We start from the raw sequence: 57,671 nt of genomic DNA on the forward strand, positions 1-57,671 counted from the left end.
GACGCGTGGGCCACTAGCAGCCCGAAGCCGATCGGCAACGCCGACCACGCGATCATCGTGTTGAGTGCGAACACCGGGCCGTGGAACCGCTGCGGAACCTTGACCTCCACGATCGCGGTACGGATCCCGTCGATCACCGTCAGCATGAATGACATACCGAACACGCCGAGGCCGATCGTCACCAGGTTCGCTTGCAGGCCGGCCACCAGACCGAATGCGGCCAGGCACAACGTGTACAGCAGCACGCTTCGCATCCGGCGCCGCGCCGGGCCGCCCCACGCCCTCATGACGAGGCCGCCCAGCACGCCTCCCAGTCCCGCGCCGAGCAGGATCCAACCGATGTCGGCAAGCCGGCCGATCCCCAGCACCAGCGGTGGGACCAGCAGGAACAGCGGCGACAGGAGGACGTTGAGCAGCCCGAAGAAGATCAGCATCCGGCGGATCGGGGCGTCGCCCCGGGCGTACCGGAAACCGGTTTTGATCTCGGCCGTCACCAACTCTGCCGGCCCCGCCATCATGGGCGGGAAACGGACCAGGAGCGTGACGGTGATCGCGACCGCGTAGCTCAGCACGACGAGGACGAGGATGCTCCTCAAACCCACGACGGCCGTCAGCCCGACGGCCGCGACCGGCACGAACAGGCGGCCGGTCGTCGTCGCGACCTGGACGGCACCGGCGGCATGACCGAGGTATCGCTTGGGAACGAGTTGTGGCACCGCGGAGTCGGCGGCGAGCCGCTGGAAGGTGAGTGCTACCGACAGGAGCGCGAGCAGCGGATAGGTGTGCCAGATCTGCAGGCTTCCGGTCCACGACAGCAGGCCGAGCGTCAACTGGACCCCGGCCGCGCAGACGGCTCCGGCGAGCATGACCGTGCGACGATCGCGGCGGTTCACCACCCCGCCGGCCTGCGGCGCGACAAGCAGCCCGGGCACCAGCCCGGCCACGGCGGACAGGGCGAACTGGCCGGGCGAGCCGGTGGTCAGGAGGATCCAGATCGCGATCGCGAACGCGGCCAGCGCCGAGCCGCTGATGGAGACGAGTTGCGCCGCCGCCACCGCGAGAAAACGATGCATCGCCGGCCTGGGCCCGTCGGATGCGTCGGGCGAGTCCGCGCGCGAGACTTCGAGCAGCCGCCACCCGTCCCCGCTGGCCGGCTCCCCGGTGGAGACGGCCGGATGGGTGGTCGTCACGATCTCGGCGAGTTCGGCCGCGCGGTGCTTCTGGAAGAAGTGACCCGCCTCGTCGAGCAGCACCACGGCGGTGGTGTCGCTGAGGAAGTGCCACTCGCGGAAGCGCTCCTGGTAGAAGTCGGACGCCGGGTCCTGCTCCCCCGCCACGCTGATGACCGGCGCCCGCAGCCGCTCCACCGGGCTGTCGAAAAGCCGCGTGAAGTAGTCCTCGGCCGCTTCGGTGTCGCGGCGGGTGTTGTGGACGATGAGCCGGGCCTGCGCGGCATCGATGTCGCTCATGTCGAGCCCGAGCCCGGTCAGCCCGTCCGCATAGGCGCGGTCGCTGCGCGACGTGTCCGCATTGGTGAGCCGGCCCAGCTCGCCGAGCAGGCCCCGGCCCGGCCGGGCGAACGGGAAGATCGCACCGATGTAGACCGCCTCCGGGACGCGGCCGGCCGCCTCGAGTTTTCTGGCGATCTCGACGATGAGTGCCGAGCCGACACCGCAGTGCCCGTAGAGCGCGATCGGGCCGGCGACCCTCTCCTGGATCTCCTGCACGCACCGCGCGGCGACCTCCTCGAGCGGTGCGCGCTGCTCGTCGATTCCCGGGTCGTGGCCGGGGATGGCGACCGACCACAGCGCGTACGTGCCCGGCAGTTCGTCCGCCAGCGATTTGTACACCATCGCGCTGCCTCCACCGTACGGAACGGCGACGTAGCTGAGCTCGGCCTCGGACGACGGGTCAGGCGTCAGCCGGTGCAGGAGCCCGCGCTCCGTCGACGTCTTACCGTCGAGCAGGGCGGCGAGCCGCCGGATCGTCGCGTGGGTGAACAGGTCCATCACGGCGATCGAGGTGCCGTCCGCCGTCGCGCGTCTCAGCCGTTCGACCACCTTGATCGCGAGCAGGGAGTGGCCGCCGACCGTGAAGAAGTTGTCGTCGATCCCGACATCGGCCCCGTCGAGGACGTCCGCCCACACCGCGTGGATCATCCGCTCCGAGTCGGTGCGCGGCGGCACCCGCCCGGCCTCCCCGCCGACGGGCGCTTCCGGCGCGGGCAACCGCCCGCGGTCCACCTTGCCGTTCGCGGTCAGCGGCAGCCGGGGCAACGTGACGAACGAGTTGGGGACCATGTAGGCCGGTAGCGCCGCCGCGAGGTGCGACCGCAGCCGCGCGGGGTCGGGAACGGCTCCGGGGTCGAAAACGGCTCCGGGATCGGGAACGGCTCCGGGATCGGGAACGGCTCCGGGGTCGGGAACGACGTACGCCACGAGTTGGGCGGCGTTGCCCGTCCCGTACGTGGTCACCACGCACTCGGCGACCTCGGGATGGCGGGTCAGGTGGGCCTCGATCTCACCGAGCTCGATCCGGTAGCCGCGGATCTTGACCTGGGCGTCGGCCCGGCCGAGGAACTCGATCACGCCGTCGGGCCCGTATTGGCCGAGGTCGCCGGTCCGGTAGAGACGAGCGCCGGTGCGCGGGTGGGTGACGAACGCCGCCGCGGTCCGCTCCGGATCCCTCCAGTAACCGGATGCCACGCCGACGCCCCCGATGTAAAGGTCGCCAGGCACGCCGACCGGCACGTCGCACATCCCGCGATCGAGGACGTGGAACTGCTGGTTTGTCATCGGGCGCCCGTACGGGATCGAAGACCACGACGGGTCGACGGCTCCGATCGGGTAGCAGATCGACCAGATCGACCCCTCGGTCGCTCCGCCGAGGCTGATGATCTCGGCGTCCGGGGCGAGCGCGCGGATGCGGTCGGGCAGCGTCGGCGGGATCCAGTCGCCGGACATCATCACCAGCCGCAGCGAGCTGATGTCGGTCCCTTCCAGCTCGGCGTGCTCGACCAGCAGTTCCATCAGTGCGGGTACCGAGTTCCACACGGTGATCCGCCGCTGCGTGACGATCCGCGCCCACGCGGCCGGGTCCTTGTCCTCCTCGGGAAGTCCCATAACCAGCGTGGCGCCGGCCGCCAGCGTGCCGTAGACGTCGTAGACCGACAGGTCGAAGCTCAGGGCGGACAGGGCGAAGACCCGGTCGTCGGGTCCCACCCGGAACCGCGCGGTGACGTCGCGGACGGTGTTCAACGCGGCCCTGTGCTCGATCATCACGCCTTTCGGCGTGCCGGTCGAGCCCGACGTGAAGATCACGTAGGCGAGGTCGTCGGGCTCGGCGGTACAGGCCGGCGCCGAGCCACCCGACTCCTCGGTGACAGGCAACACCACCAGCCCGTCTGGCCAGTCCAGCCGCGAACGCAGCGCCGCCTGGGTGAGTGCCACGGTGCAGCCGCCGCGCGCGATGAGTTCGTCGCGGCGACGCTCGGGCAGGTCGGCGTCGACGGGCAGGTAGGCGGCGCCGGCCTTGTTGATCGCCAGCACCGCGACGACCTGCTCCCACCCCCGCCCCATCACGACGGCCACCAGGTCGCCCCTCGTCACCCCGGAGCCGGTCAGCCGCGCCGCGAGGTGATCGGCCCTCCGGTCGACCTCGGCGTGCGAGAGCCGGCCACCGGGGTGGATCACCGCCGGGTGGTCGGGTGCCCTGCGCGCCTGCGCTTCGACCGGTTCATGCAGGAGCTGATGCGCGCCGAGGTCGGCGCTCGTGTCGTTCCAACGTACGCGCTGCGCGCGCTCGTCTGCCGTGAGCAGCTCGTGGCTCGAGATCGGAACGTGCGGGTCGGCGGCGATACCCTCCAGGAGGACCCGGAAGTGCGCGCCCAGGCGCTCGATCGAATCCGCGGTGAACAACGCGGTGTTGTAGGTCATCAGGAAGTCGCCGTTACCGGCGGTGTGGAGCTCGAGGTCGAACCGGGTCACGCAGTACGAGATGTGGACGTCCTCGGTGACCGTGATCGTCGGGTTGCTCCGCTCGGCCGCCTCGTAGCTCTGCATGGAGAAGACCACCTGGAACAGCGGCGAACGGGACACCTCCCGCGGCACGTTCAACTCGGTGACCAGACGCTCGAACGGCACTTCCTGGTGGGCGAAGGCGTGCCCCGCCGTGGCGCGGACCCGCTGGAGCAGTTCCACGAACGTCGGGTCGCCCGAGGAGTCGACCCGCAGCGTCACCATGTTGACGAAACAGCCGACGAGGTCGTCGAGCTCGGGTACCGGCCGGCCGGCAGTCGGCGACCCGATCGTGACGTCGTCCTGCTGCGCCCGGCGGCCCAGCAGGACCACGAACGCCGCCAGCAGCACCATGTACGGCGTGGCCCGCTGCTTGCGTCCGAGCCGGAACAACTCGGCGAGCACACTCGGCGCGACCGAGAACTCGTACGCGGCGCCGGCGTACGTCGGCACCGGTGGCCGCTGCCGGTCGGTCGGCAGTTCCAGTGGCGCGACGCCCGCGAGCTGCTCGCGCCAGTACGTCACATCCTGCTCGGTGTCGGGCAGGGCGCGTTGCCACGCGGCGAAGTCGCGGTAGCGGACCGGCAGGTCCGGCAGTGGGTCGCCGGCCAGGCAGGCCAGCACCTCGTCGAGGAGGAGCTCGGTGGACCAGCCGTCGGCGGCGATGTGATGGACCGCGAGCGCGAACACGTGCTCGTCTGCGGTGATCGTGATCAGCATCCCCCGCGCCACGGGGCCGGTGGCGAGGTCGAACGGTTCCGCCATGAAGGCGTCGAGGAGCGCGCTCACGGCGTCGTGTGAGCCGGCCTCCGCGGTGGTGAGCGGGATCGCGCCGACCTCCTCGACGAGCACGACGGGCCGGCCGTCCACGGTCGCGGGAAAGCGGGTCCGCAACGGCTCGTGCCGGGCCGCGACCCGGTTCAACGCCTCGGCGAGCGCCGCCGGATCGACCGGGCCGTGCAGCCGCCAGGCCTCGGGGATCGTGTACGCCGTCGTGCCGGGCGCGTACGCGTCCATGAACCAGAGGCGTTCCTGGGCGAACGACATCACCGGTTCTCCGTCGGGCAGGACGGGGATCGTCGTCGGCGCCGGAGGCAACTCGTTCAGGTCGCTCATGGGACGTCCTCCGGAGGTCATCGGGGCTCTCTGTTCACGAGCGCGGCGAGTTCGCGGATCGTGGAGTTGTCGAAGAGATCCATGATCGTGAGTCGAGGGGCGTCCGGGCCCAGCGCGGAACCCAGCCCGGCCAGCACGCGTGTGGCGTGCAGAGAGTGACCGCCGAGCTCGAAGAAGTCGTCGTCGATGCCCACGTGCGGCACTCGGAGCACCTCGCGCCACACCTCGGCGATCGCCTTTTCGACCTCCGTGGACGGATCGGTCGTCGCCCGCTCCGCCACGTCCGGTGACACGAGCGCCGGCATGGGAGTGGAGTCGTCCAACGTGAACCGCTCGCGTTGGAACGGGTACGTGGACAGCGGGACACGTCGGGGCGGCCGACCGTGGTGCAGCGCGGACCAGCGCACCGGCAGCCCGGCCTGCCACATCTGGCCGGTGGCGCGGAGCGACTCGGCGGCGCCCCCGCCTCCTCCCGGCAGACTGCGAACGATCGTACGGCCGGGGTGCGGCCGGGCCGGGGTGGCGAGCATCTCCCCCGGGCCGATCTCCAGCAGGATCCCGGCGGAGCTGGCGAGCAGGGTCTCCAAGGCGTCGGGGAAGCGGGCGGTGTCGCGCAGGTGACCGGTCCAGAAGGCCGGGTCGCACGCGTCGCGCGCGGTGACCGGCGTGCCGGTCCGGTCGGAGATCCACGGGAGCCGCGGTGGGCTCAACCGCACCGACGCCACGGCGTCGGCGTACTCATCGAGGATGTCGTCGAGGGGGGCCGAGTGGTCCAGGAGCCGACTCCGGGTGAGCACCAGCGACAGCGCGTCGGCCCGGTCGAGCACTCCGGCCGAGACGGCGGCGGCGAATCCACCCAGGCCGTGCCCGAGTACGACGTTCGGGCTGATCCCACGGGACATCCACAGTTCGGCCATGGCGTGCTGGACGGCGAAGAGTGCGGGCTGGCCGACGGCCATCGTGGACATTCGCGTCTGCGCCTCCGCCTCGGCGCCGGGCTCCGGATACAGCACCTGCCGCAGGTCCAGCCCGAGGTCCGCGCCGGCCTGAGCCGCGCAGTCGTCGACGGTCGCGCGAAAGGCCGTCTCCTGCAGATACAGCTCGCGTGCCATGCCCACGTGCCGGCCATCCTGGCCGGGAAAGAGGAACGCGACGTGCGGCGTCTCCGCCGAAGACTCCACCGGGGCATGCGGAGGTTCGGCCAGGTCCGTCAGGGCCCGGACCGCTTCCTCGCGGTCACGGCACACCACGAAGGCGCGGTGGGCGAACGCCGCCCGGCCGGTTTGCAGGGTCCATGCCACGTCGGCCACGGCGACCCGGTCCCGTTGGAGCCGGTCGCGCAGCCGGGCCGCCGACTCCGCGAGTGCTGGCGCGGTACGCGCCGACAGCGGCAAGAGGTGGTAGCGGCCGTCGTCGGGGAATCCGTGTGCGCTGGGCGCCTCCTGTACGACGAGGTGGGCGTTGGTCCCGCCGATCCCGGTGGAGTTGACCCCGGCTCGGCGGGGGCCGTCACCCGGTGGCCACGGCGTCGCCTCGTTCGTCACCGTGAACGGGCCGGCCGAGAGGTCGAGGAGCGGGTTGGGGCGGCGGAAGTGCGCCGTGCCCGGGATGAGGCCGTGACGCAGCGACAGCACCACCTTGATCAAGCCGATCACGCCCGCCGCGGCGTCGGTGTGGCCGATGTTTGACTTGACCGAGCCGAGCAGGCAACTGTGCGGCGATCCCGGTCCGAACGCCTCCGACAGTGCGCGGACCTCGATCGTGTCGCCGATCTTGGTGCCGGTTCCGTGTGCCTCGACGTACCCGATCGTGTCCGGGGCTACGCCCGCGACGAGATGCGCGGTCCGGGTCGCGGTCACCTGTCCGGTCACGCTCGGCGCGGTGAAACCCACCTTGTCCGAGCCGTCGTTGCTCAGCGCCGACCCGATGAGTACGGCGTCGATGTGGTCCCGGTCGGCGAGCGCGTCGGACAGCCGCTTGAGGACGACGATTCCCGCCCCGTCGGCGCCGACCATGCCGTCGGCGTCCGCGTCGAAGGGCCGGCAGTAGCCGTCCGGTGAGAGCAGGTCGTCACCGTCCTCGGCGCCGGTCGCTCCACGTAGCGCGACCCCACCCGCCAGGGCCATGTCGCATTCGCCGCCGAGCAGGGCCTGGCATGCCAGATGTACGGCGACAGCCGAGGTGGAGCAGGCGGTGTGTACGGTGACGGCCGGGCCGCGCAGGTTCAGCTTGTACGCCACCCGGCCGGTGAGGAAGTCCCGGCTGCCGGCGAGCCGGATCTGCTCGTCCGTCGTCTCCGGGAACCGGTGCCGCTGCGAACGCAGTTCGGCGAGATGGTCGGTTTCGCTGCTTCCCGCGTACAGGCCGATGGTGCCCGGGTAGGTGCCGGGGTCGTAGCCGGCGTGCTCCAGGGCCTCCCAGACGCACTCGAGAAACACCCGGTCCTGCGGGTCGAGCAGCCGCGCATCCCTCGGCGCCATGCCGAAGAACGCGGCGTCGAACCGATCGGCGTCGGCGACCACGCCGTACCGGCGTCGGGAGTCGAAGCGAGTGGTCAGATCGCGGCCCGAAACGAGGGCGGCCCAGAAGTCGTCGAGGTCCGCGACGCCGGGTATCCGGGCAGCCAAACCGATGACGGCCACGGCGGTCTGCATGTCCTCGTCGGCAGAGTCCTCGTACATCTTCCGCCAATCATTCGGTTCAGTTGGCAAGGGTCATCGATGAGGTTCAGCCGCTGGCTTCGTCCAGCAGCCGGGCGAGACCGGCCACCGTCGGGTTCTCCAGGATCGTGCGCACCGGTACGCGCAGCCCCAGCTCGGTCCGCAACCGGGACGCCATCTGGATCGCGAGCATCGAATGGCCGCCCAGCGCGTAGAAGTCGTCGTCGGCTTCGACCCGCTGCACCCCGAAGAGTTCGCACCAGACCGCGGCGACGACGGCGGCGGTCCTCCCGTTCCCAGGCCCCTCGACGTTCGCGCTCATTCGCCGGCCCTCCGTCCGGACCGTCGTTGCAGCAGCCGGTTCCGGCGGTCGCGCAGCCCGGCAGCACGCGCCGGACCGGCCGGCTCCGCGACCGCGGGTCCGGTGCGGGGGCCGCCGCCCAGGTGCCGGGCGAGCGCGGCGATCGTCGGGAACTCCAGCAGCGACACCAGCGACGTCTTCGCCCCGGTCCGAGCACCGATCAGGGTGTGCACGGTGACGAGGGCGAAGGACGTACCCCCGAGGTCGAAGAAGTTGTCGTCGAAGCCGACGTCGTCGCGACCGAGCACCTCCCGCCAGATCTGGACGAGGCTCTGTTCCATGCCGGTCTGGGGCGACATCGTGACGGCGGGGCGGGGCGCCGCCGCAACCGATGCGGGGCGAGGGAACGGAAAGACGTCCTCGACCGAGCCGGGCAACGATCGGATCGCCGCTTCCGGATCCGCGACGGCGGCGACGAGCAGCCGTTCGAAGTGTTCGGCCATCCGCGTGATCGTGGCCGCCTCGAACAGGTCGGTCCGGTAGGTGAGCGTCAGGTCGAAGTCGTCCGCTCCGGTGGCCGAGCGGAAGACCAGCATGTCGAGGTCGACCTTTGCACCGCTCGGCGGAAGGTCGATGGCCGTGGTGCGCAGGCCCGCCAGACGCGGGCTCACGATCGGCTCCTGTTCGAAGGAGAAGAACGCCTGGACCAGCGGGGCGTGCCCGGGGTCGCGAGCGGGTGCGAGGTCCTGTACGAGCTGTTCCATCGTCACCTCGCGGTAGGTCAGGACGTCGAGCAGTTCCGCCTGGACCGACCGGCACAGGTCGGCGAAGCCCCCGTCGGCGTGCGCCTCGACGAGCACCGGGAGTGTGGTGGCGAAGAACCCGATCATGCTTTCCAGCTCGGCGCGGTCACGGGCGCTCACCGGTACGCCGACCAGCACGTCGCGGCTCTCGGCCAGGCGGGAAAGGAGGGTGGCGTACGCGGTCAGCACCAGTACGAACGGCGTGACACGCAGCTGTTGCGCCAGCCGAAGCGCCGGGGTCATCACCGCGGCGGGCAGCAGGTGACGGTGGTTCCCCCCGTGGGTTCCGGCGACCGGCGGGCGGGGCTTGTCGGTCGGCAGCCGCAGCACCATGGGAGCCCCGGTGAGGTGCTCGCGCCACCAGCCGAGCTGCTCGGCGTCGACCGGGCGGGCCCGCTGCCACGCCGCGAAGTCGGCGAACTGGAGGGCCGGCGCGGCGCGTTCGGGCCCACCGTCGTACCCCTCCGCGAGTTCGTCGAAGAACACCTGCAGCGACGGACCGTCCGAGACCAGTTGGTGCATGGTGACGACGAGCAGGTGCCGCCCGGGCCCCGTCAGGAGCAGCCGCGTACGCAGCAACGGTCCACGCTGGAGGTCGAACGGCTCGTCGGCCCACGCCTGGGCCAGCCGGAGCGCCGCCACGTCCGCGCTCTCGGTCCCGTCGAGGTCCAGTTCGACGACGGGCAGTTCCACGGCCGGGTCACCGATCCGCTGCACGGGTTCGAACGACGGCGCGGTGCCCGGCGCGAAGGTCGAACGCAGCGACTCGTGCCGTGTGACGACACGCGCGACGGCGGTCCGGAGCCGGGGCACGTCGAGCGGTCCCTCCAACCGGACCGCCACCGTGATGTTGTACATCGGCGTGTCCGGGTGGAGCAGTTCGACCAGGTACACCGCCCGCTGGGCACCCGACAGCGGCAGCGGTCCCGCCGTCCGGTCCAGCGCCGGGATCTGGTCCGGCGCCTCCCTTGTGACCCTCTCGATCATGCTGTTCCCCCGCGCGCCGTCGGTTTGGTGTCCCGGGCGGCCAGGGCGAGCCGGTCGACCTTTCCGCTGGGTGTACGTGGCAACGACTCGACGACCTCGGCCCTGACCGGCACCATGTAGGCGGGCAGCCGGTCGCGCAGGGCCGTGAGTAGACCAGCCGTCCAGGCCGAGGCATCCTCCGGAACCGATTTCGGTACGAGGAATACCCGCAGGTTCCGCTCCTCGGCTGCGGAACCCGCGACCACCACCACCGCCTGTCCGACGGACGGGTCCGCGGCCAGCACACTCTCGATCTCGCCGAGCTCGATCCGGAAACCGCGCACCTTGACCTGCGTGTCCTGGCGGCCGAGGAATTCCAGGAGGCCGTCCGGGGTGACCCGACCGAGGTCCCCGCTGCGGTAGGCGGGTACGGCCGCGTCCAGCGGATCGGTGCGGTAGCTCCGCGCGGTGCGCTCGGGCAGATTCAGGTAGCCGGGTCCGACGGCGGCACCGGTGATCCACAGCTCGCCCACTTCGCCGTCCGGCACCGGCCGGCCGGTCGGATCGCAGACCCGCACGTCGGTGCCGGTGATCGGCCTGCCGATCGAGGGCAGGTCGACCCAGTCGGCCACGTCCGCGGGCAGCCGGTACCAGGTGGCGACGTGGGTCTCGGTCGTGCCCCACTGGTTCACCAGGCGGCAGTCCGGCAGCCGGGTGAACATCGCCCGGATCGCCGCCGTGCACTGCACCTGCTCACCTGAGGTGAGGATCTCGCGCAGCGGGTGCGTCTGCGGGGTGGCCTCGGCGGCGAACAGGGCGAGCGACTGGATCATCACGAAGGGTACGAAGAGCCGGTTGATCCGTTCCCGTTCGATCAGGTCCCAGAGCAGCTGCGGGTCCAGGCGGTCGTCCTCGTCGCAACAGACGACGGTGCCGCCCTCGCCGAGCGTCGGGAGCACCTCCTGGTAGATCACGTCGAACGACGCCGGGGCGAACTGGAGGGTCCGGTCCCCCGGACCGCACTCGCTCGCCTCTGCCTGCCAGGCCACCAGATTGGCGAGGTTGTGGTGGCCGTAGCGCACCCCCTTCGGCCGGCCGGTGGACCCGGAGGTGTAGACGATGTACGCGATGTCGTCGCCGGTCGGGTCCGGCACCGCCCGGGCCGGGCCAGCGGCGGCGGCGGCGGCGGCGTAGCGAACCTGGCCATCGGTCACGACGGTGGTGAAGCCGCCCAGCCGGTCGAGGGGACCCTGGTGGCCGACGATCAGGTCCACGCCGGCGTCGTCGCACATGAACCGCAGCCGCTCGGGCGGATAACCGACGTCCAGCGGCACCGCGACGCAGCCGGAGCGCAACAGCCCGACCAGCGTCACCACAAGATCGACAGATCGTTCCAGGTGTACGCCGACGGCCGTGCCGGGTACGGCGCCGAGCTGCGCGACCCGCGCCGCGACCTGCGCTGATCGCTCCCACAGGGCGTGATAGTCGATGGACTCGTGGACCGAGCGGACCGCCTCGACGTGCGGTGTCAGCCGTACGCGCTCGGCGACCGCACGCAGCGCCGGGACCGTGATCGCCGCGGGACTCATTTGCGCCACTCCTCCGTCGTCGCCTTGCACAATGTGATCCGATGTGGTCGCTCAGCGCGCAGTAGGACGCGGTTGAGTGCGCGCTCGATCTCGGCCGCCTGCCGCGGCCCGGGGTCGTCCACCGTGACGTCGAGGCTGTAGCGCAGCTCGTTGTGGTCGTCGCGGTAGACGGTGGTGGCGGCGTGCCGGACACCGGGCACCTCGGCGGCGATCCGGCGCACCGAGGGCAGCCAGATCTTCTCCCCGGCGACGATGACCGAATCGCCCGACCGTCCGCGGAAGAAGTGGTAGCCGTCGGCGTCGATGTCGAACCGGTCGCCGGTGGCGACGGAGCCCGTCACGGTCGGGGCGCCCCCGGGGACCCGTCGGCGCAGCACCGTGTCGGACTCGACGACCAGTTCCGCACCAGGCCCTTCACCCGCTGGATCGCGCAGATACGTCCGCACTCCCGGCAGCGCAACGCCGACCGAGGCCCACCGGTGCTCGGGCTCCCGGTGCGCGGCGAGCGTGGTGACCCGTGGGCCGGCCTCGGTAAGGCCGTAGGTGAGGTAGAGCTCCTGTTGCGGCCCCTTGGCCAGCAGCGAGCCGACGTGCGCCGGGTCGAGCGCATCGCCGCCGACGGTGAGCACCCGCAGGGCAGGTGGCCCGGCGGGCGGGTCAACGGCGAGCCGGGCCGCCGCGCTGGGCGTCAGCGAGGACACCGTGACGTCGTGGGCGCGGATGGTGTCGGCGAAGGACCGGGGGGTGAACGGCGGTCCGGAGACGATCAGCCGCGACCCCCGCACGAACGCGGCCAACGCCTGCGCGACCAGGCCGTAGGAGTAGTACAGGGGCAGCGACACCAGGACCGTGTCGTCCGCGCGCTGGCCGATGGAGGTGGCGTGGCGGTCGGCGTTGCGCATCAGCGCGTCGACGCCGTGCAGGCAGCCGCTGGTGACCCCGGAGGTGCCCGACGTCATCAGCACCACCTCGCCCGGCTGGTATCGCGGGTGCGGCCGGTCGTCCAGCAGCGCCGCCTCGCACCGGTCGCCGAGCGAGTGCACCGCCGTCGCGCCGTACCGCGCGGGGTCGATCCGGGGTGCGATCAGGGCCGCGCCGCCCAACTGCCGGGTGATCTCGTTGATCCGCGCTGCTCCCGCCGCCGGTGGTAGCAGCACCGGAACCGCACCGGCGAGCAGGGCCCCGAAGAACGCGGCGAGCGCGACCCGGCCGTTCGGCATCGCGATCAGCGCCAGGGAACCGGGCGGCAGGTTCAGGCCGGCGACCGCGTCGACGACGACCTCGGGGTCGTCGGGCCTTCCGCGACCTGGTCCGGCGTCCACGGACGCGGCCAGGAAGGCCAGCACCGCGTCACGATCCGGAACGCCGGTGATGGGCACGCTCACCTCGGCCCTCCCGACGGATGCGGGTCCGGTGCGGCCCCGACCACCACGCACCGCACCTCGTGGCCACGTAGCGAATCGTGGTCGTGCACGGCGACCACGACCTGGCTCGCCGCACCGGTTCGCAGCCAGTGCCGGGCCATCGTCAGCGCCGCCGGGCACCCCTGCTCCGGGGCGGTGGTGAAAACGAGGGTCGGCCCGCGGAAGCGGTGCACCTGGCAGACGAGGCTGACCGGGCCGCTGGCGCTCGCCCCGGCGAAGCGCAGCGGCGAGAGCCGTCCACCGGGTACGGCACGGGCGATCGCCGACATCGTGTCGATGGTGCTGTAGGTGCTGACCAGGACCATCGCGGTGGTCTCGGGGGCCGCCCGCACGGCGTCCGGGCAAGCGGTCCACAGTTCGTCGACGGCTTCGAGGACCAACCACGATGCCGGGTCGGCGTACAGGGAGGGGATCCGCCGGTGCGGTGCGGCGTCCGTGGCGGGGCCGACCCGGGCCGTGGCCAGCGCGACCAGCCCGGCTCCGGCGAGCACCGCGATGTCCTCGACCGTCATGCGGGGGCCTCCAGCGCGAGGCACGTGGTGAACCCGCCGAACCCGATGGTGACGCTGAGTCCGACGTCACCGGTGAACGGCAGTGGCACGCCGCTCGGCAGCGGCAGTGGGAAACCAGGCATCACCGTCCGCAGCCCGGGCACCGGCGGCACCCTGCCGTCGCGCAGGGCCAGCAACACCGCGACGGCCTCCAGCGCTCCGGTGGCCCCCAGCGTGTGCCCGAAGGCGCCCTTGGTCGCGAACACGACGGGCGCTACCGCGCCCGCTGCCTCTCCGTTCGCGAAAGCGGTTGCGAAGGCACGGCTCTCGACGTCGTCGTTGACGGGGGTGCCGGAGCCGTGCGCGTTGAGCACCCCGACCTCGGCGGTACCGCGACCGGCCGAGGCCAGGGCGGCGTGCACCGCCCGTACGACGGTGTCACCGCTCGGATCGGGAGCGGTCGGGCCGGTGGCGTCGTTCGCCGAGCCGACGCCGGCCATCCGGCCCCGGCGGTGGGCCCCGCGTGCCCGCGCCGAACCGCCCACCTCGAGTACGAGGAACGCCGCGCCCTCGCCGAGGATCGTGCCGTCGTGGCTCGCGTCGAAGGCCCGCAGCGCCGTGGGCGACATGGTGCCGAGCGCCGAGTGGCCGAGCCGTTTGGCCGGGGTCAGCACGTCCACCCCGCCGACGACGCAGATCTCCTCCTCGCCAGCGCCGATCAGCGCGGCCCCGACCGAGATGGCGTCCGAACCCGCCGAGCAGGCGGTGCTGACCACCAGTGGCCGGCGGGCCAGGCCCACCTCCGTCGCGAGCGCGTCGCCCCACACATTCAGCCCGTCGGGCGGAACGTCCAGGTGCGACCCGTAGCTCGTGCCGACGACCAGGCGTAGCCGTGGGTCGGTGATGTCGAGCCCCGCGTCCGACACCGCGGCCCGCAGGGTCCGCGAGCCGGCCTCGAGTTGGCGCCGGACCGGATCGAGGTCCACCGGCAGGTCCGGCAGGACCGCCGCACGGTCATTGCGCAGCGGGTGGGCGCTCGGCACGGCCGTCATCCCGGTCGCCCCCGACAGCAACGCCTGCCACACGCCGTCCAGATCCGAGCCCAGCGCCGTGGACCAGGCCATACCGGTGATCAGCACGTCGCTGTCGCCGCCCGGGTCGCTCACCACCACTGGTGCCCCATGTCGGCGACGTTGCGCCGGACGAGGTTGGCACGGAACGCGGCAACCGTCGTCGAGTCCACGACGGCCCGGCCGGAGAAGAAGAACGTGTTGTCCAACTGGCGGTCGACGGAGACGGTGATCGTCACCGTGTCACCCGGGGCGACGATCCGGAAGAACCGGGAGTTCATCGCCCCGACCAGGGTCAGCTCGTCGTCGGCGAGGCGCGAGGTGCTGACCTGGAACAGGATGATCCCGGATTGCGCGAAGGCCTGGCTCAGGTGGCTGGCCGGGTAGATCGCGCGTTCCGGGAAGTGCCCGGCGATCGTGTCCGTCTGCGCCGACACCGAGAGCCTGCTGACCAGCCGCACGCCCGGCTCGTAGTCGAGCACGCGATCGAGGTAGAGCATCGGGTGCCGGTGGCGTAGCCAGGTCTTGATCTCGGCGAAACCCATCGTGCGGCCCAGGTCGGCCGCGGCTTCTGGTTCAACGGAGGGCATCGGAGCGGGTCTCCTCGAGGACGGCGTGCAGGGCGGGGAACAGCGCGCACGGTGCGCCGGTCGTGCGGTCGGTGAGTGCCACGACGAGGGAGCCGGTGGCGAGTTCGACGCCGTCCGGGACCCGCCGGATCGTCGTGTCGATTCGGGCGCGCGCCGCACCGAGGTGCCCGACGGCGGGTTCGAGGCTGAGCTCGTCGGGATAGCGGGCCGGGGAGCGGTATTTCGTCGTGGCTTCCGTGACGACGAGGTCGAACCCGCCACCGGCGAGGACGGCGAGGCCGACACCGAGCCGTTCGAGGTTCTGCAGCAGCGCGGTCTCCTGCAGCGCCGGATACCGGGCGAAGTGCACGACGCCGGACGCGTCGGTGTCGGCGTGCTCGACGCGGCGGCGGACCGGCAGCAGCCGCTTCACGCCGCGGCCTCCCTTACGGCACGCGACCCGGCCGCCAGCCGCGTGGCGATCGACTCGACGTCGTCCGCGGTCGCCACGAGCGGCGGTGCCACCCGCATCGTCGCGTTCAGGTATCGAAGGCCGCGGGAACGGCGTCCGGCCCCGGACATGAACTCCACGTACACGCCGTTGCGGATCATGGAGGTACGCAGCTCGCCGAGACGGGCGGCGGCGTGGTCGGTGAGCTCGATCCCGTGGATCAGACCCACGCCGCGGGCCTCGCCGTACAGGTCGGGGAACTCCGCTACCACCCGGTCACGCAGCAGCCGGCCCAGGTGGGCGCCGACCATCGCGGAGCGCTCCAGCAGCCCTTCGGCGACTATGTGTTCGAGCCCGGCCCGGATCACCGCGCAGGTGAGGGGTCGCAGGTCGGACGTGGCCACGGCGCCGGTCGGGCGAATCCCGAGCTCACGGCGCGCGATGACCATCGACGTGGACAGCGCACCCATCCCGAGGCTCTTGCCGATCACGGTGATGTCGGTGGGGATCGGGCCCGCGTCGTCGGTCATCGCGAAGAACCGACCGGTCTTCGCGAAGGTCAGAACCTCGTCGGCGACCAGCAGTGCGCCGCTGCGCTCAGCCAGCGTGGCCAGTTCGCGCAGGTAGCCCTGTTCGGGCACCAGAATCCCGGCGTCGCCCTGGATCGGTTCGACCACGACCGCCAGCACCCGGTCCCCGTTCCGTTCGAACCACTCCCGGGCCGCGTCGAGGTCGCCGAACGGGATGTGGTCGGAACGGAAACCGAACTGTTCCGGGGCGATCGTCGGCAGGCCGACCCGGTAGTGGCGGCGATTGAGCAGCGGGAGCAGCCCGCCGGACCAGCCGTGCCACGCTCCTTCGAACCCGAGCACGATGTCGCGCTGCTCCGCGCCGGGTACGGCCCGCAGCCGGCGGCGGTCGAAGCGCGATTCCAGGACGAGGCGCAGTGCGAGTTCCATGCCCTCAGAGCCGGAGTTGCGCCCGCTGACCCGGTAGTCCGCCGCCGGGAACCGGCCGGCGAACAGCCCGCCGGGGGCGAACAGCCGTTCCAGGAGCAGGGAACGCTCCGCCGAGGCGACCTCGTCGGTCACGTAGCCTGCGTTGCGGACCGCGTCCGCCATGGCCTCGGCGATCACCTCCGACCCCGCGCCCAGGCAGGCGGATCCGTAGCCGCCGCTGGCGTCCAGCACGTCGAAGGAGCGTCCAGCCTCGCCGCCGGTCAGCTCGACGAAGTGCTGGACGATCCCGCTCGCCCCGGTGCACCCGAACGGCAGTGGCTCCGCTCCGTAGTGGTCGAACTGGACATCGCGGTCGAACCAGGGCCGGGTTGGTACCTGCCCGGGCAGCCCGATCAGGTCGGCGGCTTTCATACGTGGTTCCTTTCGGCGGTGCTGTGCGGAGGGGCCGTAGACGTACGGGTGTTCAGCCGCCGGTTGCCGGGGATTTGGCCTGGAGGCTGCGGACGAGGTCGGCGACGGTGCGGATGCTGGTGAAGTTCTCCGGGGTGAACTCGGCGTCGGTGATGGTGATGCCGAACGTGTTCTCGCACTGGACCCGCAGCTCGACGAAGCCGAGGGAGTCCAGCCCGAAGTCGGTACGCAGCCGGTCGTCAGGGGTCATCCGCTCGGCCGGAACCTCGACGAACAGGTCGGTGACCAGGATGGATTCGATGGTTCGCTCGATCTCGTTCACGGAAGTCGTTCTCCTAGGTCGGGGAAGTCGGGTGGGGCACCAGGTAGGGGCGTCGCTCGAACGGGTAGGTGGGCAGGTGCAGGCGGCGCCGCCGTTCGCCGGCGTGCAGGGCCACGAAGTCGACGGTGGCTCCGACCGTCCAGAGCCGACCGGTCGCGGCGAGCGCCGTTCGTAGGCCGGTCGGTGACTGCCCGGGCTTGTCCAGCACGTCGACGGACACCGACTCGACGACGTCGGCGGCGGGCGCTGCCGGCCGCCCAGTTCCGATGTGCACGACGATCTGTCCCGGTGTGCCGTCCAGCGCTGCCGGAACGTCGCAGAGCAGTGGCCCCCCGGCGGCTGCGGTCGCGCCGGCTTCGGTCTGCGCGACGATCAGGCGGGCGGTGTCGGCGGGGTTCAGCTCCGCGGCGACGGCCGCCGCGCAGCGGGCGCCGAGCCCCTGCCCTGCCACGGCGTCGGGACGCAGGCCCCAGGACATCAGCAGCCTCGCCGTCGCGTACTGCACAGCGAGGTGCGCTGTGGGCGCGCTCTCCGTACCCGCGAGCAGCGCTCGGCGCAGGTCGTGCCCGAGGAGCGGGTGTGCGGCTTCGGCGATGTCGTCCAGGTGGGCGCGGAACATCCTCTCCGCGCCGTGGATCGCAGCGATGGAGCCTGTGCGGTCACCGCCGGGGTCGGCGAAGAGGAACACGATGCGCGGTCGCCGCGTACGCCCCGGGGCGTACACGCCCTCCGTGCTCCCGCGCAGGGCCGCGACAGCCTCGGGTACGTCCGCGGCGACCACGAAGTGGCGTTCGGAATGCATCGCCCGGCCCGTCTGCAGGGTCCAGGCGACATCGGCGAGATCGGCGTCCGGGTGCTGTTCGAGGTGGTCGGCCAGCCTACGGGCGACGTCCTGGAGCGCGGGCCCGGTCCGAGCCGAGAGGACCAACAGGTGGTCTGGTCGCCCCGGGGTCGTCGGGAGCGCGGCCGGCGGCTCGGCGACCACAGCGTGGGCGTTGGTGCCGCCGACCGCGATCACGTTCGTGGCGCCGATCCGGGCCCGCCCTCCGGACTCCCACGCAACGGTCCGGTCGTTGACGACGAACGGGGAGGACGCGAAGTCGATCGCCGGGTTCGGCTCGCTGAAGTTCAGGCTGGCGGGGAGCACACCATGCTCCACGCAGAGCACCGTTTTGATCAATCCGACTATGCCGGCGGCCGCGTCGGCATGGCCGACGTTGGCCTTGACCGATCCGATCCGGCAGTACCCCGTCTGGTCCGTGCTCTGGCGGAACGCCCTGGTCAACCCAGCAACCTCGACCGGATCACCGAGCGCGGTGCCGGTGCCGTGCGCCTCGACGTAGCCGATCTCGTCAGCGTCGACACCGGCCACCAACTGAGCGGTACGGGCGGCTGCGGCCGGCCCGGCCACGGTCGGCACGTGGAAACCCATCTTGCGCCGGCCGTCGTTGTTCACCGCGGTGCCGCGGATGACCGCGTGCACATGGTCACCGTCGCTCAGCGCCTCGGCGAGCGGACGGAGTACCACCAGGCCCACCGCGCTCGCCCGCACGGTGCCGCGGCCTTTCGCGTCGAACGGACGACAGCGCCCGTCGTCGGCGAAGATGTCGTCCGGGTCGTGATGAAGCGTCGGGATCGCGGCCAGCACCGAGGCGCCGCCGGCGATCGCCATCTCACAGTCACCCGCGAGCAGTGAGCCGATCGCGACATGCACTGCCACCAGGGACGAGGAACAGGCAGACTGGACCGCCATGGCAGGCCCGGTCAGGCCCAGTTTGTAGGCGATCCGGGTGGCGAGGAAGTCGATGTCGTTCCCCTGTTGGACACGGGAGTCGGGCAACGGGACGCCCTGAGCCCGCCCCCATGCCCGGACAAGGGCGCCGTGGTCGGTGATGGACCCCCCGACGAAGACGCCGGTCGACAGGCGTTCCGGGCCGCCGTGCCCGGCCCGCTCGAGAGACTCGTGTGCGCACTCCAACAGCAGCCGGTGCTGCGGATCCATGATCAGGGCGTCTTCGGGCGAGTAGTCGAAGTAGCCGGCGTCGAAGAGGTCCGGATCGCTCAGCAGACCGTAGGACGGCACGTGCCCGTCCGCCGCCGGCAGTTGGTCGGACAGCACCGACACCGATTCCCGGCCGTTGCAGAGGTTGTCCCAGAAGGTCTCGACGTCCGAAGCTCCCGGGAAACGACCCGACATGGCCGTGACGGCGACGAATCCGCTGTCGTCAACGTCCTCAGTACTCATATCTCGGTCTCCGGTCGCAATCGATCGGGGCGCGGGCACGACGAAGTACGTCGTACAGGCAATCACTTGCGAAAATGTCTGTCGCAGTGCTGGTTGGAGCGTAACCATCCGTCTGGACGGGCACAGGAGAAAGGCGGGTTAACATCAGGCAGACATTCCGTGATGTCGATGGTCTGCACCGTACACATTGGCCTTTGATTTATTTGGGGCTATGGCTTGACAAGGCACCCATGCACTGGGTCTAGTGAGAATGGATCGCCCATCCGGTCGCCGTGCAGTCACAATACGTAAGCAGACCGCCGGTACGGCAATCTGTTTGAATTCCTGCATCACCCACCACTAAGGAAGACTATGCCCAAGACGACCGTGTGGCGATCAGGTCTGCGCCGCAGCCTTTGGGCCGTCGCGGACTACCGCAATCTCTGGCTGTCCCAGACCACCAGCCTGTTCGGCACCGGCATCACCCTGCTGGCCCTGCCGCTGGTGGCGCTGCTCGCCCTCGATGCGACGCCGTTCGAGGTCGGCTTGCTGTGGGCCGTCGAGTACCTGCCGATCCTGCTGATCGGTCTGCCCGCCGGTGTCTGGGTGGAACGGTTGCCGATGCGCGCGGTGATGGTCGTGGCCGACCTGATCCGGGCGGCGGCACTGCTCGCCGTGCCGATCGCGCTGGCCATGGACGCCCTCAGCATGCCGCTGTTGTACGTCGTCACCTTCGTCATCGGCCTGGGTACGCTGTTCTACGACGTCGCGCAGCTGTCAGTCCTGCCCTCCCTGGTCACCCAGGACCGCCTCGTCGACGCCAACGGGAAGCTGGAACTGTCCCGTTCGGTTTCGCAGATCGGCAGCCCCGCCGTCGGCGGCCTGATGGTGCAGCTGCTCACCGCCCCGCTCGCGGTGCTCGCCGACGCGGTCACGTACCTGTCGTCGGCGTACTACGTCCTCCGCATCCGCAAGCCGGCGCCCGCGGTTCGACCGGCCGAGAAGAACAGCCTCCGCAAGGACATCCGCGAGGGCATGCGCTTCGTCTTCGGCCACCCGCTGATGCGTCCGCTGTTGTTGTGCGCCACGCTCGCCGAGCTTGCGTCCGCGATCATCCTTGCCCTGCAGGTGGTCTTCGCGACCGAGGAGCTTTCCCTGAACCCTGCGGTGATCGGTGTCGCGTTGGCCGTCGGCAACGGCGGCGGTGTGGTCGGGGCGCTCGTGGCGGAGCCACTCGCACGCCGTTTCGGCACCGGCATGACCTTCATGGCCTCGATCGTGCTGTTCACCGCCGGATCGGCCATCCTGCCGATTTCCACCGGGCCGGTGACATTCGCGTCGGGAATGTTCGTCGCCTACCTCGGCGCATTCATCTTCAACGTCCTTCAGGTCAGCCTGTGTCAGGCGGTGACGCCACCGCACCTCTTGGGACGGATGAATTCGGTATTCCGGTTCGCCACCTGGGGTGTCATTCCTCTGGGCGCGGCCGGCGGCGGACTGCTGGTCGATGTGATCGGGCTACCGGGCGTTTTCTGGTTGGCCGCCGGACTCAACGCCCTGTCTGTACTGCCGCCGCTGTTCTCCAAAATCCCCAAGCTGCGCGACGTCGTCCACCACGATTCAGAGGTTCCGGCGGCAGAGGCTGTGGCGGACGGGAAACACGCCTGTCCGGAAGAGCCCGCGGCGGGTTTGCGGTAACTCGTCGGTCAGGTTTCCTCCTCGGGGTCGCGGGTGGCATTCGTCAGCTCGGCCGATCGCAGGGCTGCCCGGCGCCGGTCCAGGCGTACGCGTCCGGCGCCCAGTCGTGCCGCTCGATCGGACTCGCCGGCATCCTTGCCGGAGGCCATGTCACGTTCGTCCAGGTACGTCGCCAAGTGGTGGATCGTCGTGTACTCGAAGAACGTCACGATCGACAGGTGGTGACCCCGTCCCGCGAGCGCCCGCTGCACCTCGAACAGGAGCAGCGAGTGCCCGCCGATCTCGAAGAAGTTGTCGTCGAGGCCGACTCGTTCCAACCGCAGTACGGCGCACCAGATCTCGGCGATCCACCGCTCCGTACCGGTGTGGGGCGCCCGGAAGTCGGGGTCAGGCTCCGCCGGCCCCAGGGCCGGCAGAGCCCGCTCGTCCACCTTCCCGTTCCGGTTGAGCGGCAACGAGTCCAGCAGCACGAGATCGGTGGGAATCATGTAGCGCGGCACCCTGCTGGCGAGATGCTCACGCAACTGCTGCCGCAGCGCCGGCCGGTCCTCCGCCTCGAGGTAGGCGACGAGGCGCTTCTCTCCCCTCCCGTCCTCGCTGGTCCTGGCCAGCACCACCGCGTCGGTGACCGCGGGGTGTCCGCGCAGTGCCTCGACGATCTCGACCGGTTCGATCCGGTAGCCACGCAGCTTGATCTGGCGATCGCGACGGCCGATGAAGTCGATCTGACCGCTCGGGAGATGCCGGGCGAGGTCGCCGGTGCGGTACATCCGGCTCCCGGGAACGTCCGAGAACGGGTCGGGGACGAAGCGGTCCGCGGTGAGAGCGGCCGAACCGTGGTAGCCGCGTGACACACCGATGCCGCCGATCCAGAGCTCACCGGGCACCCCGGGCATGACCAACTGCTGCCACGCGTCCAGGATGTAGACACTGGTCCCGGCGATCGGACGGCCGATGTCCGGCGGCCCGTGCGGGGTCTCGACGGGTTCGACGTGTCCGGCCGTCGCGGTCGCGGTCGTCTCCGTCGGTCCGTACTCGTTGAGCACCCGGAACGGCAGGTCGCCGGACGGCCGGACTCGCAGCCGGTCGCCCCCGATGATCAGCGTCCGCAGGGCCGGCTCGGTGGGCCAGTGCAGCGCCAGCACGCGCTCCGCCAGCGCCGTCGGCAACTCGGTGACGGTGATCCCCACCTCGACCAGCCACGAGCGCAGGCGCTCCGGATCGAGTTTGGTGTCCTGGTCGGGCACGTACAGAATCGCACCGGAGGTCAGGGTGGGCCAGATGTCGGTCACGGACGGATCGAAGCCGGGAGAGGCGATCTGGGCGACCCGGTCGGACGGGCCGAGGTCACAGCGCCGACGACGCCATGCGACGACATTGGACAGCGACCGGTGCTCGACCATGACGATCTTCGGCTGGCCGGTCGAGCCGGATGTCGCGATGAGGTAGGCGAGGTCGTTGTGCACCGCCGGATCCGGCGGACCGGCGTCGACCGCATCGGGAACGTCCGGCAGCCGGTCGATCAGCAGCCGTGTGAAATCGCCCGGGAGGCGGTTCGCGATCACGCTGTCGGTGATGACGAGGACGGCGCCCGCGGCGGCGTACTGGCCGGCCAGGCGTGCCGGCGGATTCTCCGGGTCCAGGGGAAGGTAGGCCGCGCCGACACACAACACGGCAAGCTCGGCGATCACCAGGTCGGCGCCACGGGGCAGGCACAGACCCACGACCGTACGAGGAAGCACACCGTTGGCGCGGAGGATGCCGGCCAGCGAGTCCGCCCGGCGGATCAGCTCGGCGTAGCTGACCTCGCGTGCCCCGTCGCGGATGGCCGGAGCGTCCGGTGTGTTCCGGGCCTGTTCCCGGACCGTCTGATGAACGAGGGGGCCGCCGTCGCCGTGGTGATGGCGCTCGGGATTCCAGTCGGCCAGCATCCTGACGCGATCCCGCTGGCTGAGCACCGCCAGCTTGAACAGCGGTGCCGCCGGCCTGGCAACCGCGTCGGCCAGCAGGCGCAGGTAGCTCTCGGCCATCCGGCTGACGGTCGCGCCGTCGAAGAGATCGACGCCGTACTCCCAGAGCATGGTGATCCGGCCGTCGGTGTGATCGGCGTCGGGGCCCTGCCTGTCCGCGTGCGGGATCACCACCACGTTCAGGTCCAGCTTCGCCGCGCCATTCCCCCGCTGGAAGATCGTCCCGGTTGCTCCGGCAAGGTCGAGGTTCGGGATCGGGGAGTCGTCGACGCTGAACAGGACGTCGGTCAGCGGGTTGCGGCCCGGTTCCCGGGCGGGGTTGAGCACGCGGACCAGCTCCGAGAACGGCAGCAGTTCGTTCGCCGCCGCGTCCAGCACGACGCCGTGCACCTTTCCGACCAGGTGTTCGAATCCCAGGGTGGCGTCGACCTCGCACCGCAACAGCACGGTGTTGACGAACATGCCGACCAGGTCCTCGGTACTGGGCACCTGTCGACTGGCGAACGAAGACCCGACACAGATGTCCCGCTGCCCGGTGCAGCGGTACAGGTACGCATAGAAGGCCGCGATCATGGTGCTGAACAACGTCACCCGGTGAGCGCGGCAGAATGAGCGCAGTGCCACCACGAGCCCGGGTGGCAGGTCCACCCGCAGGGTTTCCCCTCGGAAACTCTGGACCCCGGGTCTGGCGCGGTCCGCCGGCAGTTCCAGCCGGGGTGGAAGGTCAGCGAGCTGGTTTAGCCAGTACGTGAGCTGCGCCCGCATGGGTGGGGTCTCCAGCGCGGAGCGTTGCCAGCGCGCAAAGTCCCGGTATTGGATGGGCGGCTCGGCCAACGCGGGCTCGACGCCTTCGGCGAACGCGTTGTACAGCGCCTTGAATTCGCGCATCAGCAGCGAGAGCGACCACCCGTCGTGCAGCACGTGGTTCTGCACGACAATAAGTTCGTGTTCCTCGTCCGACAGCCGCACCACGGTCCAGCGAATCAACGGCAGGTGTTCCATATCGAACGGCCTGTGCATTTCGCCAAATACGATCTCGTCCAGCAGTTTCTGCTGTCCTTCGCGAATGTCGCTGATGTCGAGTCGCGTTGCCTGGACCGGTTGTGGCGGATGCACTACCTGCCACGGTTTACCACCGACCTCCGAGTACGTGGTGCGTAGGATCTCGTGCCGCCGGTGAATTTCCGTGATCACCTGGTCGAGCCGGTCGGGATCGAATGCACCGACAATACGGATCGTCGTCTGCGCGTGGTGGGCAATGGTGTACGGAGCGAACCGGTGAAGGAACCAAACCTGTTCCTGTTGGAATGACAGGGGGATCGCGGCGTCGGCGTCCGGCCTCTTCGCGACCACCAGCTCCGTTGCGGTCCGGGGCGCGACATACGCGGTAAGGGAGGCCTCGTTCCGGCCGGCCAGCACATGGGCGTGCGCGACTGCCTGGTGCCCGGCGAGTACGCCGGCGACGTCGGCAGGGTCGGCGCCGTACCCGCGGGTCTTGATCTGGTCGTCAGTCATCGGATCCCGCCGAGCGATCGAATACTGCTACCCATTGCGGTCGTCGCGCGCGTCTCCGAAATGATGCGACGACTGTTTCCGCGATTCATGACGACCTGAGTTCCATGAACGTCGACTCGCCTCATGTCCTGCGCTCCGCCTGCATAGACGTCAGAACCTCGCTGTCGCAACGCGCATTTCCTCCTGGCCTTTCGATATCCGTGCTTTTCAGTTGTGTGACAGCTCGCAGCACCAATTCACCGCGATCCATTCCGGCCCAATTAGTTCAGACGGGCACTTCCATGTCAAGAGTCGGACGGTATTGCAACCTGAACGGTAGGAGGCGTACACGTGAACGGCGCCGGATATGCACTGTCGCCACCGTCCGCTTGACAGGGTCCGGGTCGGGTGATCAAATATTGTCCAGCGAGCCATGTCGATGGCGGGTACTGAAAGCATCGCATTCCAGCGGCGGCCACAGTGGAGTGGGTTGCGTGATGAGCGAAAGCCGTTCGATCACGAGACGCTGACTTACGTCGTGGCGGTGAACGGCGAGAACGAGCACGCGCTGTAGCCGAAGCCTGTCGCCATTCCCGGCCGATGGCCACCCGTCTTCGACCCGTGCCGGCCACGAAGACTGTCTCGCCTACGTCTACCGGACGTGGACCGACAACGGCAGGCATTGCCGCGAACCGAACGGCGCATCCACCGACTGGTCCCTGCCGCTGGAACCTAGGACGCGGCCAGGGACCGAAGGATTTGATCCGTAGTCACCACCGGCAGCGCGTGCGCCGACACGGGTAGCCCCCGCCGCCTGGGCCGCCCGGGCCACCCGGGCCGAATCCGGCGGGCGGCCCCGTGGGCACGGCCGCCGGGGGCGCCTGGCTCGTCGTGGCTGGCGGCCGGACCGGGTTCGTGGCGCTCCGGGTGACGGTTGGCGCGCCGTTCGTCGGGGCCGGTGGCCGGACAGATGGTGACGCCGGGGTCGGCGATGGCGATGGCTTGGACGGTGGGGTCAGCCGGGTGTCGAGCCGGTAGTAGTCGGTGTACGCGGCGACGTTCTCCAGGTACGCCCGCGTCATCACGTCCGGCACACCGCCGGCCCGGCGTACCGTGTCGACACCCGCGCGCCAAGCCGCCGCGGCAAGCAGGTATGGGTCACCCGGGAGCCCGGACAGCTCACGGACCAGACGGCACAACGCCTCGCCCATCACCGGCACCGCCTTCTGCGGGTCCCACACCGACGCGCCCTCGGGGGCGTTCTCCAGCCACAGGTCCTCGGAGAAGCCAGCGATGCCCAACTGCCCGGAGGTTCCGCGCTGCTCCGGGTTGAAGCCGGACAGCGCCATCAGCTGGCCGGCGATCGCCGGCGGGCTCAGCTCGGGACACCGGCTTCCCGCAGTGGCCACCGCTCCGACCAACTCGTCGGGGATCGGCACCGCCTCCGGCGCGGACCCGGTCGCGGTGAACTGGGTCGACCCGGCAGACGCGAACTGCGGCAGGGTTTGGTAGTAGGCAGCGTACTTTCCGGCCTGGTCGACGTAGTCGTTTGCCTCGCGGGGCACGCGACCGGCCTCCCGGACCTCCGGCAGCCCCGACAGGAACGCCGCCAGCGCCAGCCGCCACGTGTCGCCGCCGACACCGCTCGTGCGGACCTGGCCGACGAGGTTGCACATCAGGTGCGCCAGCGCGAGCATGCTCGCTTCGGTGTTCTCACGTTGCGCGCCGGGCCACGGCGCCCACTGCCGCCACTGCTCGTCGGTCAGCCCGGCGATGCCCCGGCCCCCGGACGCGGTCCGCGCCGACGCCGGGTCCAATCCGGACTCGGCCATGAGCTGACCCGCTAGGCGGGCGGATGTCAGGGTCGGGCAGGCGTGGCCCGCCCGGTACACCGCGGTGAGCTGTTCCCCGGAGAGAGCGCGCCCGGTGGCCGCATCCTTCCCGGCGTACGCGAAGCCCCACCCGAGGCCGACCACCAGCACCACCGCGACCACCGCCGCCAGGCCCGCGCGCACGCCGCGGCCCGTCCCGGTGATCCTCCGTAGCCCGAAGCCCTGCACCGTGTACCAACCTTTCCCGGTAGCAGCCACGTCCTAACAACGCGGACGGGAGCGCACTCGTTCACTTCGGCGGCCATCGACCGTAAGGATTTTGCCCGGTGTCTCCCCGCGGTGAACCGGGTGGGGTGCCGGCCCCGTTGGAAGAGCGTGACTGCTATCGGGTCGAGGAGCCGCCGGCGAGACGCGCCCCTGCACGCTGAGTGGCGCGGCGCGACGGCCGTCATCTCGCACACCTTGGACCAGCCGCTGGACCTTTGGCGGCTGCTGCGGGCCGAGGCGCCGCCCGACGTCCTGGTCGTGCCGTCGGACCGCGCGCTGCGCGAGCCGGGCTGCGCCGCGCTGCTGCGGACGGTGGTGGAGGACGCCGCGGGCATCGGTGGGATCCGGCGCGTCTGGGTGGCCGCCGACCGCATGGGCCGGCCCGACGAGGCGTACGCGGCGTGGCTGACCGATCTCGCGGCACGCACCGGGGTGGAACTGCTCGCCCCGGACGGCCCAGTCGTCGCGGTGCCGGGCGGGACTCGGTACGCCGCGGGCGGCACCGGGGCCTGGGGCTGGCGCTCGTTCCGGGCCGGCGGTGGCGGCCCGGTCAGCGTCAACCGCTGCCCCACTCCGGCATGGGAGCCGGATCTACCCGACCGGCCTACGACGCTCGGGCGGCTGGTCGCGGATCCGGTGCCGGCCGGCATGCTGCTGCGCGCGGCCACCACTGTGCCGGCCGCCACCGGGGACCCGGCGTACCGCATCCCGGTCGACCCACGCGGGCCGGTGCTCGTGCTGCGCCACGTCGGACGTCCGCCGGCCTCTCCGGCGGACGTGGCGTCGCTCTTCGCCGGGCTGCCGGCGCATTTTCCGGTACGGGTGGAAACGGCGCTGCTGGACACGTCGGACGTCGTGCCGGAACCGGCATGGTTCGACGCGCTGGCCGCTCTGCTCGGCCACGCCCGGCTGCCGGAGCCGGCCCCTGTCGAACCGGTGCGGGAAGCGGTGCCGGTGATCGGGGACGGCTGGCGTCGCACCGGGGACCGGCTCTACCGGCACCGGACGGTGGAGGGGCTGCTCGCCGAAGTGGTGCCGCTGGGGGTGCTGCTGCGCCGCGACGGCGGGTACGCATCACCCGACCTCGCGTTCGTCGATCCGGCTGCGGGGCGCCTCGTGATGGCGCCGGAGACGTCCCCGGCGATGCTCGACGCGGTCCGCCGGGCGTGGCACAGGTCCCTCTCTCCCACCCTGTCAGCCGATCTACCGGACGACCTGCTGCCAGGGCTGCCCGACGACCTGCTGCCAGGGCTGACGGACGACCCGCCAGGGCTGACGGACGACGTGCCGCCAGGGCTGCCCGACGACGTGCCGCCGGGGCTGACGGACGACCTGCTGCCGGGGCTGACGGACGACCTGCTGGCAGGGGTGACGGTGGCCGAGGTGCCGGGGCGGCGCCCACGCCCTGCCTGGGCAATGTCGGAGACGGTCGCGCTGACTCTTCCGCTGCGGCCGCCGGATCCGGTGGCCCTGCCGTCGCCGGAGGTCGAGGCGCCCACTGACGAGACGCCGGCCGTCCCACCGCCTGTCACCGCACCGGCTCCCCCGCCGAGCCTCGACCCGACGGACCCGCCGCCTACCGTCACTCCCGAGCCACCGGCGCCAGCACCGTCCGGTCCCCCGCCGCTGCCCACCCGACCGGACCCGTTGCCGCCGGTACCGCCTCCCACTGTGGAAACACCGGGGCCCGGTGCCGTGTCACCGGCATCCTCCCCGAATCCGGCCGTACCGCCGCCGCCCGCTCCCGCCGCATGGTCTACCAGGGACACGCCCGTACCGTCGCTGCGTCTTGCCGGGATCGGGCCGATCCCGGCCATGCGCACCATCTCCGGCCCGGACGTCGCCGAGGCACCCCCTGTCTACGAGGACCAGCGGTGGATTCCGGCTTCCCCTGTACCGGTGATCGATCGGCCCAGCACGCTGGAGGAGCAGACCGCGCTGGCCACGGCCCTGGGGACCGCCTTCCATGACTCGATCACCACCGTGAACGCCGCCCTTGCCGCGTGGCCCGCGCTGCGCCAGGAGATCGTGGCGGCGGAGAAGTCGGATCTGGTCGCGGTCCGGGCATTCCTCGGCGACACCGGCACCTCGGCCGCCGCGGTCAACGCCGCGGTGCGCGCGGGGCTGGCGCCTGGCACGCCGGGCTACCTGCCCTGCCTGGTCTCCGGACTGCGCCGGCTGCCGCCGTGTCGCCGCGCGGTGATCGGGCAGGGACGGCTGGGCGTACCGGCCCGGCGGCTCTACCCGGAGGGTGCGACGCTCGTCGAGCCGGCGTTCCGCAGCGTCAGCGCGCGCACCGATGTCGCCGCCGAGGGGGCGGACGTGGACTTCGTGGTGTGGTCCCGGACAGCCCGCCAGATCGGCGTGCTGGCCGAAAACAGCGATCTGGACGAGGCGGTGTTCCTCGCCGGTTCGAGGTTCAAGGTGCTGGCGATCAGTGACGACCCGGGCAGCGACCGGACCGCGCTGCCTGCCACCGCGGTCCTGTTGCGCGAGCTGCTTCCGGGCGACACCGAGAGCGGCCGGGGACTCGACGACGACGACCGGGCCGCGTTGCGCCGGTTGGAACGGACGCTGGACCGGCGACGGTCCGCGACGCCCCGGATGGTCACCGACGCACGCACCGCCGCCCGCCTCGTCGGACCGCCGCTGGGCTTCGTCGAGCGGACCTTGACCGCGAACGCCTCCTGACCTGACGGAAGGTGACATCGGATGCGCAGCCGACGGCTCGTCTCCGCCGCGACGGCCGGACTCGCCGCCGCGGTCCTCGGCGCCGGCCCGGTCTGGGCGGCGCCGGTCGTCCCACCGCTCGGTACCGGGCAGTGCCTGCCCGCGCCGGCCGGGTCGAGCCCGGACATCCCATGGCCGCAGCGGCACCTGACACCCGAACGGGCGTGGGCGTTGACCGAGGGCGCCGGTGTCGTCGTCGCCGTCCTCGACTCCGGAGTGGACGCGCGCAGCCCGCAGCTCTCCGGGCGTGTGCTCCCGGGCATCGATCTGACCCGTACGGGCGGGGGGCGCGCCGACTCCGACTGCCTGGGGCATGGCACGTTCGTGGCAGGCATCATCGCGGCGGCCCCGGCGGCGGGCACCGGGGTCGCGGGCGTCGCACCGAAGGTACAGATCCTTCCAATTCGCATCACCGACCGGCCGGCCGGGGCGCCGGAGGCGATCGCGACGGGCATCCGTACCGCTGTGGACCGGGGCGCGGACGTGGTCAACGTGTCGGCCGGCACCACCGTGCGTGACCCGGCGATGGAGGCAGCGGTCCGCTACGCCGAGCAGCGCAACGTCGTGGTGGTCGCGGCAGCCGGCAACCGCGCCGAGGGGCCCGGCGTCCGCACGTACCCGGCGTCGCTACCGGGTGTCCTCGCCGTCGGGGCGATGAACGACAGCGGACGACGCTCCGACTCGGCGTCGGCGCCGGTAGCCCTGGTCGCGCCGGGTGAGGACGTGGTCAGTATCGGTCCACGCGGTCCCGGTCACTGGCAGGGCAGCGGAACCAGCTACGCCACGCCGTTCGTCTCCGGGACCGCCGCGCTGGTGCGCGCCTACCGGCCGGGGCTGAGCGCGGCGCAGATCCGACACCGCCTCCAGGCGACCGCCGACCTTCCCGCCGCGACGCTGCCGGACGCGCTGCTCGGCTGGGGCGTCGTCAACCCGATGGCCGCGCTGGCGACGGTGCTGCCCGAGGAAGGCAAAGCGGGCGCGGTGGCGGGCGAGGCGCAGCGGGCGGTGGCGCCGGACCTACGGAAAACTCCCGAGGTGGGCCCGTTCCTGGCCGCTGGCGTGGCACTGGTGCTGCTGGTCGCCGCGGGCGGCGCGGTCCTGGCCGTCCTCGGTCCGGCCGGCCACCGCCGCCGCTGGCGCCCGGCGCGTGTGGCCGACCCGTACGACCCGGCGCCGTCCCCCCAGGAGCCGGAGATCGCCCCGCCGGTCCGTTGACCGCGACCGGCGGGGCGATCCTCGGCCCGGCTCACTCGATGACGGGCGCCTGCACCAGACGCACGTTGCGGCGGCGATCGATGTACTGGGCCCGGCCCACCGGCAGCGTGCGAGGCCGCACCGCGCCGAGGAAGGCGCCCTCCTCCCGCGGGCAGGAGAAAAGCATCGCCGGGGTGCCCAGCTCCCAGGCGCGACGGACGACCTGGTCCATCATGGCGCGGGAGGCGCCCGCGGTCCGACGAGCCACGACCAGGTGCAGGCCGATATCGGCGCCGTGCGGAAGCAGAGGCAGCAGGTGTTGCAGGGGTTTCTCCGCCTCGGCCAGCTCGTAGTCGTCGACCAGGACGAAGATCCGGCCGCCGGTCCACCAGTCCCGGGACGGCAGACGGCTCGGGATGATGTCCGGACCTGGCACCCGCTCGGCGAGCAGACCCGCCGCTTCCTGCAGCGCCGAGGAGAGCGAGCCCGCGCTGACCGAGTAACCGATCTGGTGGTCCTGCGGCACCGCGTCGTACAGTTCGCGGCCGAAGTCGCCGAAGATGATCCGTGCCTCGTCGACGGAATGGTGCGCGGCGATCGAGCGGGCCAGGTGGCGCAGCAGGGTGGTCTTGCCGGTCTCGGCGTCGCCGAAGACCAACAGGTGCGGACTGGCGTCGAAGTCGTGCCACAGCGGTTCCAGCTTGACGTCGTCGAGGCCGAGGGCGACCTGGACGTCGGCGCTCGGGCGGGGCGCTGTGGGCACGGGCAGCGCGGTGACGGGCAGCCTGCTCGGCAGGAGTCGGACCCCCGGCGCGCGCGGCAGCGATCCGGAGGCGACCGCGTCGACCAGGTCAGCGACCCCGTCGGCCAGGTCCTCGGTGCCGCTGTCGCCGTCCACCCGGGGTAGCGCGCCGAGGAAGTGCAGGCGTTCCGGCACGATGCCGCGTCCGGGAATGGCCGGCACGGTGGCCGCGAACTTGCTGTTGATCTCGGAGTCGACCGGGTCACCGAGCCGCAGCTCGAACCGGGTGCCGAGGGCGTCGCGCAGCCAGGGCCGCATCTCCGCCCAGCGGCGTGCGCCGACCACGAGGTGTACGCCGAAAGCCAGGCCGCGGGCGGCGATGTCGGTGAAGCGGGGCTCCAACTCCTCGAAGTCCTGCCGTACGGAGAACCAGCCGTCGACGACGAGGAAGACGTCGCCGTACGGGTCCTGGTCGCGCAGCGAGCCGGTGGCGCGGATCCGCCGGTAGCTCGCCATCGAATCGATGTTGTGCCGGCTGAACAGGTTCTCCCGGGTGGCCAGCAGGTTCGACATCTCCAGCACGGTCCGGGTGACCCGGTCCCGGTCGAGACGATTCGCCACCGAGCCGACGTGCGGCAGTCCGGACAGCGAGGCAAGGCTGCCGCCGCCGAAATCGAGGCAGTAGAACTGCACGTCGTCCGGGCGGTGGGTGAGCGCGAGCGCGCAGATCAGCGTCCGCAGCAGGGTGCTCTTGCCGCTCTGCGGCCCGCCCACCACGCCGATGTTGCCGCGCCCGCCGGACAGGTCGGCCACGAGCAGCTCGCGGCGTTGCTGGGCGGGCAGGTCGAGCAGTCCGACCGGGACGGTGAGCGGCTGGTAGCCACCGATCGGACACAGCCCGCGTTCCGGGTCCTCGGTGAGCGGCGGCAGCAGCCGATCCAGGGTGGCCGGTTCCCGCAGCGGCGGCAGCCACACCTGGTGGGCGGCGGGGCCACGGCCCTGCAACCGCTGGAGCAGCACCTCGGCGAGCATCGGCGGCTTTTCACCGTCTACGCCGTCGGGGGTTTCCGGTGGCGCCGCGACCGGCTCGACGTAACCGGTACCGAAGGCGATCAGACCGGTCTGCGCGGCACCGCGCCGGGTGCGCCCGGCCGGCCGGTACGGACCGGAGGAGTAGGCGGCCTTGAACCGGGTCAGGGTCTGGATGTCCGAGCGCAGGAACCCGTTGCCCGGCACGTTGGGCAGCTCGTACGCGTCCGCGACGCCGAGCACGCTGCGACTCTCCATGGCGGAAAAGGTACGCAACCCGATCCGGTACGACAGGTGCGACTCGATCTGGTGGATCCGTCCCTCGTCGAGCCGTTGACTGGCCAGCAGCAGGTGGACGCCGAGGGAGCGCCCGAGCCGGCCGATCATCGCGAAGACCTCGATGAACTGCGGCTTGCTGGACAGCATCTCGCTGAACTCGTCGACCACGATGAGCAGCGCCGGCATCGGCTCCAGCGGGGCACCATCGGCCCGCGCCCGTTCGTAGTCGCGCCGGGAGGCATGGTTACCGGTGGCCCGTAGGTGTTCCTGGCGTCGGACCAGCTCGCCGGTGAGCGCGTCGCGCATCCGGTCGACCAGCTCCAGCTCGTCGGCCAGGTTGGTGATCACCGCGGCGGTGTGCGGCAGACGATCGAAGCCGAGGAACGCCGCGCCGCCCTTGAAGTCGACGAGGACGAGGTTGAGCTCCGCTGAGGTGTGCCGGGTGGCGAGAGCGAGCACGAGCGTACGCAGCAGCTCGCTCTTGCCGGAGCCGGTGGCGCCGATGAGGACGCCGTGCGGGCCCATGCCGTTCTCCGCGGCCTCCTTGAGGTCAAGCTCGATTGGGGCGCCGGAGGTCGAGATGCCGATCGGCACCCGCAGCCGTTGCGCGGCCGGCCGGTTCGCCCGGTACGTGTCCGGGTCGAAGGCGCGCAGGTCGGCGATGCCGAGCAGGCCGGCCAGGTCGTAGTCGGTGGTCAGCGGTTCCTCCGTGTCGACGGCCTGGCCGATGCGATAGCGGGAGATGCCGCGCGCCAGAGCGTCCACCATCGGCAGCCCGAGAGCGTCCGGACGGCACAGCCGGTTGCGTGACGGCTTGCCGATGGGGTCGAAGGTGACCAGGTGCAGGTCGTCCGGAGTCACCTCCGCGATCAGGGTGTGCGGGCGGGTCTGCCGGTCGAACGCCTCGGCGGTGTCCAGGACGACCGTGTTGCGGTAGCCCTCCACGGCGAGCCGGTGCTCACCGTGGATCGTCGGCCCGTCGAGCACGACCACGGTGAACGGTTCGGACGCGGTGATCGGGGTGTCCGGTTCGAACGCCGGGCGGTCGGCCACGCCGAGCGCGGCGAGCAGCGCGTCGAGCCCGATCAGGTCCGCGGCGACGAGGCGCCGGGCGCCAGCGCCGTCGGGCTCGTCGTCGTTCTGCGCGTGCGGCAACCATTTCAGCCAGTCCCAGTCTTCCTCGCGGCCCGGCGCGGCCAGGCACACGACAACCAGGTCGCCGGGGGCGTGCGCGACGGCGAGCTGGGCGAGCATCGCGCGGGCGAGGCCGCGTACGGCGGCCGCGTCGCCGGTGAGCTGGACGCGGGCGAAACCGCGCAGGTAGACCGCGACCGGCGACTCTCGAAGCGTCGAGTAGGCGCGGATGAAGCGGCGCAGCGCGTGCGCGGCCATCGGCTCGAGTTCCTCGACCGGTTTGCTCTGCGGCGCGGCCAGCGTGGTCGTCGACTTTCGAATGCCGACGCCCACCCGGACCTCGCCGAAGTCCTCGTGCGCGGTCCGGCGTTCCCACAGCCTGCCGCTCAGCGCGTGCGACCAGAGCGCCCGCGGGTCAGGGTGCTGCCAGCGCGCCGCGCGGTACTGGTCGACGAGCGCGGTGCGGGCTTTGCGCCGGATCTGGGTGAGGTAGCGGTGGTAGTCGCGCCGGTCGCCGTGCATGCGTTCCTTGTGCTCGCTGGCCGCCCGGAAGAACGGCACGATGACACCGGCGACCACCGACACCGCCATCAGGCCCATGCCGATGTACGCGAGCACCCCGGCGTCGCGCCGGACGAAGACCAGCATCATCGCCATCGACCCGAGGCCCATCGGGATGTAGAGCCAGATCTGACCCATTCCACCAGCGGCCGGCTCCGGGACCGGTGGTGGCGGCTGGAGTTCGATCTCCCCGGGCGGCGCCACCGGGCCCGCGGTGCGCGGACGGCGGACGAAAGGAATGGTGCCCACGCGTACTCCTGTCGTTCGTGGAGGTTTTCCCCCGACCTGTGACCGGCCGCGTGGTGGCGGGACCGACGGGACGCCGGCGCCACTAGCGTGGCGGCCCTGATCTGGCGAGATCTGGTCGGCGTTCCAGCGGCGAGGAGGGAACCGGTTCCGAACGATGGACGAACTGATTCAGCATCGCACGGCAGCTCCGGTAAGGCTACGGTTTGTCCTGAAAGATGCGGTTGCGGCCTGGGCGGTGCCGGTCGACACGCCGTTGATCGACGTGCTGTCCGTGGTCCTGCCCGCGCTCGACCCGCAGGCCGGCGACCACGGCACCGGCCATGACGGCTGGATCCTGCAGCGGCTCGGCGGGCCGCCGCTGGACGAGGAACGCACCCCCGCCGACCTCGACCTGCTCGACGGCGAGACCGTGCACCTGCGACCGCGTTCCGACGCGCTTCCCCCGATCGGCTACGACGACCTCGTTGACGGGCTCGCCGAGCAGGTCGGGCAGCACCGTGGTACCTGGACACCGGCCCGGCTGAGGGCCTTGCTGCTGACGTTCGGCGGGCTGGCCGTGCTGACCGGGCTGCCGGTACTGGCGCTGGGCGGGCCGGCGGCGTACCGGGCGTTGGCCGCCGCCATGGCCGCGCTGGTCCTCATCGGCGCGGCGGGCCTCGTGAGCCGGGCCGCGACCGACCCGGTGGCGGGCACGCTGCTGGCCGGCTGCGCCACCGCGTACGCCGCCGCCGCCGGCTGGACGGTGACCCAGTGGGCCGCGCCCGGCACCTCGTGGACCGTCACCGTCTCGGCGGTCTGCCTCTGCGCGCTCGCCGCGGTCTGCGCCGGCTTCGCCGCGGTAGCCGACGGCGCACTGCTGTTCACCGGTGAGATCACCGCCCTGCTGCTGACCGGCACACCGGCCGTGGTCGCCGCCGCCGGCGGGTTCGACACCCAGCGGACCGCCGGCACCGCCCTTGTCATCACACTGGCCGTGATGATGGTGCTGCCGCTGCTGGCGTTCCGCCTCGGCGGGCTGACGCTGCCGATGATGCCGCGCCGACCGGAGCAGCTCTCCGACGACATCGACCCGATCCCGTACCGGCTGGTGGTGGAACGCGGCAACGCGGCCGTCGGCCACCAGTCGGCGCTGTTGATCGGCGTCGGGGTGGCGCAGGTGCCGCTGGCCGCGTTGCTCGTGCTGCCCGGTGGCACCTGGCCGAGAGTCCTGGGCCTGGTCACCGCCGCCCTGCTCCTCCTGCGCGCGCGCCACCTGACCACCGCCGTCCAGCGCTGGACGGTGCTGGTCCCCGCGACCGTCCTCATCGTCCTGGTGCTGCTGGACTGGAGCAGCGAGCAACCGTTCTATTTGCGAGTCGCGGCGCTGCCGGTGCTCGCCACGATCGGGCTGGCCTTCCTCGCCGCGAGCACGGTCCTACCCGGGCGACGGCTGCGGCCGTACTGGGCGCGGGCCGCGGACATCCTCGAGCTGGTCGTCGCACTCGCCGTCCTGCCGGTGCTCGGCGCCGTGATCGGTGTGTACGCCGCGATCCGGGCCTGGGCCGGCTGACATGCGGTCGCGCAGGGACCAGGTCCAGGCTTACCTGTTCGAGGCCGGAAGGCTGATCGGCGCACTGATGAAGGGCCGCCCGGACGGCGACGACCCGCCACACCGGCGGTTCACCATCGGGACGGCCGTAGGGCTGCTGCTCACCGTACTCATCGCGGCCGGTTTCGGGATCTACGGGCTGCTGCGGCCCGGCGGCAGCGACCAGTGGCGCCGGCCCGGCTCGATCATCGTGGTCAAGGAAACCGGGGCGCGGTACCTGCTGCTCGGCGACGAGCTGCGGCCGGTGCTCAACTACACCTCCGCAGCGCTGATCCTGCAGACCACCGCCCCGGTGCGGTCGGTCTCACGCAACTCGCTGACCGGAGTGCCGATCGGGGCGCCGGTGGGAATCCCGGACGCGCCGGACGCGGTGCCGACCGGCAAGCAGCTCTACCGTGGCGCGTGGACGGTGTGCACCCGGCCCCCGTTGGACCGTACCAAGGCGGCACGTACCACCCTGGTGCTCGACCGCATCACGGGCCGGGATCCGGGCGCACTCCTGGTGTCCACCCCGGACAACGCGCTGTACCTGCTGTGGCAGGGCCGCCGCTACCGCCTCGCCGGTGACCAGGGCCGGGTCGCGCTGGGGTACGGCGGAGTGCCACCGGTACGGGTCACCGAGGCGTGGCTCAACCCGGTCGACTCCGGGCGTGACCTGGTCGTGCCGGAGGTCGCCGGGCGCGGTCAGCCCGGGCCGGTGGTCGCCGGCACCCCGTCGCTGGTCGGGCAGATCTTCGAAGTGGCGAACCCAGTCCTCGCCACGCGCGAGCTCTACCTCGCGCGGACCGACGGGTTCGCACCGGTCAGCCGTACGGTCGGGGCCTTGCTGCTGGCCGACCCCGCCACCCGGCGCGCCTATCCCGGATCGGCCCCGCGGCCGATCCCGACGGACGCGGACGCGATGCACGCCGCACCGGTCCTCGACACCGGCGAGTACGTCATCGGCTTCCCCGCCGAGCCGCCGCCCATGGTCAACGACCTGCGTGGGACCGTTCCGTGCGTGCGGCACAGCGTGACCGCCGGCACCGTACGGTCCGAGACGCTCGCGGTCGCCGACACCGCGCTGGAACGGGCCGTCACGGTGCCCGCCGACCCGGGCGCGGCCGGTCTGGCGGACGAGGTGGTCATGCGGACGGGCAGCGGGATGCTGTTGCGCGACCGCCCGGCCCCCGGCGCGGTGCCCACCGGCGTCTACCTGGTGTCGGAGTTCGGGGTGAAGTTCCCGCTGCCGGACGGCCCGGCGGCCGACTCGCTCGGCTACTCCGGCGTGTCCCCCACGGACGTGCCTCGCGAGTTCCTCGCCCTGCTGCCGACCGGGCCGGCGCTCGACCGCGACGCCGCGCTCACCGGTCGGACCTGGGGCCGCTGACCGCGTTCACCGCCGGGCGGCCGGCTGCGGCGTGCCGGCGTCGCCGAGCAGTACGTCGACCTCATCCGGTGCGAACGTGGTCCGCGCACGCTGCTGCGGGGTGAGTCGGGTGACGAGTCCCGCCAGCAGCGGCAGGACGGCGGGCGGCGGCGGTTCGCCCGGCAGGCCGACCAGGATGGTGAGCCGCGTGCCGTCGGTCGGGCGACGGCGGACGCCGTCGCTGCCGCTCCCGGGCTGCGGCGACCGCACCCACAGGCCCCACGCCGTCGGCTCCACGACCCAGCCGTCGCCGAGCCGGTAGGCGTCGCCGTCCGCGGGCAACCCGGCGACGACCGCCGGGGGCGCCACCGGGACCGGGGGCTGGCCCGGCGCGCACCGCAGTCGCGGCACCGGCGGAATCCACCAGTCCCGGCCGTCGGGGTCCACGGCGGCGGACACCATCCGGTGTTCGTCGTCCAATGTGGGCACACCGGTCGCCACCTCGACCGGGCTCCCCCACCGCTCGGCGAGGTCGGTCGCGAGGGTGACGACCAGCGACAGCGGTACGCCGTACGGCGCCAGTAGCACCGACGGATCGAGCGCGTCGAGGACGGTGAGGACCGCCCGCGGGTCCGGCGGCGCGAGACCGGGGCGGCCGACCACCACCACGGCTCGCGCGGGATCCTGCGGGACCGCGTACACCGGGTCGTCGTACGAGACCGGCGCCGGGCCTGCGGTCTGCCGGTGCAACCACAGCCCCGCCGGGACCGACCGCGCCCGCAGGGCGCCTCCGGTGTGCCGGGCGACCGTGTCGACTTCCGGTTCCCAGGCCGGCCGAGGGTGGCGCAGGCCGGCCGGGACGGACGGCCCGGACTCGCCCGACCGCCGCCAGCCTCGCACCGCGTACAGGGTGCCGCCGGGCACGAGCAGCACCGGTCCGTCCGGGGCGTACACATCGGCCTGCACCTGCCGGGACAGGGCGGCGGCTGGGGACGCGTCGCGGTCCGGTGTGGTTCCCGGCGCGAGCGCGGTGCCGGCGCCGGAGATGCCCAGACGGACGGTCGTGCCGGGCTGGACCAGCGCCGGCAGGGCTTCGGTGACGGCCGCCCAGTCCTCCGGCCCGGCGACCTCGCCGACGACCGTGACCACGCCGGGCTCGGCGGGTAGCTGCGCGGCCGCGACGGCGACGGCGCCGCCCGGGTCCGGTCCGACCACAGCGAGACCGTCGGCCAACCAGCGCAGGGAATGGGAGGGTGGCCGGCGCGGCCCGGTGTAGGGGGCTGCGGGCGGTGACATCAGGGGCGGGCCGCCGGCGGGTCCGTCCAACGGGACTGGTCGGGCGTCATACAGACGACGACCTTGGATCGGCGTGGTGTACGCCGCCAGGGGTGGGCATCAGGCGATGATAGGCGTTCGATGTTTCCCGTACGCGACCGGCGACTGAGAGTTTGTTGAACGGTTAACGGGGCGGGGTCGACGCGGCGGTGTCCCGGCGTACCGTCGCCGCTACGACCAGCGCGCCGTCGGAGGCCGTCACGCTGAACCTCTCCAGCCGGTCCATCGGGACCGGGCACGCACCCGTGATGTCCTGGGCCTGCTCGGTGCCGGTCACGCCGGCGATGTCGTAGCTGTTGCCTTCCACGTCGGTGACGTAGAAGCGGTAGCTCCGGCCCGGCTCAAGACCCGACACGGTGGCCCGCACGGCGGCGTCACCACCGCCCGGCGACACGGTCACCGACAGGACGGCGCCGCTGGCGCTTCCCCCGGAGTCGGCCACCAGCGCCACCGGCGGCGGCCCGAACAGGACCGACTGGCCGAGCGAGGCGCCGACGGCCAGCAAGACCACCAGAACCAGGCCACCGGCGGCCAGCAGCGGCTTGCGGCGCAGCCTGCCGCCGGAACGCGATGTCGGCCGAGTCGAGCCGGGTGCCCGGGGCGCCGGGCGCCGGTTGGCGCCGTCGCGCGACGGCGAGGCGGACGCCGTTGCCCGACGCGCGCTCGTGTGCGCCGCCGGGGCGGCTGACGCGACGACCGGCACGCCGAAGTCCGCGACCAGCTCGCGCCGGTCCGCGTCCCCCAGAACGGTCAGCGAGAGCACGGCGTCGCCGAGGATCTGGCTCTCCTCGAGACAGCCGGCGCAGTGGGCGAGGTGCTCCTCCACCGCCCACTGCTCACTGCCGTAGATCCGGCCGGCGACGTAGAGCGCGATCTTGCCGCGCATCTCCGGCTCGTCACATCCCATGTCGCCCATTGGGCATCAAGTCCTCATGTTCCTGGTCGTCCCCCGTCCGCACATCCTTCTGCCACCTGGAGAACGAGTGCGGCCGGGTGGCGGTTCAGTCGTGAAGATGTCATCGTCCGCCGCTCGGTGGAGACGGTGCCGGTTCGGGATCACCAGCCGGTTCGGCGCCGACCGGCCGGTCACCGGGGGTGCCGTGCGGGCGGCGGGCGGATCGGCGCAGTCGGATGACCAGCAGCGCACCGGCAACCAGCGCGGCCAGCATGGTGAGCAGGATGGCGATCTGCGTGACCGTGCCGACGCCGCCGGCTTCGCTGGTGGTGCCAGGCGACTCCGGCGGCACCGGCTCGGTCTCGTCCGGCAGGTCCTCGATGACCGCGGCCTCGGGGTCGACCATGCCGTGGCCGTAGGGGCTGCCGGCGGGCGTGCCGCCCATCTCGTCCGCGGTGAGCACGATCCGGCGGGCGACCTGGACCGCTGACAACCTCGGATGGGCGGCCCGAACCAGCGCCGCCTCCCCCGCGGCCAGTGCCACCGCGTACCGCGTACCGCTGCCGACGAATCCCTTGGTGCCGGTGATACCGAGGCTGGCGATGTTGACGCCGGGTGCGACCACGTCCACGGTGTCGGTCGTGTACTCCTCGGCCGCCTTGCCGTCGGCGCTCACCCCGCCGACCGAGAGCAGGTACTCCGGCAGCAGTGCCGCCGCCCCGGCGTTCTCGGCACCGGCCGGCGCGCCCGCGACCACCACGATATCGCGGGAGAGGGCCTGGTCGATCGCCCGCCGTACGCCCTCGTCGGTGACCTTCACGTGGTCGCCCAGGGCGATCACGGTGGCGCCGGCGGAGGCGGCCACCTCGATCGCCGCGGCCTGGTCGGCCGGGCCCACCGGCTCACCATCGGTGACGATCCGGATCGGCAGCACGACCGCGTCGGGCGCGATGCCGGCGAAGCCGCCGCCGGGCGGGGCGGCCGCGGCGATCAGGCCGGCCATCGCGGTCCCGGTACCCAGGCAGTCGGTGTCGCCGCGCCGGCCACCGGTGACGATGTCCGCGCCCTGCGCGACCCGGCCGGCGAGCTGCGGCAACCGTCCATCCACACCGGAGTCGACCACGGCGACCATCTGACCGGCCCCCCTGGTCCGCGGCCACACCCGATCCGCGGCAAGCCGGGTAGTGGCCCAGGTAGACGGGTCACTCGCGACGGTGGCGGCCACGCACTTGCCGCCGGGCCGCGACACCGGCGGCGGGTCGACCGCGCCGGGACCCACCGGCGGGGTTCCGGGTGCCGTGGGGGCGGACGGGGACACCGACGAGGCGGACGGGGCCGGTGGCTGCGTCGGCAGGATGCCGTACTGCACGCCGGGTCCCACGGCGTCCCAGGGCAGCACGATGTACCACCCGGGAGTCAGCCGGTCCGGGGTGGTCAGCTCCTTCCCATCCGGCTGCTTGCGGCCGCTGTTGAGATTGAACAGTTCCCCCGCCCGCCCGGCGTCGCCCAGGTAGCGCTCGGCTATGTCGGCCAGGGTCTGCCCATCGCTCGACCCGCTCGCCGTGACCGTGGCATAGAGGACGTACTCGTCGGCCGTGGCCGTGGCCGGGACTGCCGGCGCCAGTACGGCGAGCAGCGCGGCCACCAGGCCGGCTACCACCCACCGGCGCGTGGATCGGAGCGTCACCGCGGCCTCCTAGAGCGCGAAGTCACGTTTCACCAGTTCCTCGTGCAGCGCTCGCAGCGCATAGAACGTCCGGGACTTCACCGTCCCCTCGGGAACGGACAGGTTACGTGCCGCCTCGGCGACCGAGCTCTCCCGGAAGTAGATCTCGATCAGGGCGCCCCGCAGCCGCTCCGGCAGCGACGCGAGCGCCTCCCGGACGGTCCGCGCGTTCAGCAGCCGATCGAAGTCGTCCTCGGCCACCTCACGGTCCTCGATGCGCTCGTCGAGGACCTCGGTCGACCGGCCCTGTGCCGACCGGATGTGGTCGATGGCGATGCGTCGGGCGACGGTCAGCAGCCAACCCCGGCTCCACTGCCCGTCGGCCGTACGCGCCTCCGGATGGTTCCAGGCGCGGACCAGGGTTTCCTGAAGGATGTCCTCGGCCAGTGCGCGGTTGCCCATCAACATGCGCGACAGGTAATTGAGCACGACCGGGCCATGGGTCCGGTACGCGACCCGCAACGCCTCGTCGTTCGCCGGAGGGTGCGACAACTCCCCGGACGCCGCGTGCGCGGTGACCTGATCCACGGGAACCATAACGACGCCGCCGAATGCCGGGTTCACGGAAGGTGACACCGTGCGGGTATATCAAAGGTCCATTGCGGACCGCCTACCTGCGCAAACCCTTTTCGAAGTCGGTTTGTGTCATTGATCACAGCGGTGCCCGCGAACCGCGCACGACCGTCGCGGCAGCCAGCACCCGGCCACCACCCGCCTCACCCACACTCAGGTAGGCGAGGTCGTCGACCGGCACCTCCGCTGTGCCCGACCATCGGACCGGACCGGCCGCACCGGTGAACTCGCCGAGCAGGTTCAGATCGTCGTCCGCCGTGGCCGCGTACACCTGATATGAGGCGCCCGGGGTGAGGCCGCCGACGGTCAGTTCCACGCCCAGGCCGTCCGCCTCGCCGCGCAGGACCGCACGCAGGGTGACCTCGTTCGTCGAGCCGGTGGTCGCGGTCGCCACGACCGGGGCCCGGGTGTCCGCCTGGGACCACACGTATAGGACGGCGCCGGCACCCAGGGCCACCGTGAGGACGACCGCCGAGGCCGCGTACGCCGGTGACCAGCGGCGAGGGCGGCGGTGCGAGTGCGGGCCGATGGAGAGTGGTCCGGTGGCGGGGCGGGGTGGGAGGTAGCCCTCCTGCCGGGACGCGGGACGGCTCGGCCGGTACAGGACGACCGGGGCGATGACGGACGGGTACGGCTCGGCCGGCGAGAACGGCCGCGCGGGGCGGCCCTGCTCCGGGCGGGCATTCTCGATGGACCGCGACGCCGGTCGCTCGACGAACCACGGACCCGGTCGCTCGATGGGCTGCGGCGCCGGTCGGCCGATGAACGGCGCCGATCGCTCGACGAACCACGGCCCCGGTGGGTCGATGGGCTGCGGCGCCGGTCGCTGAGCGGCGCCGGCCAGGAACGCCGTCTGCTGACGCGGAACAGCCGCACGCCAGTATGGACGGACGGCCTCGGGCGCCGGCCGCTCGGTGGCATCGGCCGAGACCGCCCGGCGCTGCAGGGGCACGACCGGGGCTGGCGGCCGGCGGGCCGGGACGGCCGCCGGGTCCGACACCAACCGTGCCGCTTCCCGCAGAGCCGCGCCCGCGACCGGGTACGACAGCGGCCGCGCCGGAGCGGCTGCCCGGCTCGGGGGCGGCGGGGCGGGCACGGCGGGTCCGGCCGGGTGAGATGCCAACCCCGCCGGGTCTGTGCCCGGGCGCGCCGGAGGGCTGATCGGGTGAGGGGCCGGACGGTTCGGCACGCTGGCAGGCAACGGCCGCTGCGGTGCGCCGGGTGCGCCGAACAGTTGGGCTGGCGGGCGGAGTACCAGCGGTGCGGCGCCGGTCGCGGAAGAGGTGGACATCTCGTACGGGAGGTTGTCCGAAGCGGACCGCAGGACATCGAGCATGTCGACAACCCGGGCGATGTCGTCGCGCTCGGATTGGCATGACGGGCAGTCGCTCAGGTGGCGTGCCACCTCCGAGCGTTCCGCGTCGCTAACCCGGCCGATGGTGAGAAGTCCCACCTTCGCCCGCATGACGGCGTCCTCGCAGAACACCTCAGTCACCCCGTCCCGACACATCGCCGGCGTCCCAGCCGGCGTCGCCGCTGACCGGCCAACTGACGTCCAGTGCGCCGCCGATGAGGCTGAGGATGCCGGTACGGCCAAGCAGCCCGTCCACCGCGATCGCGCACTCGTGCGCCGGCCGCAGCGCGACCCGCTCGGCTGGCGGTGCGGCCGGGGTTACCGGCTCCACCATCCGCCGCAGCCTGGCCAGCCGGTCGGCGAGATCCGCCGCCAGCTCACCGATGGCAGGTGCCGGGTCGGCCTCGTGTGGCGTGCCGGTCATCGTCTCTCCCCCGCGACCGCCTCGAGGTCGCGGCGCGGCGGTGCGGCGGGCGCCCGCAGGTCCGCGACGATGTCGTTCAACGCGTCGTCGAGCATCCGGGCGTAGATGTCGAACCCGACGAGCAAGGCCTGGAACCGCAGAGGGGACATGCGCAGCCGTTCGGGGTCGAGCCGACCAAGATGGACACGCAGCCGGTCGACCTGCTCACCGATCTCCACAACGGCGGCCCGGCATCGGTCGGCAACATTGCCCTCGCCGGATGAATACGGTGTAATTCCGCTCATAACGCCTCCACACTCAGGAGTTCACCATGGAAACGAAGGCCAAGGCTCGGCTGTTCACGATCCGAGCCACGGATCGCGGAAACGTGCCCGCGCTCCTGGCCGGGGTGGTGTTCACGCTGCTCCTGATGCCGGGTCCGGCGATCCGGTCGGACGCTCACGCCGCCGTAGCTCTCTCCGCCGTGGCTCCCTCGGCCCTGGCCCTCGCCGCCATGACTCCCTCCGCCATGGCTCCCTCGGCCGCGGCTCCCTCGGCCGCGGCCCAGAAGTTTTACGTCGTCGGTGATCCGGTCGACGGCCAGCGCGAATTCCTCTTCGCGATCGCCGCCCAGGCGCTCGGCGACGGCAAGCGCTACCGCGAGATCTTCGACCTCAACCGGGGACGGCCGCAGCCCGACGGTCGCGTCATGAGCGACCCGACGGTGGTCGAGCCCGGCTGGATCCTGCTGCTGCCCGACGACGCCCGCGGCCCCGGTGTCCGCACCGGGGCGCTGCCGTCGGTACCGCCACCGGCCGCTCTGCCGCCTGCCGGCACCCCGGCGCCACCCGCCGAGGCCCGGCCGCAGGCCGACGAGGGCGGCGTGTCCTCGAGTCTGCTCGCCACCCTGGCCGCTCTGCTGCTGGCCGCGCTGGCCGCGCCACTCCTGCTGCGTCGCACTCGCCGCACCCCGGCGCCAGCCGGTCCGTCCCTGAAGGTCGCCCCGAAGCGGCGTGGCCGCAAGACCAGGACGGACGCCGTACTCCACGTGGTCGGCATCGCACCGGCCCCCGCCGCATCCACGGCCACCCCGCCAACCGCGACGGTCACCACCGAGCTACCGCTCGTCGCCGCGCCCTCCACAGCAGACCCGGCCCCCGAGCCGCCGGTCACCACACGCCCCTCCGCCGCGCCCGTGGCCTCCACCCTCCCAGGCCCCGTGGGCCCTGGCGCACGGCCGCCCACACCGCCCCGGCTCCCGCCCGCCGACACCTCCGGCACACTGCCGGTCACCCCGCATTCGCCCGCCACCATCCCGCCCGCCGGCACCATCGGCGCGCCTTCGGACACCGTGGCGGCGTCCGCCGCGCCCGCTCCCACCATGTCCCGGCTCAGCCAGCCGCCGCTGCCCAAGACTCCGACCGGGCCAGCGCCGGCACCCGCCGCGCCGACACCCGCCGCGCCGACACCGGCAGCGCCGGGACCAGCAGGGCCGGAGGCGGCAAATGCCGAACCAGCAGGACCGGAACCAGCAGGACCAGTGGCGGCAAATGCCGAGCCAGCAGGGCCGCAGCCAGCAGGGCCAGAGGCGGCAAATGCCGAGCCAGCGGGGCCGCAGCGAACAAGAGCGGAGCCAGTAGGGCCGCAGCCAGCAGGGCCAGAGGCGGCAAATGCCGAGCCAGCGGGGCCGCAGCGAACAAGAGCGGAGCCAGTAGGGCCGCAGCCAGTAAGAGCGGAGCCAGCGGGGCCGCAGCCACGACCCATCGCGCCGCAACCCGCGCCGCCACCGACCCCCGCGACGCAGATCGCCTCCCCGCGGCCCGTCGGCCCTCCCCCGGCCGCCGTACCTCGGCCCCTGACACCGCTGGTGCCCGCCACTCCACCGACGCGCGTGTCCCTCCCGATCGCCGCCGCCCGCCCGACGCCGGTACCCGTGCCTCGGCAGGCACCGGACGACCTCCCGGCCTCCACCGCCCGGCTGATCCCGGTCGAGTCGCCGGAGCCGGCGGCCGAACCCGCGCCGGTCATCGAAGGTCACGCCGCCGGACCGGAGGAGGAGGCGCCGGCACCGGTGGTCACCGGGCTTCGGCGCGCCATCATGCTTCCCGCCGGCGACCTGCAACGCGTCGCCGGCATCGGGTCCCTCGCCGCGACCGCACCGGGCTGGTTCCCGCCCCTTGTCACCAACCTGTACGTCGGCACGACATCGGCGACCGTCCGGCTGGTCGGGGCGCGACCAGCGCGTTGGGGTTCGGCGTACGGATGGCTCGAGGAGGGCTGGCGCCCTCCACCGTCGAGCGTTCCGATCGTGCTCGGCGAGCACGACGGCCGGCGGCTGTGGGTCGATCTGGCTGCCGCTCCCGACGTGCTCACCCTTGGCGGCGACGAGGGTGCCTGCCGGCGGCTGGGCGTACGGCTGCTCGCGCAGCTCGCCCCGGCGGTGGACGTCGTCGTGATCGGCGACGTCCTCGGCGCTGAGCCGCTGCCGGAGCGTGCCCACCGCCTGGCGTCCGTTGGCGAGCTGGGGGGACTGGAGCCGGCAGCGCTGCGGGTGGTCTTCTGCCCGGGGACGTCGGCAGGCGCCCTGTGGCGGGAGCGCCGCTCGCTGGCCGCGTCCGGGCACCGTACCGTCCCGGTGGTGATGGGCGAAGCCCCGCCGGCTCGATGGTCCGTACACGCGATGGCAGAAGGGCCGGCAAGATGATGCGACGCACCCGCACCCTGCAAGTCGTGGCCGATGTGGTCACCCGGGATCCGGACAACCGCCCGGCACCGGTTCCCGGCCTCGCCGACCTGGTACTGGTCCGCTCGGACGAGGGTGGTCTGGCCCTGCCGGACGATCCGGGTGCGGCGCTCACCGTCAACGCCCTGGCCGACCTCGCGCGGGATGCGGGCGCCGGGGAGCAGGACCTGCGGGTGCTGATGGACGACGGCGCCCGACAGGCGGCGATATTCGGCCGGCTGGCGGACGCCCTGGGCCGCGATGTGCTGGTGACACCGGCGGGGGCGACGGTCCAGCCGACCGCGGCAGCCGCGGTCCGGACTGAGGCCGTGCCGGTGAACCGGGCGAGCGGCGAGGTGGTCGACTGGGTGCTGATCCAGCCGGCGTCGCTGCGCACCGGGCTGCCAGGCTGGTACGACCTGGCCGGTGGCCTGGTCCTGCACCGCGGCGGGCTGGTCACCCTGCCGTTGCCGAACGGCCTGGAGTTCGCCGACCGCGAGGGTTACGTGGTGCGGCGGGCGGCGGCCAGCCAACTGGGCACCACGCACCCCAACCTGGCGACCGTGGCACTCGCCACCCGCGGCGGCGGCTTCGTGCTGTCCACGTACCGGGGGCGCAGCGGCGTGCACGGCGCAGACGAGGTCGCCGCGGCGCTGTCATCGATCCCCCTGTACGGCGGTGACCTGCGGCTGTGGCTGTGCTGGCCGGTGGACGACGCGGAGCAGCGCAAGCTCGACGACCAGGTGCGTGCGCTGGCCGAGGCGACCGGCGCGACGGTGTGGACCCCGCCGGTCGGCGCGGAGGCGGTGCTGCTGAAAGGCTGCCAGGACCTGGCCGCCCGGGACCGGTCGGGTCAAGCGGTGCCGTGGCGGGCGGTCCGTCCCCCGCACACGTCCGGTGAGTCGGTCTTCGACACCGACCTGGACGGGCGGCTCACCCCGGCGGACGGCGTCACGATTGCCTCGGCCGGCGAGGTGGCGCTGATGAGCACGTCGCCGCGGCGCGAGGCGGCCATGCGGGACCGGTACCGGGAGCTGACCGCCGAACCGGGCATGACGCTCGTCGACCTGACGATCATGGAGGACGGCCGGCTGGGGCTGCGCCACGGTGACGGCAGCTCGTTGGCCGCGGGCACCGCCCAGCTGCGCCGGCTCCTCGAGATGTCCGGCTGGCGCGGCGAGGACCTGATGCTGCTCACCCCCGTCCCGCCGGAACGGGCCGACCGCCTGCACGAGCACCTGCGGGTGCTGGAGGACGAGCTGGGTGTGGAGGTGTGGACGCTCACGCCGGGTGCGTTGGTGTCGGTGCAGGACGGGTTGCCGCGCGCCGTGGACGAGCAGCGGCTCCCGGCGCGCTGGCAGCGTGCGGCCGGCGCCGGTCCGGACCAGGAGGGCGGCCGGTGGCGCAACGACGACGGCTGGCTGGTCCCGCTGCGGCAGCGGATCCCGGAGTCCGCACCCACCGGTGCGGCCGTGGCGGAGCCGGCCGCGATGGCCCCGGCGACGGCCGGTCCGCTGCCGCCGCCCAGTCCGCGGCCACCGCTGACGGTGTCCGCGCGGGGCAGCCGCCCGCACGGTGTCAGGTGGCTACCGGAGCGGCCGGAGGTCAACGCGGCACCGGTGCGGCTGTGGCTGTCGTCGCCCTGGCCGGCGCAGCGCGTCGCGGTCGAGGGGGTGCCGTCCGCGAATCTCTACCTGGTCGGTCACCTGGCGGGCGGCCCGCTGGCCCAGACCAACCCGCAGCGGCACCTGCTGTGCCTGCGGGTGGAGGCGGGCGGGGCGGTGCACCTGGGCCGACTGGGCGTCGACCTGCCTGCGGACCTGCGCCACCAGGTCGCCGAGGGCACGTACCTGCTGCCGGCGGGATGGCTGGACCTGGCCCGCCTTCAGCAGGGCTATCGCGTGGACGAGGCCGGGCAGCCTCGGGATCCGGTCGAGCTGCCAGCAAACCCGCTGACGCTGCGCTGCAAGGGCGCCCGGCACGGCGCCGACGGCCTGCCGAACGAGGTGGTGTTCGCACCGCGCGGCGGGCGGATGTGGGCGGTGGTGCCGGACCGGCCGGGCGCCGAGGTAACGGACGACGACCTGCTGGTGCTGCTGGCGAAGCGTCCCGCCGTCCGGGCCGGCCACCGGCTGATCCGTCTGCAGATAGCACCGAACCGCGCGGTGGACGTGGTGGCCAGCGCGGCCGCGCTGGCCGGCCTGACGTCGGTACGGTCACGCCTGCCAGAGCTGGTAGCGAACGGGGTGACGATGCTGCTGCCCAGCCGTTACTACGAGCGGACGACGGTGGACCAGGTACTGCACGCCGAGAACGACCGGTGGCGGCCCCGGGCCAAGGGCATCGAGCTGCCGCTGTCCAGCCTCATCGCCCCGGACCGGCGCTGACCGTGGCGGCTCCGGTAGGGAATGTCCCGGCCAGCACCGCGGTGGCCAGCTCGACCCGGGAGCGGTAGCCGGTTCGGGCGAACAGACGGCTCAGTCGGCCCTCGACGCTCTTCTCACTGTTCTGCGTTGCCGCCGCCAGCTCCTTGTTGGACAGTCCGTCGGCGACGAGGACGGCAAGCAGCCGGTCGCCCTCGGCGACAGTCTCGGCACGGCCGGCGACCGAGACGCCACGTTCCCGGGCGGCCCGGCGAAGCCGGGAACGGTGCAGCAGCGCCCCGAGGTCGCCGAGTATCTCGTACGCCTCGGCGAGCGCGACCGGGTTCCGGCCGGCCCAGCGCACCGCGCGTTCCAGGGTGCGCGCCAGCTCGTACGGCTGCCCCAGAGCCCGCGCCCACTGCACCGCCTCGTCCGCCGCGGCGGCGTCCCCGTCGGTGATCATGCGGACGGTGGCCGCCCAGTACGCGGGCAGCGGCGCCTCTCTCGCCGCCCGCGCGGTGACCGGGTCGCCGTGTTCGGCGGCCAGTTCGGCGGCCAGCACCCACAGCTCCCCGGCGGCCGACCGGTCAAGCGCGACCCGCACCGTCCGAGCCGCCGCCTGCGGGTCTCCGAGGGCGCGGTGCAGGTCGGTGAGCGCCGGCGCCAGCAGGTGCAGCGGCTGGTCGGCGGCGGCGTCCAGCACGGTCCGGGCGCGGGCCGGACGGCCCTGGGCGAGGAGCACCTCGGCGGCGACGCGGGCGACCGACGGGCCGGTTCCGGCCTTTCCGGCGGCCTCGGCGAGGACGGCGCCGTCGAGGGCTGCGGTCCACCGGCCGGCCCGGAAGTCGAGGAGGCACCGGTCGGCCAGGGGCAGCCGTGCCGGGTGCAACCCGGCCGCGACCGGATCACCGCCGCGGGCGCCGGTGAGGGCCGCTGCGGCCCGCCTCCGCTCGCGGCCGGGCCCGGTGTAGCGGCCTGCGGCATCCGCGTCCGGTGCGGTCCCGGCGAGCAGGGCCACGGCCTCGTCGCGCTGGGCCGGGGTGAGGTCGTCGGCGTAGGCGGTCAGCAAGGGCTCCAGAACGCGGTCCGCCTCGTCGCGGAGCCCCCGCCGCAGCATCGCCGTCGCCTCGCTCAGGGCGGCCTCCGCGTGGTCGGCGGCCGAGCCGCTGAGCTCGGCGGCGGCGGCCCACCAGCGCGCCGCGTCGGCCGGTGACCGGCCCGCCTCGGCGGTCGCGACGTCCCGCAGCTGCGCGACGGCCCGGTCCGGGTCGACCGAGGCACCGGCTTCGGCGAGACGGTCGGGTAGGTAGTGCGGATCGGTTACGGCGGACGGGTCGGCCCAGAGAGTCTCGACTGCGACCTGGGCGATGCGGCGCCGTTCGTACGGGCCGTGGCCGGCGACGAGACCGAGCGCCAGGGCGGGCGAGGTGACGGTCCAGCCGCCCGACCCGCAGCGGACGATCCCCTCCGTCCGCGCGGCGGCGAGCTGCCGGCGTACCTGGTCCGCCGTCAGTCCGAGGGCCCGCTCGATGAGCGCTGGCGCGGCCGGGCCGAACGGTTGCAGCACGGCGAGAGCCCGCGCCACCGCGCGCGCCGTTTGGTCGAGTCGGTGTACCGGCCGCAGGATCTGGTGCCCGGCAGGGATGAGCGGGACGGCGGCCGGGTCGCGCAGGCCGGCCCGGCCGTCGGCCACCACGAGTTGCCCGGCGTCGCGGTATCCGGTGACGACCGCGTCGATCGCGGCGGGCAGGCCGACGCCGTACCGGCGCAGCGCCGCGGCCAGGTCCTCGTGCGGGGTGGCGCGCAGCATCCGGGCGGCGAGCGCCACGGCGTCGTCGGCGCGCCGCGGCCGCAGCGGTACGACCCGGGCACGGAGACCGGGCCGTAGCCGCAGGACGGGCGGGCCGCCGGTACGGACGGCGGCCACGCACAGGATGGGCGAGCCCGCCGGGTCGTCCAGGACGTCCCGGATCGCCTCCGCCGACTCGGCGTCGGCCCACTGGGCGTCGTCGAGCACGAGGATCAGCCCGGGCCGGCGGCGCAGCAGGCCGGCGAGGGCAGCGGCCGGCGGCTCGGCGGCCCGGCCGGACGGACGGGCGGGGTTGAGGGAGGCGAGGATGCGTCCGGCCAGGTACCACGGCTCGCCACGGTCCTCGGGAGCCAGGCGCAGTGCCAGCACCGGTGTGCCCTGCCGGGCGGCGGCGACCGCGGTGGCCCGCAGGGCGTAGCTGCGGCCGACGCCGGGCGGTCCGGTGACCACTGTGAGCGCCGGCCCGCCCCGCAGGTCGACGCCGTTCACGCGTAGCCGGTGAAGTCGGCGGCGGTGAGCAGGCGCATGTCCGCGTCGGTGAGCCGGTCGGACGCGGACAGCCGGGACGCCTGGCGGTCGGCCATCCACTCGAAGACCTTGCGGGCGGTGCGGCCGTTGCCGAACGTGCCTGTCTTGGGAATGGCCTCGAAGTGGTCCAGCAGCAGCGCCGCCAGCTCCTCGTCCAGGCTGTAGTCGTGCCGGCGGCACTGCTCCTCGACGATGGTCACCAGCTCGGCGGCGCTGTAGCTGAGGAACTCGATGGTCCGGCTGAACCGCGACTCGAGGCCGGGGTTGGTGTCGAGGAAGCGCTGCATCTCGTTGGAGTAGCCGGCGGCGATGACCACGACGTCGTCGCGGTGGTCCTCCATCAGTTTCACCAGGGTGTCGATCGCCTCCCGGCCGAAGTCCGGGCCGGTGCCGCCACGGCCGGTGCTGAGCGTGTACGCCTCGTCGATGAACAGCACGCCGCCGAGCGCCCGGTTGAACGCCTCGGTGGTTTTGATCGCGGTGCCACCGATGATCTGGGCGACCAGGTCGGCACGAGCCACCTCGACGAGGTGCCCCGAGCGCAGGGCGCGGAGGTCGGCGAGGATCGCACCGTAGAGCCGGGCGACCGTGGTCTTGCCGGTTCCGGGTGGCCCTGCGAAGACGAGGTGGCGGGCCATGGGCGGTGCACTGAGGCCGGCCTCCTTGCGGCGCTGCGACATCTTGTTCAGATTGATCAGCGAGGAAACCTCGTGCTTGACGCTCTGCAAGCCGACCAGGTCGTGCAGCTCGGCAAGGGGGTCGCCGGCACGGCGGATCTCGGCGCGCTCCGGTAGCGGCGTTTCGGTGTGGGCGGTGGCGGTACCGGCGGCGGTTGTCCCGTACGCGTCCGAGGCACCGTTGCGGGCGCTGCTCAGCCCGTCCACGGTCAGCTCGCCCGGCACCAACTGCCGCAGCCCGGACCCGCGGTTGTCGCGGACCGCGCAACCGGTCAGGCGCACCAGCTCGGCGCTGGCGATGGTGACGCCGTTGCCCGCGTTGCCGTCGAACTCCGACTCCACGATCACGCCGGACGCGCCAGCCGCCACCACGCACCCGTCGGCCCGGCCGTCGTGCACCCGGCAGTGGGTGAGCGACAGCTCGGCTCCGGCGCCGGCCTCGACCCCGGCGCCGCCGGATCCGGCGATGTCGGCGTCGGTGCAGGTGAGGACGGCTTGGGCGACCCGCAGGCCGGTGGCCGTCGCGCCGCGCAGGCTGAGCCCGGTGACGGTGGTACGCGCCGAGTCCTCGACGGTCAGGCCGTGGCCGCCGGGCCGGTCCACGGTGACGTTCTCGAAAGTGCCGCGGGCGCCACCGGTGACCACGACGGCCGTGCCGGTGCAGCCGGACACCTGCAGGCGGCGGAAGAACGGGTCCGCGCCGCCTTCGATCCGGACCGCCACGTCGGCGCCGCCGTCCACCTCCAGTTCGCTGAACTCGGGTGTGGAGCGCTCGTCCACGCTGACCGCCGCGGCGCCCGCCGCGGAGATCGCGCAGCGCTCGAAGACACCCGCGGCCTGCCCGACGAAGCGGAGGCCGTTCCGGCCGGGCGAGCGCACCTCCACCCGCGTCAGCCGTGGCGCGCACCGGCTACTGACGAACACGCCGTCATGGCCGTTGCCGGCGATCGTGCTGTCCTCGACGGACACCGCCCCGGTGGTGGCCAGGTACGCGCCGATGCCGTCGCCACCGGTGACGGTGAGCCGCCGGATCACCGCGGCGGCCTGCTGCTCGACCGCAAGGGCGGGCTTGGCCGCGGCGATGATCTCGCAGTCCTCCAGGTCGATGGACGCGCGCCCGTTGAGGCACACGCCGTTGCCGCCGGCGCCCTCCACGGTGCTGGCCCGCATGCGCAGAACGCCGCTCTCGCCGACCACCACGCCGGACGTACCGAGTTGGACGAGGCGGCAGTCGTCGAGGACACTGCCGGTAGCGGCGGTGACCACCACCCCGGCGCCGGTCTGGTTGGTGATGCGGCTGCCGCGCATGGTGAGGGCGGCACGGCCGAGGACGAAGACGGTCGCCCAGGAGCCCGCGGTCAGCTCGCACTCGGTCACCGCGAGCTGACCGGCCTCGAACGCCACGGCCGGGCTGTCCGCGTCAAGCGCCTCGATGGTCAGCGCGTTGAGAGCCGCGGACTCGGCGGTCAGCACCACGGCCGGGCCACTGGCCGCTGTGATCATGACGGTGCCCGGCCCTTCCTCGGCGGCCACGGTGACCACCTTGTCCAGCACCAGGTTCTCCGGGTAGTGACCCGGCGCCACCATGATGAGCGCGCCGGGCTCCGCCTTCTGCAACGCCTCACGGATGCTGCGGCAGGACCCGCCGGCGGTCCGGGAGACGAGGATCCTCTTGCTTTTCACGCCGGGTGTTACCTCCACGTCAGCCGGTCAGGACACCGCACCGAGCACGTCCGTCCCCAAGCTCGCCGCGGCCAGCTCCACCCGGGAACGCAGGCCGGTGCGGGCGAACAGTCGAGTCAGGTAGTTCTCGATGGTCTTTTCGCTGAGCCGCAGGCGAGCGGCGATCTGCCGGTTCGTGCGTCCGCCCCGCAGCAGCTCGATGATCTGCAGCTCGACCGCGCTGAAGGCGGGCCGGGCGCCGCGCGTCTGCGGCAGCGGCATCCCCCGCCGGCGCATGGCCACGGCGACCGCCGCCCGGGTCGGGGCCGCGCCCAGCGTCCGAGCCAACGCGTGCGCCTCCAGCAGCCACGTCCCGGCGTCCGCGGCGGTCCATCCGAGCGCCAAGGTGGCGTGCCACAGGTCGAGGCAGTGACCGCGCGCCCGGATGTGACCGGCGCCCTCCGCCGCGGCTGCCGCGTCCCGGTCGGTGAGCGCGTGGATCAGCGACGCCGCCTCAGCGGTGAGCCGTTGGCCGTCGGTCGCCCGCAGGGCCCGCAGCCGGGCGCACGCTGTGACGGTGCCGAACCGGGCGCCGATCTCGGCGATCCGGACGAGCAGTTGCTCGACGCCGATCGCGCTGCCGTACGCCCGCTGCGCGTCGTAGGCGTGCCAGCCGGTGGCGATCCGCTCGGCCGCCTCCGCCGCGTCACGCGGCTCGGATCCGGGGCCGTTGCAGACCCACCAGCGCAGGGCCGCGTACGGCGGTTCGGCCGGCACCGACCGCACCCACTCGGCAGCGGCCTCGACCTGCCCGCGCAGCGCCAGCGCCTCAGCCGCCCACAGCCGGGCCAGCCTCGGCATCAACCGGTCCGGTGCCCCGGTGAGGTTCACCTCCCGGGCGGCGGAGAGCACACCGGCGAGGTCGCCACGGGCTCGCTGGTCGTGCAGCCGGTGGTACGCGGCGACCGGGCCGTCGACCGGCACGCCGTACCGGGCGTCGCCCAGCACCAGGCGCAGCACCGTGACCAGGTCGCCGAGGCTCCCGGCGCGGAGCAGCGGGTCGCCCACCGCCCCTGCGGCGAGCGCCCGGCGGACGGTGGCGAACTCGTGCGACGCCAGCAGCGACGCGCCCGCCCCGGCTGGGTCGGCGGCCGGGGCCGAGGCGCCGGCTGGGTCGGCGGCCGGGTCCGGGGCGCCGGCTGGCCACGCGTCGCCGAACGCCACCATGCCGTCCGAACCGTCCAGCGCCGTGTGCACTCGCTGCGGCACCGGATCGCCGGTGTGCAGGGCGGCGAGCAGCGCCGCGGCGGCCAGGTCGGCGCGGTCCGCGGACGGAACGCCACGGGCGGCGATCCGGTCCACCTCGGTGGCGAGCCGGGCGAACTGGCCGGTCCGGACCAGCAGCCGCAGCAGCCGCGTCTGGATGTCGCCGGCCGTGTCGCCGCCACCGGCGTGCCGCAGTGCGGCACTGAGCCAGTGCACCGCGCGGGCCGGTTCCCGCTCGGTCGCCCGTGCGGCGGTGGACAGCAACGTGACCGCGGTACGCCGATCCGGCGGCACCGCGGCACCGGCCGAGGTGACGTGGTCCGCGAGCGTGGCCCGGTCCGCGGGATCACCGGCTCCCGTGCGGCGGAACAGTGCGGCGGCAAACGCCCGGTGCAGCCGGGCCACCGCCTGCGGGCCGGCGTCGCGGACCAGGCGGGCGGCCAGCGCGGGACTCTGTGGCCGGATCCCGCCGAGCCGGTCGTCGACCAGCACCCCGTCGCACACCAACTGGTCCAGAACCGTGCCGTAACCGTCCGGGTCTCCGAGCGTGGCGGTGGCGAACAGCGGCAGGTCGGCCAGGCGGAACCGGGCCACCGACGCCATCGTGGCCAGGCGTACCGCGGCGGTGCCGTACGCGTGCAGCCGGGCGGTCAGCGGGTGGCCGGGCGGCAGCGGGATCGGCTCGTACGGGTCACGAAGACACAGGTGCTCGCCGGCCACGGTGAGCCGGTCGTCGTCGCGCAGTGCGTCGACGGTCGCCACGACGGTCGCCGGGTGCCCGGCCAGCGGGCCGAGCGCCTCCCCCAGGGCCGGGACGAGTGCGTCGTCGACCGGCGTGCCGTACCGGCGCCCGAGCAGGTCCCGCACTGCCTGGGCGGACAGCGGCGGCAGGTCGACGACCACCTCGGCCATCGCGTCGAGGCGGCCGGTCGCCGGCGCGTCCGGTTCGGTGGCGGCGACGACCAGGATGCCCGGGCGGGTGGCGGCACCCAACGCGAGGGCGCGGCCCGGCTCGCTGCCGGCGTCGTCGGCGATCAGTACGGCCGGGCCACGGCGGCCGATCAGGTAGAAGAGGGTCGCGGCCTCCCGGGCCATTGCGGCGGTCCGGCCCGGCGACAGGTCGGCGGGCGGCGCGCACAGCGAGCCGAGGGCAGCCACCGCCGCTGCCAGGGTCGGCTCGCCCAGCAACTCGTAGTGCCGCCGGACGGCGTGCAGCAGCGTCTCGAACCCCTCGGCGGGGCTCTCTCCCTGTCCCGGCCTGGCCGGCGGCAACCACAGCACCGTGGCGCCTTCCGCCCGCCAGGCGTCGGCGGCCGCGCCCAGCAGCGCCGTCCGCCCGCTGCCCGCGACGCCGCGGACCAGCGCGAACCGGCCGCTGTCCGCGGTGTCCCGCAGTGCGGCGGCCAGGACGTCGAGCTCCGCCTGCCGGCCTACGACCGTACGCCGTCTCTGCATGCCCGGTTCCTATCAGCGCGCGGGGGCGACGGAGCCGCCCTCGCCGGACGCCTCGGCAAATTCGGGGGGCATCCCTCGCGGATGGCGCTCCCCCAAGGTCAGGAAAATTTCGCCGACGGTGGCCAGCGAACGCAGGTAGCGCTCGTCGTCCTCGGTGGACAGCCACATCACCGACTCGACGGCGCCGCGCGACTCGTCCGGGTGGTGCACGTCGACGAGGACCGTCGGGGCCGCGCCGTCCGGCCCGAACGCGGCGGCGAGCCGCTGCCGGATTCGGGCGAGCGTGCTCTCCGCGTGGGTCACCCGCGCGGCGCGGCGGCGCTGAGGCGGCAGGATGGCGTATCCGGGGATCAGTTCGGCGATCAGGTCCGCCGGATGCCCGGCCGACACGTGCCGACGGCCGCCAGCCCAGATCATGCGGATAGTCATGATTGTCAAACGGGGACGGCGGTGCCCGGGTTCACGCCATCGGCGAGTACGGCGAGGGCGGCCAGATCGGCGTGGTCGGGCAGGACAGCGGCGATAAGCTCCAGCAGGCGCCGCGCCTGCTGCGACACGTCGGCCGGGTCGTCGTCCCGCCACCAGTAGTGGTGGTTGCCCACCCATGCCGGTGCGGCTGCCGCACCGGTTCCGCGCAGCGCGTGCACCAGCCGGATCTGGGCCTGCAGGATGCCGAGGTTGAGGCTCGTCCGGGGGATCGAGGTGCGCAGCGCGTCCGTGGTCGTCTCGGTGACCCCGACCATCCGGTCGAGCGCCGCGCGGTGGGTGGACACCAGCCCGGCGAGCGCGGTGTGGTCCCCCGGCCCGAGCAACGCGTCGACCGTGGCGGAGACGGCCGACTCGCCGGACGCCCGCAGGTGCCGGGCCACGGCCCGCAGGTCGGCCCAGGTGTCGCGGGTGTCGGAGACGTGCAGCGTCACACCGTGGCCGCCGGGATCGGCGGTCACCGCCGCCGGGGCGGCCAGCCGCCCGGAGAGGCCCGCCAGGTCCACCGGCCGGGCCGTGTGCAGCGTCAGCGTGAGACCCGGACCGTCCGGTCCGGGGAGGACATCCGCCATCCGGTACGGGATCGGGTCGTCGCCGACGGCCGCCCGGTCCCGCAGCGTGGCGCGCACCGCCTCGATGTCGACCGCGCCACCCGCCTCGATGTCGACCGCGGCACCCGCGTTGATGTCGACCGCGCCACCCGCCTTGATGTCCCGCAACTCGTCGGCGGTGACGGTCGCGCCGGTGACCCCGGTTCCCGCGGTAACCGGCAGGAAGAGAACCTCCACCTCGTCGGCGAGGTCGACGAGACGGTGCGCCTGGCCGTCCGGGAACACCACACCCTGCGGCGCGTGGACCGCGTTGACCGCGTGCAGCGGCCGACCGGGCACCACGACCATCCCCCGCTCCCACTGCTCGGTGGCGGCGAG

The 57,671-nt window shown here is 72.7% G+C and carries 36 protein-coding genes (2 of these 36 cut by a window edge); 7 read left to right on the plus strand and 29 right to left on the minus strand.

Features of this window, described 5'->3' with window-relative positions; translation table 11 throughout:
* The 13 genes in view from AB0J90_RS24870 to AB0J90_RS24930 are tightly spaced (at most 52 nt apart) and all read right to left on the minus strand, a layout consistent with a single transcriptional unit that may run on beyond the window.
* Positions 1 to 5,132, minus strand: partial view of an amino acid adenylation domain-containing protein gene (locus AB0J90_RS24870; protein ID WP_363599609.1) — the 5' portion only. Its footprint begins 310 nt before the window's first position; 5,132 of the gene's 5,442 nt are visible here — the first part of the coding sequence; the start codon lies at positions 5,130 to 5,132; its stop codon lies off the left edge, out of view.
* Between the two features lie 17 nt (positions 5,133 to 5,149).
* Positions 5,150 to 7,813, minus strand: coding sequence for a beta-ketoacyl synthase N-terminal-like domain-containing protein (locus tag AB0J90_RS24875; RefSeq protein ID WP_363599611.1), 2,664 nt, complete (start codon positions 7,811 to 7,813; stop codon positions 5,150 to 5,152).
* 46 nt (positions 7,814 to 7,859) lie between these two features.
* A complete protein-coding gene (locus AB0J90_RS24880; protein WP_363599613.1) occupies positions 7,860 to 8,114 on the minus strand; it encodes a phosphopantetheine-binding protein in 255 nt (84 codons plus the stop codon).
* Entirely contained in the window at positions 8,111 to 9,883 is a 1,773-nt protein-coding gene (locus AB0J90_RS24885; RefSeq protein WP_363599615.1) for a condensation domain-containing protein, read from the minus strand. Before AB0J90_RS24885 ends, AB0J90_RS24880 begins: the two co-directional genes overlap by 4 nt.
* On the minus strand, positions 9,880 to 11,451 hold the full coding sequence (locus AB0J90_RS24890; RefSeq protein WP_363599617.1) for an amino acid adenylation domain-containing protein: 1,572 nt from the start codon (positions 11,449 to 11,451) through the stop codon (positions 9,880 to 9,882). Before AB0J90_RS24890 ends, AB0J90_RS24885 begins: the two co-directional genes overlap by 4 nt.
* Positions 11,448 to 12,836 carry a class I adenylate-forming enzyme family protein gene (locus AB0J90_RS24895; RefSeq protein ID WP_363599619.1) on the minus strand — a complete coding sequence of 463 codons (1,389 nt, stop codon included), beginning with the start codon at positions 12,834 to 12,836 and terminating at the stop codon, positions 11,448 to 11,450. Before AB0J90_RS24895 ends, AB0J90_RS24890 begins: the two co-directional genes overlap by 4 nt.
* A complete protein-coding gene (locus AB0J90_RS24900) occupies positions 12,833 to 13,387 on the minus strand; it encodes a hypothetical protein (RefSeq protein ID WP_363599621.1) in 555 nt (184 codons plus the stop codon). The genes AB0J90_RS24895 and AB0J90_RS24900 overlap by 4 nt, the downstream gene beginning before the upstream one ends.
* Positions 13,384 to 14,538 (minus strand): beta-ketoacyl synthase N-terminal-like domain-containing protein, encoded by a 1,155-nt coding sequence (locus AB0J90_RS24905; protein WP_363599623.1) that lies wholly within the window; start codon positions 14,536 to 14,538, stop codon positions 13,384 to 13,386. The genes AB0J90_RS24900 and AB0J90_RS24905 overlap by 4 nt, the downstream gene beginning before the upstream one ends.
* Positions 14,529 to 15,026, minus strand: coding sequence for a hypothetical protein (locus AB0J90_RS24910; protein WP_363599625.1), 498 nt, complete (start codon positions 15,024 to 15,026; stop codon positions 14,529 to 14,531). Before AB0J90_RS24910 ends, AB0J90_RS24905 begins: the two co-directional genes overlap by 10 nt.
* On the minus strand, positions 15,013 to 15,438 hold the full coding sequence (locus AB0J90_RS24915; RefSeq protein ID WP_363599627.1) for a thioesterase family protein: 426 nt from the start codon (positions 15,436 to 15,438) through the stop codon (positions 15,013 to 15,015). The genes AB0J90_RS24910 and AB0J90_RS24915 overlap by 14 nt, the downstream gene beginning before the upstream one ends.
* Positions 15,435 to 16,826, minus strand: a complete 1,392-nt coding sequence (locus AB0J90_RS24920; RefSeq protein WP_363599629.1) for an aminotransferase class III-fold pyridoxal phosphate-dependent enzyme — start codon at positions 16,824 to 16,826, stop codon at positions 15,435 to 15,437. The genes AB0J90_RS24915 and AB0J90_RS24920 overlap by 4 nt, the downstream gene beginning before the upstream one ends.
* Positions 16,827 to 16,878: 52 nt before the next feature.
* Positions 16,879 to 17,148 (minus strand): acyl carrier protein, encoded by a 270-nt coding sequence (locus AB0J90_RS24925; protein ID WP_363599631.1) that lies wholly within the window; start codon positions 17,146 to 17,148, stop codon positions 16,879 to 16,881.
* Between the two features lie 13 nt (positions 17,149 to 17,161).
* Entirely contained in the window at positions 17,162 to 19,393 is a 2,232-nt protein-coding gene (locus tag AB0J90_RS24930; protein WP_363599633.1) for a type I polyketide synthase, read from the minus strand.
* A 351-nt stretch (positions 19,394 to 19,744) separates the two neighbouring features.
* Between AB0J90_RS24930 and AB0J90_RS24935 the strand changes: the two genes are divergently transcribed.
* Positions 19,745 to 21,070: an MFS transporter gene (locus AB0J90_RS24935; protein ID WP_363599635.1), complete on the plus strand. Its 1,326-nt coding sequence runs from the start codon at positions 19,745 to 19,747 to the stop codon at positions 21,068 to 21,070.
* Positions 21,071 to 21,078: 8 nt separating this feature from the next.
* Here AB0J90_RS24935 and AB0J90_RS24940 read toward each other — a convergent pair whose 3' ends face one another.
* Together AB0J90_RS24940 and AB0J90_RS24945 are read right to left on the minus strand one after the other, a co-directional pair.
* The gene (locus tag AB0J90_RS24940; protein ID WP_363599637.1) at positions 21,079 to 24,555 is read right to left on the minus strand and encodes an amino acid adenylation domain-containing protein; all 3,477 of its coding nucleotides are present in this window, start codon (positions 24,553 to 24,555) and stop codon (positions 21,079 to 21,081) included.
* Positions 24,556 to 25,304: 749 nt separating this feature from the next.
* Positions 25,305 to 26,549, minus strand: a complete 1,245-nt coding sequence (locus AB0J90_RS24945) for a hypothetical protein (protein ID WP_363599639.1) — start codon at positions 26,547 to 26,549, stop codon at positions 25,305 to 25,307.
* Between the two features lie 279 nt (positions 26,550 to 26,828).
* Between AB0J90_RS24945 and AB0J90_RS24950 the strand changes: the two genes are divergently transcribed.
* Positions 26,829 to 29,324 (plus strand): hypothetical protein, encoded by a 2,496-nt coding sequence (locus tag AB0J90_RS24950; RefSeq protein WP_363599641.1) that lies wholly within the window; start codon positions 26,829 to 26,831, stop codon positions 29,322 to 29,324.
* Between the two features lie 21 nt (positions 29,325 to 29,345).
* On the plus strand, positions 29,346 to 30,578 hold the full coding sequence (mycP, locus tag AB0J90_RS24955) for a type VII secretion-associated serine protease mycosin (RefSeq protein WP_363599643.1): 1,233 nt from the start codon (positions 29,346 to 29,348) through the stop codon (positions 30,576 to 30,578).
* Between the two features lie 31 nt (positions 30,579 to 30,609).
* Here mycP and eccCa read toward each other — a convergent pair whose 3' ends face one another.
* Complete coding sequence (gene eccCa, locus AB0J90_RS24960) at positions 30,610 to 34,551, minus strand: type VII secretion protein EccCa (protein ID WP_363599645.1); 3,942 nt, start codon at positions 34,549 to 34,551, stop codon at positions 30,610 to 30,612.
* 154 nt (positions 34,552 to 34,705) lie between these two features.
* On the opposite strand from eccCa, the gene eccD reads away from it, so the two are divergent.
* Together eccD and eccB are read left to right on the plus strand one after the other, a co-directional pair.
* Positions 34,706 to 36,100 carry a type VII secretion integral membrane protein EccD gene (eccD, locus tag AB0J90_RS24965; RefSeq protein ID WP_363599647.1) on the plus strand — a complete coding sequence of 465 codons (1,395 nt, stop codon included), beginning with the start codon at positions 34,706 to 34,708 and terminating at the stop codon, positions 36,098 to 36,100.
* Position 36,101: 1 nt separating this feature from the next.
* Positions 36,102 to 37,508: a type VII secretion protein EccB gene (gene eccB, locus AB0J90_RS24970; protein ID WP_363599649.1), complete on the plus strand. Its 1,407-nt coding sequence runs from the start codon at positions 36,102 to 36,104 to the stop codon at positions 37,506 to 37,508.
* Between the two features lie 6 nt (positions 37,509 to 37,514).
* Here the strand turns inward: eccB and AB0J90_RS24975 are convergent, their stop codons facing one another.
* From AB0J90_RS24975 to AB0J90_RS25010, 8 genes are all read right to left on the minus strand, one after another.
* Positions 37,515 to 38,702, minus strand: a complete 1,188-nt coding sequence (locus AB0J90_RS24975) for a hypothetical protein (protein ID WP_363599651.1) — start codon at positions 38,700 to 38,702, stop codon at positions 37,515 to 37,517.
* Positions 38,703 to 38,946: 244 nt separating this feature from the next.
* Positions 38,947 to 39,729 carry a hypothetical protein gene (locus tag AB0J90_RS24980; protein WP_363599653.1) on the minus strand — a complete coding sequence of 261 codons (783 nt, stop codon included), beginning with the start codon at positions 39,727 to 39,729 and terminating at the stop codon, positions 38,947 to 38,949.
* Positions 39,730 to 39,838: 109 nt separating this feature from the next.
* Positions 39,839 to 41,404, minus strand: coding sequence for a S8 family serine peptidase (locus AB0J90_RS24985; protein WP_363599655.1), 1,566 nt, complete (start codon positions 41,402 to 41,404; stop codon positions 39,839 to 39,841).
* 9 nt (positions 41,405 to 41,413) lie between these two features.
* A complete protein-coding gene (locus AB0J90_RS24990) occupies positions 41,414 to 41,971 on the minus strand; it encodes a sigma-70 family RNA polymerase sigma factor (RefSeq protein WP_363599657.1) in 558 nt (185 codons plus the stop codon).
* A gap of 124 nt (positions 41,972 to 42,095) precedes the next feature.
* Positions 42,096 to 42,968: a hypothetical protein gene (locus AB0J90_RS24995; protein ID WP_363599659.1), complete on the minus strand. Its 873-nt coding sequence runs from the start codon at positions 42,966 to 42,968 to the stop codon at positions 42,096 to 42,098.
* Positions 42,969 to 43,503: 535 nt separating this feature from the next.
* Positions 43,504 to 43,794: a hypothetical protein gene (locus AB0J90_RS25000; protein ID WP_363599661.1), complete on the minus strand. Its 291-nt coding sequence runs from the start codon at positions 43,792 to 43,794 to the stop codon at positions 43,504 to 43,506.
* Entirely contained in the window at positions 43,791 to 44,078 is a 288-nt protein-coding gene (locus tag AB0J90_RS25005) for a hypothetical protein (RefSeq protein ID WP_363599663.1), read from the minus strand. Before AB0J90_RS25005 ends, AB0J90_RS25000 begins: the two co-directional genes overlap by 4 nt.
* Positions 44,075 to 44,821, minus strand: a complete 747-nt coding sequence (locus AB0J90_RS25010) for a hypothetical protein (RefSeq protein WP_363599665.1) — start codon at positions 44,819 to 44,821, stop codon at positions 44,075 to 44,077. The genes AB0J90_RS25005 and AB0J90_RS25010 overlap by 4 nt, the downstream gene beginning before the upstream one ends.
* Before the next feature lie 843 nt (positions 44,822 to 45,664).
* On the opposite strand from AB0J90_RS25010, the gene AB0J90_RS25015 reads away from it, so the two are divergent.
* Together AB0J90_RS25015 and AB0J90_RS25020 are read left to right on the plus strand one after the other, a co-directional pair.
* On the plus strand, positions 45,665 to 46,477 hold the full coding sequence (locus AB0J90_RS25015) for a hypothetical protein (RefSeq protein ID WP_363599667.1): 813 nt from the start codon (positions 45,665 to 45,667) through the stop codon (positions 46,475 to 46,477).
* Between the two features lie 26 nt (positions 46,478 to 46,503).
* Positions 46,504 to 48,882: a hypothetical protein gene (locus AB0J90_RS25020; RefSeq protein ID WP_363599669.1), complete on the plus strand. Its 2,379-nt coding sequence runs from the start codon at positions 46,504 to 46,506 to the stop codon at positions 48,880 to 48,882.
* Here the strand turns inward: AB0J90_RS25020 and AB0J90_RS25025 are convergent.
* The 5 genes in view from AB0J90_RS25025 to AB0J90_RS25045 are tightly spaced (at most 27 nt apart) and all read right to left on the minus strand, a layout consistent with a single transcriptional unit that may run on beyond the window.
* A complete protein-coding gene (locus AB0J90_RS25025; protein WP_363599671.1) occupies positions 48,860 to 51,157 on the minus strand; it encodes an AAA family ATPase in 2,298 nt (765 codons plus the stop codon). The two genes, AB0J90_RS25020 and AB0J90_RS25025, sit on opposite strands and share 23 nt — an antisense overlap.
* Positions 51,154 to 53,556 (minus strand): right-handed parallel beta-helix repeat-containing protein, encoded by a 2,403-nt coding sequence (locus AB0J90_RS25030; RefSeq protein ID WP_363599673.1) that lies wholly within the window; start codon positions 53,554 to 53,556, stop codon positions 51,154 to 51,156. Before AB0J90_RS25030 ends, AB0J90_RS25025 begins: the two co-directional genes overlap by 4 nt.
* 27 nt (positions 53,557 to 53,583) lie before the next feature.
* On the minus strand, positions 53,584 to 56,256 hold the full coding sequence (locus tag AB0J90_RS25035) for a LuxR family transcriptional regulator (RefSeq protein WP_363599675.1): 2,673 nt from the start codon (positions 56,254 to 56,256) through the stop codon (positions 53,584 to 53,586).
* A gap of 12 nt (positions 56,257 to 56,268) precedes the next feature.
* Positions 56,269 to 56,685, minus strand: coding sequence for a hypothetical protein (locus tag AB0J90_RS25040; RefSeq protein WP_363599677.1), 417 nt, complete (start codon positions 56,683 to 56,685; stop codon positions 56,269 to 56,271).
* 5 nt (positions 56,686 to 56,690) lie between these two features.
* Positions 56,691 to 57,671, minus strand: partial view of a toxin glutamine deamidase domain-containing protein gene (locus AB0J90_RS25045; RefSeq protein ID WP_363599679.1) — the 3' portion only. It continues 14,589 nt past the right edge of the window; 981 of the gene's 15,570 nt are visible here — the last part of the coding sequence; the start codon falls outside the window, past its right edge; it ends in the stop codon at positions 56,691 to 56,693.

It is taken from the genome of Micromonospora sp. NPDC049523 (genome assembly GCF_040676775.1).
Lineage (GTDB): Bacteria > Actinomycetota > Actinomycetes > Mycobacteriales > Micromonosporaceae > Micromonospora_G.

Coding starts and splice junctions, on each gene's coding strand:
- mycP (WP_363599643.1), top strand. CDS start 29,346: ATGCGCAGCCGACGGCTCGTCTCCGCCGCGACGGCCGGACTCGCCGCC.
- AB0J90_RS24920 (WP_363599629.1), bottom strand. CDS start 16,826: ATGAAAGCCGCCGACCTGATCGGGCTGCCCGGGCAGGTACCAACCCGG.
- AB0J90_RS24880 (WP_363599613.1), bottom strand. CDS start 8,114: ATGAGCGCGAACGTCGAGGGGCCTGGGAACGGGAGGACCGCCGCCGTC.
- eccB (WP_363599649.1), top strand. CDS start 36,102: ATGCGGTCGCGCAGGGACCAGGTCCAGGCTTACCTGTTCGAGGCCGGA.
- AB0J90_RS24875 (WP_363599611.1), bottom strand. CDS start 7,813: ATGTACGAGGACTCTGCCGACGAGGACATGCAGACCGCCGTGGCCGTC.
- AB0J90_RS24890 (WP_363599617.1), bottom strand. CDS start 11,451: ATGAGTCCCGCGGCGATCACGGTCCCGGCGCTGCGTGCGGTCGCCGAG.
- AB0J90_RS24935 (WP_363599635.1), top strand. CDS start 19,745: ATGCCCAAGACGACCGTGTGGCGATCAGGTCTGCGCCGCAGCCTTTGG.
- AB0J90_RS25040 (WP_363599677.1), bottom strand. CDS start 56,685: ATGACTATCCGCATGATCTGGGCTGGCGGCCGTCGGCACGTGTCGGCC.
- AB0J90_RS24900 (WP_363599621.1), bottom strand. CDS start 13,387: ATGACGGTCGAGGACATCGCGGTGCTCGCCGGAGCCGGGCTGGTCGCG.
- eccD (WP_363599647.1), top strand. CDS start 34,706: ATGGACGAACTGATTCAGCATCGCACGGCAGCTCCGGTAAGGCTACGG.
- AB0J90_RS24980 (WP_363599653.1), bottom strand. CDS start 39,729: ATGGGATGTGACGAGCCGGAGATGCGCGGCAAGATCGCGCTCTACGTC.
- AB0J90_RS25005 (WP_363599663.1), bottom strand. CDS start 44,078: ATGAGCGGAATTACACCGTATTCATCCGGCGAGGGCAATGTTGCCGAC.
- AB0J90_RS25000 (WP_363599661.1), bottom strand. CDS start 43,794: ATGACCGGCACGCCACACGAGGCCGACCCGGCACCTGCCATCGGTGAG.
- AB0J90_RS24940 (WP_363599637.1), bottom strand. CDS start 24,555: ATGACTGACGACCAGATCAAGACCCGCGGGTACGGCGCCGACCCTGCC.
- AB0J90_RS24885 (WP_363599615.1), bottom strand. CDS start 9,883: ATGATCGAGAGGGTCACAAGGGAGGCGCCGGACCAGATCCCGGCGCTG.
- AB0J90_RS24930 (WP_363599633.1), bottom strand. CDS start 19,393: ATGAGTACTGAGGACGTTGACGACAGCGGATTCGTCGCCGTCACGGCC.
- AB0J90_RS25035 (WP_363599675.1), bottom strand. CDS start 56,256: ATGCAGAGACGGCGTACGGTCGTAGGCCGGCAGGCGGAGCTCGACGTC.
- AB0J90_RS24910 (WP_363599625.1), bottom strand. CDS start 15,026: ATGCCCTCCGTTGAACCAGAAGCCGCGGCCGACCTGGGCCGCACGATG.